General features: G+C 72.0%; 55 protein-coding genes (2 of these 55 running past the window's edge). 18 read left to right on the forward strand and 37 right to left on the reverse strand.

The annotated features are described in order from the left end of the window. A protein-coding gene (locus ACIRU3_RS18115; protein ID WP_404057219.1) for an ABC transporter ATP-binding protein crosses the window boundary here: on the forward strand, positions 1–1,144 show its 3' portion. 692 nt of this gene lie to the left of the window's left edge; the window shows 1,144 of its 1,836 coding nt (coding positions 693–1,836); the start codon falls outside the window, past its left edge; its stop codon occupies positions 1,142–1,144. Next, on the forward strand, positions 1,141–2,040 hold the full coding sequence (locus tag ACIRU3_RS18120) for a serine/threonine-protein kinase (RefSeq protein WP_404057220.1): 900 nt from the start codon (positions 1,141–1,143) through the stop codon (positions 2,038–2,040). Before ACIRU3_RS18115 ends, ACIRU3_RS18120 begins: the two co-directional genes overlap by 4 nt. A gap of 44 nt (positions 2,041–2,084) precedes the next feature. On the opposite strand, the gene ACIRU3_RS18125 is transcribed toward ACIRU3_RS18120, so the two are convergent. From ACIRU3_RS18125 to ACIRU3_RS18180, 12 genes are all read right to left on the reverse strand, one after another. Beyond that, positions 2,085–2,861, reverse strand: a complete 777-nt coding sequence (locus tag ACIRU3_RS18125; protein ID WP_404057221.1) for a hypothetical protein — start codon at positions 2,859–2,861, stop codon at positions 2,085–2,087. After that, positions 2,851–3,438, reverse strand: a complete 588-nt coding sequence (locus ACIRU3_RS18130; protein WP_404057222.1) for an RNA polymerase sigma factor — start codon at positions 3,436–3,438, stop codon at positions 2,851–2,853. Before ACIRU3_RS18130 ends, ACIRU3_RS18125 begins: the two co-directional genes overlap by 11 nt. 96 nt (positions 3,439–3,534) lie before the next feature. Next, positions 3,535–4,080 carry an arginine repressor gene (locus tag ACIRU3_RS18135; RefSeq protein WP_093479117.1) on the reverse strand — a complete coding sequence of 182 codons (546 nt, stop codon included), beginning with the start codon at positions 4,078–4,080 and terminating at the stop codon, positions 3,535–3,537. Positions 4,081–4,087: 7 nt separating this feature from the next. Beyond that, a complete protein-coding gene (locus ACIRU3_RS18140) occupies positions 4,088–5,305 on the reverse strand; it encodes an acetylornithine transaminase (protein ID WP_404057223.1) in 1,218 nt (405 codons plus the stop codon). Next, positions 5,302–6,216, reverse strand: a complete 915-nt coding sequence (gene argB / locus ACIRU3_RS18145; protein WP_404057224.1) for an acetylglutamate kinase — start codon at positions 6,214–6,216, stop codon at positions 5,302–5,304. Before argB ends, ACIRU3_RS18140 begins: the two co-directional genes overlap by 4 nt. Then, positions 6,213–7,364, reverse strand: a complete 1,152-nt coding sequence (gene argJ / locus ACIRU3_RS18150; protein ID WP_404057225.1) for a bifunctional glutamate N-acetyltransferase/amino-acid acetyltransferase ArgJ — start codon at positions 7,362–7,364, stop codon at positions 6,213–6,215. Before argJ ends, argB begins: the two co-directional genes overlap by 4 nt. Positions 7,365–7,539: 175 nt before the next feature. After that, positions 7,540–8,568 (reverse strand): N-acetyl-gamma-glutamyl-phosphate reductase, encoded by a 1,029-nt coding sequence (gene argC / locus ACIRU3_RS18155; RefSeq protein WP_404057226.1) that lies wholly within the window; start codon positions 8,566–8,568, stop codon positions 7,540–7,542. A gap of 45 nt (positions 8,569–8,613) precedes the next feature. Further along, complete coding sequence (locus ACIRU3_RS18160; RefSeq protein WP_404057227.1) at positions 8,614–9,609, reverse strand: amidohydrolase family protein; 996 nt, start codon at positions 9,607–9,609, stop codon at positions 8,614–8,616. A 76-nt stretch (positions 9,610–9,685) separates the two neighbouring features. Continuing rightward, the gene (locus ACIRU3_RS18165; RefSeq protein WP_404057228.1) at positions 9,686–10,081 is read right to left on the reverse strand and encodes a GtrA family protein; all 396 of its coding nucleotides are present in this window, start codon (positions 10,079–10,081) and stop codon (positions 9,686–9,688) included. Then, positions 10,081–11,031: a glycosyltransferase family 2 protein gene (locus tag ACIRU3_RS18170; protein WP_404057229.1), complete on the reverse strand. Its 951-nt coding sequence runs from the start codon at positions 11,029–11,031 to the stop codon at positions 10,081–10,083. Before ACIRU3_RS18170 ends, ACIRU3_RS18165 begins: the two co-directional genes overlap by 1 nt. Positions 11,032–11,052: 21 nt before the next feature. Further along, the gene (locus tag ACIRU3_RS18175; RefSeq protein WP_404057230.1) at positions 11,053–13,677 is read right to left on the reverse strand and encodes a YfhO family protein; all 2,625 of its coding nucleotides are present in this window, start codon (positions 13,675–13,677) and stop codon (positions 11,053–11,055) included. Between the two features lie 254 nt (positions 13,678–13,931). After that, entirely contained in the window at positions 13,932–14,528 is a 597-nt protein-coding gene (locus tag ACIRU3_RS18180; protein WP_404057231.1) for an ABATE domain-containing protein, read from the reverse strand. A gap of 92 nt (positions 14,529–14,620) precedes the next feature. On the opposite strand from ACIRU3_RS18180, the gene ACIRU3_RS18185 reads away from it, so the two are divergent. The 4 genes from ACIRU3_RS18185 to ACIRU3_RS18200 all read left to right on the forward strand — a co-directional run bounded on the left by ACIRU3_RS18185 (position 14,621) and on the right by ACIRU3_RS18200 (position 17,341). After that, on the forward strand, positions 14,621–15,853 hold the full coding sequence (locus ACIRU3_RS18185; RefSeq protein ID WP_404057232.1) for a cysteine desulfurase: 1,233 nt from the start codon (positions 14,621–14,623) through the stop codon (positions 15,851–15,853). Positions 15,854–15,904: 51 nt separating this feature from the next. Then, positions 15,905–16,330, forward strand: a complete 426-nt coding sequence (locus tag ACIRU3_RS18190) for a MerR family transcriptional regulator (protein ID WP_404057233.1) — start codon at positions 15,905–15,907, stop codon at positions 16,328–16,330. After that, entirely contained in the window at positions 16,327–16,764 is a 438-nt protein-coding gene (locus ACIRU3_RS18195) for a carboxymuconolactone decarboxylase family protein (RefSeq protein WP_404057235.1), read from the forward strand. Before ACIRU3_RS18190 ends, ACIRU3_RS18195 begins: the two co-directional genes overlap by 4 nt. Before the next feature lie 133 nt (positions 16,765–16,897). Next, positions 16,898–17,341 (forward strand): DUF6314 family protein, encoded by a 444-nt coding sequence (locus tag ACIRU3_RS18200; RefSeq protein ID WP_404057237.1) that lies wholly within the window; start codon positions 16,898–16,900, stop codon positions 17,339–17,341. On the opposite strand, the gene ACIRU3_RS18205 is transcribed toward ACIRU3_RS18200, so the two are convergent. The 3 genes from ACIRU3_RS18205 to ACIRU3_RS18215 form a co-directional block, all read right to left on the reverse strand. After that, positions 17,323–17,916: a histidine phosphatase family protein gene (locus ACIRU3_RS18205; RefSeq protein ID WP_404057239.1), complete on the reverse strand. Its 594-nt coding sequence runs from the start codon at positions 17,914–17,916 to the stop codon at positions 17,323–17,325. The two genes, ACIRU3_RS18200 and ACIRU3_RS18205, sit on opposite strands and share 19 nt — an antisense overlap. 73 nt (positions 17,917–17,989) lie before the next feature. Next, positions 17,990–18,427, reverse strand: coding sequence for a GNAT family N-acetyltransferase (locus ACIRU3_RS18210; RefSeq protein WP_404057241.1), 438 nt, complete (start codon positions 18,425–18,427; stop codon positions 17,990–17,992). Positions 18,428–18,437: 10 nt separating this feature from the next. Further along, a complete protein-coding gene (locus ACIRU3_RS18215; RefSeq protein WP_404057243.1) occupies positions 18,438–19,961 on the reverse strand; it encodes a PLP-dependent aminotransferase family protein in 1,524 nt (507 codons plus the stop codon). On the opposite strand from ACIRU3_RS18215, the gene ACIRU3_RS18220 reads away from it, so the two are divergent. Together ACIRU3_RS18220 and ACIRU3_RS18225 are read left to right on the forward strand one after the other, a co-directional pair. Further along, the gene (locus ACIRU3_RS18220; protein WP_404057245.1) at positions 19,960–20,871 is read left to right on the forward strand and encodes a DMT family transporter; all 912 of its coding nucleotides are present in this window, start codon (positions 19,960–19,962) and stop codon (positions 20,869–20,871) included. The two genes, ACIRU3_RS18215 and ACIRU3_RS18220, sit on opposite strands and share 2 nt — an antisense overlap. Before the next feature lie 16 nt (positions 20,872–20,887). Further along, complete coding sequence (locus ACIRU3_RS18225; RefSeq protein ID WP_404057247.1) at positions 20,888–21,085, forward strand: DUF1918 domain-containing protein; 198 nt, start codon at positions 20,888–20,890, stop codon at positions 21,083–21,085. A gap of 1 nt (position 21,086) precedes the next feature. Here ACIRU3_RS18225 and ACIRU3_RS18230 read toward each other — a convergent pair whose 3' ends face one another. Beyond that, positions 21,087–22,322: a glycoside hydrolase family 10 protein gene (locus tag ACIRU3_RS18230; RefSeq protein ID WP_404057249.1), complete on the reverse strand. Its 1,236-nt coding sequence runs from the start codon at positions 22,320–22,322 to the stop codon at positions 21,087–21,089. A 171-nt stretch (positions 22,323–22,493) separates the two neighbouring features. On the opposite strand from ACIRU3_RS18230, the gene ACIRU3_RS18235 reads away from it, so the two are divergent. Together ACIRU3_RS18235 and ACIRU3_RS18240 are read left to right on the forward strand one after the other, a co-directional pair. Next, positions 22,494–23,354 (forward strand): 3-hydroxybutyryl-CoA dehydrogenase, encoded by an 861-nt coding sequence (locus tag ACIRU3_RS18235; RefSeq protein WP_404057251.1) that lies wholly within the window; start codon positions 22,494–22,496, stop codon positions 23,352–23,354. 194 nt (positions 23,355–23,548) lie between these two features. Beyond that, on the forward strand, positions 23,549–23,806 hold the full coding sequence (locus ACIRU3_RS18240) for a hypothetical protein (protein WP_404057252.1): 258 nt from the start codon (positions 23,549–23,551) through the stop codon (positions 23,804–23,806). Here the strand turns inward: ACIRU3_RS18240 and ACIRU3_RS18245 are convergent. The 10 genes from ACIRU3_RS18245 to infC form a co-directional block, all read right to left on the reverse strand. Then, positions 23,803–24,339 (reverse strand): NUDIX hydrolase, encoded by a 537-nt coding sequence (locus ACIRU3_RS18245; RefSeq protein ID WP_404057254.1) that lies wholly within the window; start codon positions 24,337–24,339, stop codon positions 23,803–23,805. The two genes, ACIRU3_RS18240 and ACIRU3_RS18245, sit on opposite strands and share 4 nt — an antisense overlap. An 81-nt stretch (positions 24,340–24,420) precedes the next feature. Beyond that, a complete protein-coding gene (locus ACIRU3_RS18250) occupies positions 24,421–25,761 on the reverse strand; it encodes a transcriptional regulator (protein ID WP_404057256.1) in 1,341 nt (446 codons plus the stop codon). 209 nt (positions 25,762–25,970) lie between these two features. Then, positions 25,971–27,038 carry a PP2C family protein-serine/threonine phosphatase gene (locus ACIRU3_RS18255; RefSeq protein WP_404057257.1) on the reverse strand — a complete coding sequence of 356 codons (1,068 nt, stop codon included), beginning with the start codon at positions 27,036–27,038 and terminating at the stop codon, positions 25,971–25,973. 276 nt (positions 27,039–27,314) lie between these two features. Continuing rightward, on the reverse strand, positions 27,315–29,873 hold the full coding sequence (locus ACIRU3_RS18260) for a phenylalanine--tRNA ligase subunit beta (RefSeq protein ID WP_404057259.1): 2,559 nt from the start codon (positions 29,871–29,873) through the stop codon (positions 27,315–27,317). Beyond that, positions 29,873–30,994, reverse strand: a complete 1,122-nt coding sequence (gene pheS / locus ACIRU3_RS18265; protein WP_404057261.1) for a phenylalanine--tRNA ligase subunit alpha — start codon at positions 30,992–30,994, stop codon at positions 29,873–29,875. The genes ACIRU3_RS18260 and pheS overlap by 1 nt, the downstream gene beginning before the upstream one ends. Positions 30,995–31,121: 127 nt before the next feature. After that, complete coding sequence (locus ACIRU3_RS18270) at positions 31,122–32,267, reverse strand: ATP-binding protein (protein ID WP_404057263.1); 1,146 nt, start codon at positions 32,265–32,267, stop codon at positions 31,122–31,124. Between the two features lie 50 nt (positions 32,268–32,317). Then, positions 32,318–33,178 (reverse strand): TrmH family RNA methyltransferase, encoded by an 861-nt coding sequence (locus ACIRU3_RS18275; RefSeq protein WP_404057265.1) that lies wholly within the window; start codon positions 33,176–33,178, stop codon positions 32,318–32,320. A 115-nt stretch (positions 33,179–33,293) separates the two neighbouring features. Further along, entirely contained in the window at positions 33,294–33,677 is a 384-nt protein-coding gene (rplT, locus tag ACIRU3_RS18280; RefSeq protein WP_020938960.1) for a 50S ribosomal protein L20, read from the reverse strand. A 98-nt stretch (positions 33,678–33,775) separates the two neighbouring features. Continuing rightward, entirely contained in the window at positions 33,776–33,970 is a 195-nt protein-coding gene (rpmI, locus tag ACIRU3_RS18285; protein ID WP_003977225.1) for a 50S ribosomal protein L35, read from the reverse strand. A gap of 112 nt (positions 33,971–34,082) precedes the next feature. Beyond that, positions 34,083–34,778, reverse strand: a complete 696-nt coding sequence (gene infC, locus ACIRU3_RS18290) for a translation initiation factor IF-3 (RefSeq protein WP_404057267.1) — start codon at positions 34,776–34,778, stop codon at positions 34,083–34,085. Between the two features lie 360 nt (positions 34,779–35,138). Here infC and ACIRU3_RS18295 point away from each other — a divergent pair, with 360 nt between their 5' ends. Then, entirely contained in the window at positions 35,139–35,495 is a 357-nt protein-coding gene (locus tag ACIRU3_RS18295; protein WP_404057269.1) for a DUF1844 domain-containing protein, read from the forward strand. Between the two features lie 115 nt (positions 35,496–35,610). Here the strand turns inward: ACIRU3_RS18295 and ACIRU3_RS18300 are convergent, their stop codons facing one another. Beyond that, on the reverse strand, positions 35,611–36,393 hold the full coding sequence (locus ACIRU3_RS18300) for an SseB family protein (protein ID WP_404057271.1): 783 nt from the start codon (positions 36,391–36,393) through the stop codon (positions 35,611–35,613). 150 nt (positions 36,394–36,543) lie between these two features. Here ACIRU3_RS18300 and ACIRU3_RS18305 point away from each other — a divergent pair, with 150 nt between their 5' ends. Next, entirely contained in the window at positions 36,544–37,497 is a 954-nt protein-coding gene (locus ACIRU3_RS18305; protein WP_404057273.1) for a serine hydrolase, read from the forward strand. An 89-nt stretch (positions 37,498–37,586) separates the two neighbouring features. On the opposite strand, the gene mycP is transcribed toward ACIRU3_RS18305, so the two are convergent. Beyond that, positions 37,587–38,774, reverse strand: a complete 1,188-nt coding sequence (mycP, locus tag ACIRU3_RS18310) for a type VII secretion-associated serine protease mycosin (RefSeq protein ID WP_404057275.1) — start codon at positions 38,772–38,774, stop codon at positions 37,587–37,589. Next, positions 38,771–39,709: a hypothetical protein gene (locus ACIRU3_RS18315; RefSeq protein WP_404057277.1), complete on the reverse strand. Its 939-nt coding sequence runs from the start codon at positions 39,707–39,709 to the stop codon at positions 38,771–38,773. Before ACIRU3_RS18315 ends, mycP begins: the two co-directional genes overlap by 4 nt. Positions 39,710–41,194: 1,485 nt before the next feature. On the opposite strand from ACIRU3_RS18315, the gene ACIRU3_RS18320 reads away from it, so the two are divergent. Further along, positions 41,195–42,397, forward strand: a complete 1,203-nt coding sequence (locus ACIRU3_RS18320; protein ID WP_404057279.1) for an amino acid deaminase/aldolase — start codon at positions 41,195–41,197, stop codon at positions 42,395–42,397. A 162-nt stretch (positions 42,398–42,559) separates the two neighbouring features. Here the strand turns inward: ACIRU3_RS18320 and ACIRU3_RS18325 are convergent, their stop codons facing one another. Genes ACIRU3_RS18325 through ACIRU3_RS18335 form a run of 3 tightly spaced genes read right to left on the reverse strand, consistent with a single transcriptional unit; the run spans position 42,560 to position 46,082 of the window. Beyond that, positions 42,560–43,342: a 3-oxoacyl-ACP reductase gene (locus ACIRU3_RS18325; RefSeq protein WP_404057281.1), complete on the reverse strand. Its 783-nt coding sequence runs from the start codon at positions 43,340–43,342 to the stop codon at positions 42,560–42,562. Then, positions 43,339–44,712: an aldehyde dehydrogenase family protein gene (locus ACIRU3_RS18330; protein ID WP_404057283.1), complete on the reverse strand. Its 1,374-nt coding sequence runs from the start codon at positions 44,710–44,712 to the stop codon at positions 43,339–43,341. The genes ACIRU3_RS18325 and ACIRU3_RS18330 overlap by 4 nt, the downstream gene beginning before the upstream one ends. Before the next feature lie 11 nt (positions 44,713–44,723). Beyond that, the gene (locus ACIRU3_RS18335) at positions 44,724–46,082 is read right to left on the reverse strand and encodes a glutamine synthetase family protein (protein WP_404057285.1); all 1,359 of its coding nucleotides are present in this window, start codon (positions 46,080–46,082) and stop codon (positions 44,724–44,726) included. 95 nt (positions 46,083–46,177) lie between these two features. Here ACIRU3_RS18335 and ACIRU3_RS18340 point away from each other — a divergent pair, with 95 nt between their 5' ends. After that, a complete protein-coding gene (locus ACIRU3_RS18340; RefSeq protein ID WP_404057287.1) occupies positions 46,178–46,930 on the forward strand; it encodes a FadR/GntR family transcriptional regulator in 753 nt (250 codons plus the stop codon). 52 nt (positions 46,931–46,982) lie between these two features. After that, positions 46,983–47,669: a gamma-glutamyl-gamma-aminobutyrate hydrolase family protein gene (locus ACIRU3_RS18345; protein ID WP_404057289.1), complete on the forward strand. Its 687-nt coding sequence runs from the start codon at positions 46,983–46,985 to the stop codon at positions 47,667–47,669. Positions 47,670–47,717: 48 nt separating this feature from the next. On the opposite strand, the gene ACIRU3_RS18350 is transcribed toward ACIRU3_RS18345, so the two are convergent. After that, a complete protein-coding gene (locus ACIRU3_RS18350; protein ID WP_404057291.1) occupies positions 47,718–48,647 on the reverse strand; it encodes a LysR family transcriptional regulator in 930 nt (309 codons plus the stop codon). A gap of 70 nt (positions 48,648–48,717) precedes the next feature. On the opposite strand from ACIRU3_RS18350, the gene ACIRU3_RS18355 reads away from it, so the two are divergent. Further along, complete coding sequence (locus tag ACIRU3_RS18355; RefSeq protein WP_404057293.1) at positions 48,718–49,875, forward strand: TDT family transporter; 1,158 nt, start codon at positions 48,718–48,720, stop codon at positions 49,873–49,875. Here the strand turns inward: ACIRU3_RS18355 and ACIRU3_RS18360 are convergent. The 4 genes from ACIRU3_RS18360 to ACIRU3_RS18375 all read right to left on the reverse strand — a co-directional run bounded on the left by ACIRU3_RS18360 (position 49,787) and on the right by ACIRU3_RS18375 (position 54,338). Continuing rightward, positions 49,787–50,506, reverse strand: a complete 720-nt coding sequence (locus tag ACIRU3_RS18360) for a helical backbone metal receptor (RefSeq protein WP_404057295.1) — start codon at positions 50,504–50,506, stop codon at positions 49,787–49,789. The genes ACIRU3_RS18355 and ACIRU3_RS18360 overlap by 89 nt on opposite strands. Then, positions 50,506–51,078, reverse strand: a complete 573-nt coding sequence (locus tag ACIRU3_RS18365; protein ID WP_404057297.1) for a helix-turn-helix domain-containing protein — start codon at positions 51,076–51,078, stop codon at positions 50,506–50,508. Before ACIRU3_RS18365 ends, ACIRU3_RS18360 begins: the two co-directional genes overlap by 1 nt. 379 nt (positions 51,079–51,457) lie before the next feature. Next, the gene (locus tag ACIRU3_RS18370) at positions 51,458–53,269 is read right to left on the reverse strand and encodes an ABC transporter permease/substrate binding protein (protein ID WP_404057298.1); all 1,812 of its coding nucleotides are present in this window, start codon (positions 53,267–53,269) and stop codon (positions 51,458–51,460) included. Further along, complete coding sequence (locus ACIRU3_RS18375; protein ID WP_404057300.1) at positions 53,262–54,338, reverse strand: glycine betaine/L-proline ABC transporter ATP-binding protein; 1,077 nt, start codon at positions 54,336–54,338, stop codon at positions 53,262–53,264. The genes ACIRU3_RS18370 and ACIRU3_RS18375 overlap by 8 nt, the downstream gene beginning before the upstream one ends. A 122-nt stretch (positions 54,339–54,460) precedes the next feature. Between ACIRU3_RS18375 and ACIRU3_RS18380 the strand changes: the two genes are divergently transcribed. Together ACIRU3_RS18380 and ACIRU3_RS18385 are read left to right on the forward strand one after the other, a co-directional pair. Then, positions 54,461–55,381, forward strand: coding sequence for a 5'-3' exonuclease H3TH domain-containing protein (locus ACIRU3_RS18380; RefSeq protein WP_404057302.1), 921 nt, complete (start codon positions 54,461–54,463; stop codon positions 55,379–55,381). Between the two features lie 114 nt (positions 55,382–55,495). Then, positions 55,496–55,497: a 2-nt sliver of a siderophore-interacting protein gene (locus ACIRU3_RS18385; protein WP_404057304.1), read on the forward strand. It continues 847 nt past the right edge of the window; only 2 of the gene's 849 nt are visible here; the start codon is cut by the window's right edge — 2 of its three bases fall inside, at positions 55,496–55,497; its stop codon lies off the right edge, out of view.

The raw sequence follows: 55,497 nt of genomic DNA on the forward strand, positions 1-55,497 counted from the left end.
CGTGGCACTGGTGCAGGCGTACAACCGGCAGCGGTGGGAGGAGCGCCGGTTCGAGCGGGAGAACCTCGGCAGGTTCCGGGCGGCGATGGCCTCGGCGCGGATCAGTGGCGTCTACGGGCCCGTCGTCGAGATCATCGAGGTGGCCGGCGGCCTCGCGGTCATGGGTCTGGGCACCTGGAAGCTGGCCCAGGGGCAGCTCACGCTGGGCGGGCTGCTGGTCTTCCTGGCGCTGATCGGCAAGCTCTACAGCCCGGTGCGCTCCCTGACCGGGCTCGGCACCACCTTCTACGCGGCGTCCGCCTCGGCCGAGCGGATCATCGAGCTGCTGGACCAGCGACCGCAGGTCGCCGAGGCCCCGGGCGCCCGGCCCATCGCCCGCGTACGGGGCCATGTGGAGTTCGACGGCGTCTGGTTCCGCTATCCCGGAATCTCGTCCTGGGCGCTCGCCGGCGTCTCGTTCCATGTCGCACCGGGCGAGACACTGGCCCTGGTCGGGGCCAGCGGGGCCGGCAAGTCGACGGTCGCGAAACTCCAGTTGCGCTTCTACGACCCCGACCGGGGAGCGGTCCGCCTGGATGGAATCGACCTGCGGGAGCTGCGTCTGTCCGACGTCCGCGAGAACGTCGCGGTGGTCCTGCAGGAGACGCTCGCCTTCCACGGCAGCGTACGGGACAACATCGCCTACGGCCGGCCGGACGCGACGGAGGCGCAGATCGTCGCGGCGGCACGCGCCGCGGACGCGCACGAGTTCATCGAGCTGCTCCCGGACGGCTACGACACGATGGTCGGCCAGCGCGGCCGTACGCTCTCCGGCGGCCAGTGCCAACGCCTGGCGATCGCCCGCGCGATGATCAGGGACGCGCCCGTGCTCCTCCTGGACGAGCCGACCACCGGGCTCGACGTCCGGTCGGGCCGGCGGATCATGGACCCGCTGCGCCGGCTCATGGCCGGGCGGGCCACCATCGTCATCTCCCACAATCTGCTGACCGTCCGCGACGCCACCCGCATCGTGGTGCTCGACCGCGGCAGGGTCGTCGAGCACGGCGCCCACGACGAGCTGCTCGGGCACGACGGGGCCTACGCCCGCCTGTACCGGCTGAACGCCCTGACCGGATCCGCGCCCCCGGGGAAGGTGCTGTCGTGAACGGCCCCACGGGACCGGGTGCGTGCCCGGTCCCGCCCCTGGCACCGGGCACGCACCCGGTCCCGGGCTACGAGGTGCTGGCGCACCTGACGCGCACCGGCTGGCTCGACGTGTACGACGCCTGGAGCGAGGAGCGCTCGTGCCGCTGCGTGCTCAAGGTGATGCGTCCCGACCGCCGGGGCGAGGAGCGGCTGGGCGAGCGGCTGTTGCGGGAGGGGAGGTGGCTGCGGGACTTCACCCATCCCCATCTGGTCCGCGCCTACGAGACCTTCGAGTCGCCCGAGCCGCTCGTCGTCCTGGAGACGCTGACCGGTGAGACGCTGTCCCACCTCGTGCACCGGTTGCGGCGCCGGCCGGCCGCTGCCGATGTGGCGCTCCTCGGGGTGCAGCTGTGTTCCGCGGTCCACTACCTCCACGGTCGGGGCCTGCTGCACCTGGACGTCAAGCCGTCCAACGTGGTGGTGGACTGCGCTCATGCGAAGGTGCTGGACCTGAGCGTCGCGCGGCCGCCCGGGCCGGCCCCGTCCGGGCTGGGAACGCTCGGCTATCTCGCTCCGGAGCAGGCCCGCGGCGGGCGGCTCACGGCCGCGGCCGATGTGTGGGGCATCGGCATCACCTTGTTCGAAGTCGCCAGCGGTGACGTGCCGTTCGGCCGCGGCGCGACCTTCGACCACGGCGGGACCATGGACGAGACCTGTACCGGGGACGAGTGCGGCGGATGCGGGGAGGAACGGTATCCGCAGCTGGAGAGGGCCGCCCCGCCGGTCCTGTCCCGCCGTCGTCTGCCCGCTGCCCTCGCCGCCGCCGTCGACGGCTGCCTCCGGGCCGATCCGGCGTCCCGGCCCACGGTCGCCGAGCTGGCAGCCGCCCTCCGGGCGACGCCGGACCACTCCTGAAGCCGCCGGGCGACGCCGGACCACGGCCCCGGCAGGTGCCGGCTTCAGGTCTCCGCCGGGGTCTGGACGTGGCCGATCTGCAGCTCGGCCGTGGCGAGGACGGTGCCGTCCGGGGTGGTCACACGGGCGCCGGAGAGGGCCGCGGGGTCGACGGTGGCCTCCGCTCCCCAGTTGCCGTGTCCGTCGCGCAGGGCGAAGTCGCCGACGCGGACGGACGTACCGTCCGCATGCTCCAGGAGACAGGTGACCTTGCCGGTGTACGTGGCGTCGGGACCGACGAGATCGACGGTCATGAAGAACCAGCCGGGGGTTCCGGGGTGGGCGTAGACCTCGCCGACCTCCGGCCCGGCCCCCTGGGGCGAAGTCAGGTCTCCGACCAGCACGGGCTCGCTCTCGACAGCGGGCGGAGCCGAGGCGGTGATCTGCTCGACGGCGGTGCCGATCCCCCAGCCGGCGAGGCCGCAGGCGACCGCGGCGGCGGCCGCGACGGACGCCAGCCGCAGCCGGGCCCGGCGGGCCCGGCCACCCAAGCCGTGGTGCGCGGGGGCGGACGCGCGCGCGTTCGAACGCCCCTCGTGCGCCGCGGCGTCCTGGGCCAGCCTGCGCGCCGCCCGGGTCTCGAACCCGGCCGGCGGCTCGGCGAACGGCAGCAGGCCGATCAGCCGGTCACCGGCGAGGGTCAGATTCTCGACGTACTCCCGGCAGTCCGCGCACCGCTCCAGATGCTCGACCGCCTCGGCCCGCTCCCGCCCGAAGAGCACGCCGAGCGCCAGCTCGGCAGCGTTCTCCCGCAGCTTCTCGCAGGTCACGTCACTGGCCATGGTCGCCTCGCTTCGGAGACGTGAGCGTGTTCCGCAGCTTCGCCATCGCGGTTCTGATCCGCGTCTTGGCGGTGCCCAGCGGGATCTTCTCCCAGTCGGCGATCTGCTGAGCCGTCATTCCGTAGATGCCCGCCATCACCAGGGCACGACCCTGTTCCCGCGGCAGTTCCGCCACGGCGGCCCGCAGCCGGGACGAGGCCTCGTCGGCCAGCGCCCACTCTTCGGGCGTCTCACTGACCACATCGAGGAGCGCGTCGAGGTCCTGCGGCGCCACCGGCTCGCTCCGGCGGGCCCGGAGGGCGTCGACGGCGAGGTTGTGGGCGATGGTCGTCAGCCAGGTCGCCACCGAGCCGCGGCGCGGGTCGTAGATCTGGGCATGACGCCACGCGCGCTCGAAGGTCTGCTGGGCGATGTCCTCGGCGAGCTGCGGGTCCCCGGTGACGGCGATGGCGACACCGAAGACCATGTGCTGGAACCTCCGTACGAACGTGGTGGCGAGCTCCGGGTCGCCGGTGGCCAGCCCGGACAGCAGAGCCTCGTCCGGGAGTCGGCCCACCGGGAACCGAATCCCCTGCATATCTCCATATACGGTCCGCCCCCGCCAGGAGATTGCCCGGCCACCGCGGCGGAAGATCACATTCCCATTCTCCGCCCGTCCCCCTGGCTCCGCCCGTCAGTGACCGTTCTGGGCCAGCCGCAGCAGATGATCCGCCAGGGCCTGTCCCCCGGTGGGTTCCCGGCTGATCAGCAGCAGGGTGTCGTCACCCGCGATCGTGCCCAGGATGTCGTGCAGTTCGGCCTGGTCGATCGCCGAGGCGAGGAACTGGGCAGCGCCCGGAGGAGTGCGCAGGACCACGAGATTGGCGGAGGCCTCCGCGGAGATCAGCAGCTCCTGGGACAGGCGCCGCATCCGCTCCTCCTTCGCCGATTCCCCCAGCGGGGCGCGAGGCGTGCGGAAGCCGCCCTCGCTGGGCACCGCATAGATGAGGTCGCCGTCGTTGTTGCGGATCTTGACCGCGTTCAGCTCGTCGAGGTCCCGCGACAGCGTCGCCTGGGTGACGCTCAGCCCGTCGTCGGCGAGCAGCTTCGCCAGCTGGCTCTGCGACCGCACCGGCTGCCGGTTGAGGATGTCCACGATCCGGCGGTGCCGAGCGGTGCGGGTCTGCGGCACGGCGGGCCCGGCGCCCGCCGCCTGCTCGTGGTCCTGCGCCTGGCTCATCGTCGTCTCATTCTTCGGATCGTCCGTCCCCATTCACTGGGTTCGCTGCCTCGAGGATGCCGGGCAGCGCCCGGAGGAAGGCGCCTGTCTCGTCGTCGCGGAGGTTCAGCGGCGGCATGAGCCGTACGACGTCGGGAGCGGGCGCGTTCACCAGGAACCCGGCCTCCTGGGCCGCCTGCTGCACCTGCGGTGCGAGCGGCCCGGTGAGCACGATACCCAGCAGGAGGCCCGCACCCCGGACATAATCGATCAACGGGTGGCCGAGCGCCTCGATTCCGTCGCGCAGCGCGCCGCTCTGCCGCTTCACGTTCTCCAGCAGGCCCTCGTCCGCGATCGTGTCGAGAACGGCGAGCCCGGCGGCGCAGGCGACCGGGTTGCCGCCGAAGGTCGAACCGTGCTGGCCGGGCCGGAGCAGCTCGGCGGCTCGTCCGAAGGCCACGGTGGCGCCGAGCGGCAGCCCGCCGCCGAGCCCCTTGGCGAGTGTGACGACGTCGGGCAGGACACCCTCGTGGGCCTGGTACTCGAACCAGTTCCCGGTACGGCCGACACCCGTCTGCACCTCGTCCAGGACGAGCAGCGCCCCGGTGGCGGCGGTGATCGCGCGGGCGGCCTTGAGATAGCCGGCCGGGGGCACCACGACCCCGTTCTCGCCCTGGATCGGCTCGATGATGACGAGGGCCGTCTCCTCGGTGACCGCGGCGGCCAGCGCCTGGGCGTCGCCGTAGGGGACATGGGTGACGTCGCCGGGCAGGGGCAGGAAGGGTGCCTGCTTGGCGGGCTGGCCGGTGAGCGCGAGGGCGCCCATGGTCCGGCCGTGGAAGCCGCCCGTGGTCGCCACCATGTGGCGGCGCCCGGTCAGCCGGCCGATCTTGAGGGCGCCCTCGTTGGCCTCGGCGCCGGAGTTGCAGAGGTAGACCCTGCCGTCCCGGCCGAAGCGGTGGAGCAGCCGCTCGGCGAGCGCCACCGCGGGCTCGGCGATGAACAGGTTCGAGACGTGCCCGAGGGAGGCGATCTGCCCGCTCACGGCCTCGACGACGGCCGGGTGGGCGTGGCCGAGCGCGTTGACGGCGATGCCCCCGACGAAGTCCAGGTACTGGTTGCCGTCGGCATCCCAGAGCCGGGTGCCCTCGCCGCGTACGAGGGGCAGTCGCGGGGTGCCGTAGTTGTTCATGATCGCGCCCTGCCACCGCGCGGTCAGTTCTGCGTTGGTCGCGTCACCCGTCATGACTGCTCCCCCTCGGCTTCGTCGGGCACGACCATCGTGCCGATGCCCTCGTCGGTGAAGATCTCCAGCAGGATCGAGTGCTGGACCCGGCCGTCGATGACCCGGGCGGTGGTGACGCCGTTGCGCACGGCGTGCAGGCAGCCCTCCATCTTCGGCACCATGCCGGAGGACAGTTCCGGCAGGAGTTTCTCCAGTTGGGCGGCGGTGAGGCGGCTGATCACCTCGTCGCTGTGCGGCCAGTCCTCGTAGAGGCCCTCGACGTCCGTGAGGACCATGAGGGTTTCGGCGCCCAGTGCCGCAGCGAGTGCCGCAGCCGCCGTATCAGCATTGACGTTGTAGACATGCCCGTCGTCCTGGGATCGGGCGATCGACGACACGACCGGGATGCGGCCGTCGGCCAGCAGGGCCCCGATCGCGCCGGTGTCGATCGCGGTGATCTCGCCGACCCGCCCGATGTCGACCAGTTCGCCGTCGATCTCGGGCTGGTGCTTGATGGCGGTGATGGTGTGGGCGTCCTCGCCCGTCAGGCCCACGGCGAGCGGGCCGTGCTGGTTGAGCAGACCGACCAGTTCGCGCTGCACCTGCCCGGCCAGCACCATGCGTACGACGTCCATGGCGTCCTCGGTGGTGACCCTGAGGCCCGCCTTGAACTCGCTGACGATGCCGTGCCGGTCGAGCGCGGCGCTGATCTGCGGGCCGCCGCCGTGCACCACGACCGGCTTGAGGCCGGCGTGCCGCAGGAAGACGACGTCCTGGGCGAAGGCGGCCTTCAGCTCCTCGTTCACCATGGCGTTGCCGCCGAACTTGATGACGACGGTCTTGCCGTGGTGCCGGGTCAGCCAGGGCAGCGCCTCGATGAGGATCTGGGCCTTCGGCAGGGCTGTGTGCTTGCGCGTGGTTCCGGTGTTCATGAGGAGTAGGCGCTGTTCTCGTGGACGTAGTCGGCGGTGAGGTCGTTGGTCCAGATGGTGGCGGTCTCGGAGCCGGCCGCGAGGTCGGCGACGATGTGCACCTCGCGGTAGCGCATGTCGACCAGCTCGCGGTCCTCGCCGACACCGCCGTTCTTGCACACCCAGACGCCGTTGATGGCGACGTTGAGCTGGTCGGGCTCGAAGGCGGCCCTCGTGGTGCCGATGGCCGACAGGACACGGCCCCAGTTGGGGTCCTCGCCGTGGATCGCGCACTTGAGGAGGTTGTTGCGGGCGATGGAACGGCCCACCTCGACGGCGTCGTCCTCGGTCGCGGCGTTGATCACCTCGACCTTGATGTCCTTGCTGGCGCCCTCGGCGTCGCGGATCAGCTGCTGCCCGAGGTCGTCGCAGACCTGCCGTACGGCCTCGGCGAACTCGCCGCGGTCCGGGGTGATGCCGGAGGAGCCGGAGGCGAGCAGCAGCACCGTGTCGTTGGTGGACATGCAGCCGTCGGAGTCGACGCGGTCGAAGGTGACCTCGGTGGCGGCGCGCAGGGCCTTGTCCAGCACCTCGTCGTCGAGGTCGGCGTCGGTGGTGAGGACGACCAGCATGGTGGCCAGGCCCGGTGCGAGCATGCCCGCGCCCTTGGCCATGCCGCCGACGGTCCAGCCGTCCCTGGCCGCCACGGACGTCTTGTGGACGGTGTCGGTGGTCTTGATGGCGATCGCGGCCTTCTCGCCGCCGTGCTCGGAGAGCTGGGCGGCGGCCGTCTCGATGCCCGGGAGCAGCTTGTCCATGGGCAGCAGCACGCCGATGAGTCCGGTGGAACAGACAGCGATCTCGATGGCGCCCCGGCCGAGCGCCTCGGCCGCCTTCTCGGCGGTGGCGTGCGTGTCCTGGAAGCCCTTGGGGCCCGTGCAGGCGTTGGCACCGCCGGAGTTGAGGACCACGGCCGAGACCCCGCCGCTCCTGAGGACCTGCTCGGACCAGAGCACGGGCGCGGCCTTCACACGGTTGGAGGTGAAGACGCCCGCGGCGGCACGGCGCGGACCGTTGTTGACCACGAGGGCCAGGTCGGGGTTGCCGCTCTCCTTGATCCCGGCGGCGATGCCCGCCGCCGTGAATCCCTTGGCTGCCGTGACACTCACTGCATCTCCTTGTTCGCTCCGCCGCGGATGGGGGTCCCCCCGCTCGAGCGAAGCCGAGAGTGGGGGAGGCTGATGTCGCTGTCGCCCGTGCAGCGCAGCGGTGCGGCCATGGTCGTCGCCTGCGGCCCGGTGGCTGCACGTGCTCCGCCGGCTACCGCCGGGTGGTACCCCCAGCTCACGGTGCGACTCCGATCGTGGAAAGCCCGGTGGTCTCGTCGAGCCCCAGGGCGATGTTCATGCTCTGGACGGCACCGCCCGCGGTGCCCTTGGTCAGGTTGTCGATGACGCTGATCGCGATGATGCGGCCCACTGCTGCGTCGTATGCGACCTGCACCTGAACGGCGTTGGAACCGTAGACGGACGCCGTCGCGGGCCACTGGCCCTCGGGGAGCAGACGGACGAACGGCTCGTCGCCGTAGGCCTTCTCGTAGGCCGCGCGCAGGGACTCGCCGGTGACCCCTTCCCGGGCGGAGGCGCTGCAGGTGGCGAGGATGCCGCGGGGCATCGGTGCGAGGGTCGGTGTGAAGGAGACGGCGATCCGCTCCCCGGCCACGGCGCTGAGGTTCTGGATCATCTCGGGGGTGTGCCGGTGGCCGCCGCCGACGCCGTACGGCGACATGGAGCCCATGACCTCGCTGCCGAGCAGGTTCGGCTTGGGCGCCTTGCCCGCGCCGGAGGTGCCGGACGCGGCGACGATCACCGCCTCGGGCTCGGCGAGTCCGGCCGCGTAGGCCGGGAACAGGGCGAGGGAGACGGCGGTCGGGTAGCAACCGGGCACCGCGATGCGCTTGGACCCCTCCAGCGCGGCGCGGGCGCCCGGAAGTTCGGGAAGGCCGTACGGCCAGGTGCCGGCGTGGGACGAGCCGTAGAACCGCTCCCAGTCGGCCGGGTTCTTCAGCCGGAAGTCGGCGCCCATGTCGACCACGAGGACGTCCCGGCCGAGCTGCTCGGCGACGGCGGCGGACTGCCCGTGCGGCAGCGCGAGGAAGACGACGTCGTGCCCGGCCAGTGCATCGGCCGTGGTCTCGGCCAGCACCCGGTCGGCCAGCGGCAGCAGATGCGGCTGAACCGCGCCGAGCCGCCGGCCGGCGTTGGAGTTGCCGGTCAGGGCACCGATCTCGACCTCGGGGTGCGCGAGGAGCAGGCGCAGGACCTCTCCGCCCGCGTAACCACTCGCTCCGGCCACCGCCGCACGTACCGCCATGTCCGTCCTCCTCTGGATGGCATGACTATACGCAACTCTGCACTTTTATGCAATGCGTCGAGGTGCGGAGACCGCATGCCCCGGCGGCAGCGGGCTGCGGACCTTGCCGGCAGGCAGGAGCATCGCACCCGCCGTGAGCACGGCCTCGGCCTCCCGCGGCGCGAGGGCGTCCGTCACACAGGCGACGGCCCCGACCAGTTGCGGTCCGGACTGATAGGGGAAGTCCGTGCCGAACACGAGCCGGTCCGCGCCGTAGGAGTCGGCGGCCGCCCGCACGGCCGGCCGGTGACCGTGCGCCACCGTGTCGTAGTACATACGGCGGGCCGCGACCGTGGGCATCTCGGCGAGGCCGGGAGCCTCCCACGGGACGTGCTCGTCGGCGCGGGGCAACAGCATGGGCAGCGCGCCCCCGAGATGTGCGTGCACGATCCGTATGCGCGGGAAGCGCCGGGGGATCCCCTCCAGCATCAGATGCATGGCGCACACGGTGTCCTCCATGGGCGCGCCCACCATCCAGCGCATGCGGTTGGCCGCGATCAGCGGTGATCCCGCGTCCCGTCCGGCGGGATGCAGGCTCAGCACGGCCTGCCTGCGGTCCAGTTCCTCGAAGAGCGGGATGAAGGCGGGGTCGCCCAGGCTGCGCCCCAGGACCGAGGTGGTCAGGCCGACGCCGGCCAGCCCCAGCTCGTCCAGGGCCCGGGTCAGCTCTTCGAGTGCGGCGTCCATGTGGGGCAGGGGCAGCGCGGCGAAGGCGGAGAAGCGCGTGGGCCACTGTGCCACCACCTGGGCGTACAGATCGTTCGCCAGGCGCGCCGCGTGCACCGCCCGCTCCCGTTCGGGGAAACAGGGCGTCTGGGGCGAGACCGAAAGGATCTGGTGCTCGATGCCCGCGATGTCGTTCATGGTGAAACGGGCGTCTAGGTCCTCGGGGCTGTCGCCCGCTCCCATGCCGCGCTGGGTGGCGGTGTCCTCGCGCCCGTAGGACTCCAGGAGGCGGAGATAGCCCTCGCTCCACAAGTGGGCGTGCACATCCACACGCATCCCTTTCAGTGTGCGGCCCGCGTACGGCGGCTGCCAGCCGCGCCCGCACCGGGGCGACGGCGGCCCTCCCGGTCGCTCACCGGTGCATCGCGGGCTCGGGGACGGCGTCCGCCTTGGGCAGCATGATCCGGCGGGAGACGACGAAGGTCACCGGAATGGCCGCCGCCGAGGCCAGCAGCGGGGCGAAGCGGCTTCCGGCGTGCAGGACGTCGACGATCACATACACACCCGCGGTGGTGATCAGGAAATTGCTGGCATTGGTCAGCGGGAACAGCAGGAATTTCCGCCAGGTCGGCCGGGTCCGGTAGGTGAAGCGCGCGTTGAGGAAAAAGGATCCGATCATACTCAGCAGGAAAGCGAGAATATGTGCGGCCAGATAAGGAAGCCGAGTGAGAAACAGTAGGTAAAGACCATAGTACGTGGCCGTGTTCACCACACCGACCACGGCAAAGGTGGCTATCTGTCTCGACATCAAGGGATAAGGTCTTTCGTCCGTTCCACGTTGGTCGCTTTCACCAGGAAGTGCGGGCGCCCCTTCACCTCGTAGTAGATGCGGCCGGTGTACTCCCCGATGACTCCCAGCATGACCATCTGCACGCCCGCGAGGGCCGTGACGGCGGTGATGATGGTCACATACCCGGGTGTCTGGACTCCGTTGACGAGCGCGGCGCCCACGATCCACGCGGTGTACACCCCCGCGCACAGCAGCAGGCCCGTGCCGAGCCACAGGGCGGCACGCAGCGGCCGGTTGTTGAAGGACAGCAGGCCGTCGAGGCCGTAGTTGAGCAGGCCGCGGAAGGACCAGGAGCTGCGGCCGGCCTCGCGCAGCGCGTTCTCGTACTCGAAGGTGGTGCTCGGGAACCCGACCCAGGCGAACAGGCCCTTGGAGAAGCGGTTGTACTCGGTGAGGTTCAGGATCGCGTCCACCACGCGGCGCGACAGCAGGCGGAAGTCACCCACGCCGTCGACGAGTTCGACGTCGACCAGGCGGTTGATGAGCCGGTAGTACAGGCGGGCGGTGAGCGTGCGGGTGAGACGGTCACCGGTGCGCGAGCGCCTGGCGATGACCTGGTCGTAGCCCTGGTCGCGCAGCTCCACCATCCGTTTGATCAGTTCGGGCGGGTGCTGGAGGTCGGCGTCCATGACGACCACCGAGTCCCCCGAGGCGTGCCGGAAGCCCGCGAGCAGGGCCGCCTCCTTGCCGAAGTTGCGGCTGAAGGACACGTACCGCACCCGCGAGTCGCACTCGGCGAGGAGCCTGAGGACGGCGAGCGTGCGGTCCCGGCTGCCGTCGTCGACGTAGACGAACTCCATGTCGTGGCCGAGCGGCAGCAGCTCGTCGGCGATCTTCTGGACCTCCTCGTGGAAGCGCTCGAGGACGTCTTCCTCGTTGTAGCAGGGTGCGACGATCGATATCAGCATGGCGGTCCCCCAGGGGCCGGGTCAGAGGGCGGTGGGCACGCGCTCGCGCGACGGTGCGGTCGTGGGCGGTGCCGGGGCGCGTCGGCGGCGGACGGCGGTCAGGGTGCCGAGCAGGGCGAGCGTGAGCAGCGAGGCGCCCCCGACGGCCGTGCCCAGCCGCAGGCCAGGTGGGTGGAAGGTGCAGGTCAGTGAGGTCGAGGTGCCGTCAGTGCCGTTCAGGGGCACGGCGATCAGGCCGTGGTACTCCCCCGCGGGCCGTTCCGGCCCGTCGCCCGTGGCACAGCGCCAGCCGGCGATCCGGGGAGCGGCGACGACGGCCGTTCCCCTGCTGCCGGGCGGGAGTTCGGCCCGGATCGTGCCGTCGGAGACGGTCACCCGGGTGGCGCCGGTGGACCTGAACCGTTCGACCACGGTGTGCAGCCGGGCGGTGTCCAGGCAGCCGACCGCACCGTCCGGGATCATGCTCGTCTTGTCCGGCGACAGGTCGATGCGCAGTCGGCCGGAGGCCGGAACCGTGCCGAGCCGCTGCATCGGCGCGATCTTGGTGACGGGATGGTCGGACCGGAACCGTCCGGTCGGGTCCTGCGCAGTGGCACCGGCGAGCCGCGCGGTGCCCGAGAGGTGCGGTGCCCACAGGTACACCTCGCTGCCGGCCGGGCAGCGGGCCGTGACGGTCGGCTTGTGCACGGCCGTTGCGGCAGGCAGAGCGCCGATGCGCAGACCGGGCCGGTCGTCGTCGCTGCGGCTCGGCACCCGGCCGACGCTGGTGCGCACGGTGAGGCGGGGCACGGTGTACACGCGGGTGCCCAGCAGCAGCTCCTGGTTGCGGTACGGCGAAGGACCGAACGCGGAGAGGCCGGCGTGCGCGGCGGCGCCGGCCGGACGGACCGTCACCAGGGGCGGTACGTCCTGGCGGGAGACGGTCACCCCGTGGCCGTCCTGCGGGAACCAGTTCTGGTGCGGGTCCGGCGGGGAGTGCACCCGCGCGCCCACGGAGAAGATCGCGTCGGTGACGGCGTTGTCGAGGCTCTGCACGTTCCGGCCGCGCGAGGTCCAGCCGTCGCCGAGCGCGGTGAGCGTACGGCTGAGGACGTCGGAGGTCAGACTGCTGTAGTACTGGGCGCCCTGGCCGCCCACCACCATCGGATCGTTGCCTACGGTCTGCTCGCGTCCGGGGTCGGTGCGGTACCGGGGCCAGCCGTCGGCCTGCTCGATCGCGTCCGTCTGCCGCTGCTGCCGCTGTCCCCAGGGCTCGTAGTCGTCCATGTGCCCGAGGCGCAGCCGGGTGGCCACGGCGGAGGTGGCGGCGGTCTCGCCGAGCTGGGCACCGAGGAGGAGCACGACGGCCAGGCCGGCCAGCCGGGAGCGCTGCCCGGCGGCGGCGCGGCCGAGCAGGGCCAGTCCGCCGAGCGTGCCCGCGACGGCGAGCAGCAGCACCGGCCAGGCGAAGGGGCGCACCAGGTCGCTGCGGCTCGCACCGAGGGTGATCAGGACGAGCAGTCCGGTCGCCGCCGCCAGCGCGCGCCGGTCGGGCGGGCCGTGGGACAGGGTGTGCCAGGCGGCGATCACCAGCAGTCCGCACAGCACGAAGGCCTGGCGGTAGGGACTGCCCTGCGGGGTGGTGAAGGCGTGCCAGACCAGGTGGGTCGGCTCCCACTGCATCGACAGGGTCACGACGAGCACGAGGAGCGTCCAGCCGGTGCGCACCCGGGCGGGGACCCCGCGGTGGAACGGCAGGGCGAGGGCGAGCAGCAGGGCCGTGATGCCCACGTAGACGGCCGGGGAGCCGAAGCCGTAGGTGGTGGGGAGCAGTCGGGCCAGCAGGTCCTCGCTCGCCACCGGGGCGAACTGGCGGACGCGGCCCGGGTAGGCGTGCTCGGTGCCGAAGTAGATGACCGTCACGAGCGGGGCGGCGAGTCCCACGCCGAGGGCGACGGTGAGCGCGGCGCGGCCGACCGCGGCGAGCGCCTGCCGGCGGGGCGGGGCGGCCAGCAGCAGGCGGAGCAGCAGGACCAGGGCGGCGCCGATGGTGGCCATGTAGGCGGTGTAGAAGTTGGCGATCCAGGCGAGGGCCACGATCAGGACGCCGAGATGGCGGCGGCGTCCGGCGAGGGCCCACTCGCCGACCAGGCAGAGCAGGGGCAGGGCGACGAGGCCGTCGAGCCACATGGGGTTGTAGGAGGCGTCGGCGACGCTCCAGCCGCACAGGGCGTAGGAGGCGCCGAGCAGGCCCGCCGCCCACCAGCGGCCGGGACGCAGGGCGAGCAGCAGCCAGGCCATCGCGGCCGCGGCCGCCGCGGTCTTCAGGACGGTGATCGCATACACCGCGAGGTCGATCTCGTCCCGTGGGAAGACGGCCACGAGCAGGGCGAAGGGGCTGCCGAGGTAGGTGCCGAGGTCGGGCAGGAAGCTGGAGCCGTAGCCGGACTGCCAGTTGACGAGGAGGCCGCCGTCGGCCCTGCCGTGCAGCAGGTCCCACAGGTGGGCGTGGAAGGGCACGTACTGGTTGCCGAGGTCGTTGACGCTGCGGGTGCGGGGGCCGAACGGGTAGCTGCGGGCGATGAGGTCAGCGGCGCAGAACGCCGTGATCGTGAGCGCCGCCGCAAGCAGGGCGGCGGCCCGCCTCGGTCGGGATATCGCTTTCACACCCTGTTCCTGTCCGGGTGTCGCCGCGCGTTCCTGTGAGCAGCGCCACTTTTGGCGGGTGAAGTCGAGCGATGCATTTTGGGGGATCTCCCGCGGAATGTGTGCCTCATCGATTCGCCGGGTTAGACGGGGCACGTTTCCGATTGGTTGTGCCCTCAGCTAAAAGTGAGGCGGATCATTCCGAATCCGGTAAACGAATTATGGATGTCGCAACCGGCAGGGAAACCCAAGTTTTCGGGAAAGTGTTATTCAGGTTAATTGACCCTGCGGGCGGCGTAGGCGCGGGCCGCGCGCACCCGGTTGCCGCACTTGGTGGTGCACCAGCGGCGGGCTCCGTGGGAGCGCAGGAACCAGCGGGCGCAGCCCTGCGCGGCACACTCGGCGAGCTGGCCGGCGTCGGCGCCGGTGAGCAGGTCGGTGGCGTCCTCGGCGAGCAGGGAGAGGGCGGCGGCCGCCGGGTTGGCGGTGTCGGGGGTGTCGGCGCGGCGGGGGCCGTCGGCCGCCCAGGCGAGCCGCGGGGTCGGCGGAGCGGCGGCGAGGGCGGCGTTGAGGGTGTCGAGAGCGTCGGCGGGCGGCCGCTGCCCGGCCCCGTACGCCGCGAACAGGGTGCGCAGCGCCTCGCGGAGGGTGCGCAGCCTGCCCGCATGCCTGCCACCCAGTGCCACCCGGTCCGGCAGGAGTTCGTGCCGGACGAGCCACAGCTGTGCGGCCTCCGCGTCCTCCAGCAGGTCGACCTGGCCGTGGCTGACCACGAACCGCGTGTTGACCAGCGCCAGCGAGAGGTAGCGGTCCTCTCCCGGAACGGGAACCTGATGCAGGTATACAGAGGCTTCGTGATCCACGGCCCTCATGGTAATCCTTGCGATTCTCCGTGAGGAGGGCTTAGCGTTCCTCACGGAGAACACTGCAAAAAACCGTGAGACACCGTGAGAGGTGAGACCCCGTGGCATTCGACGCGGACGCGCTGCGCAAGGACTTCCCGATCCTGGAGCGGACGATGGACGGCGGCGCCCCGCTCGTCTACCTCGACTCCGGGGCGACCACCCAGAAACCGCTCCAGGTCCTCGACGCCGAGCGGGACTTCTACCTGACCCGCAACGCGGCCGTGCACCGCGGGGCGCACCAGCTCGCGGGCGAGGCGACCGAGGCCTACGAGCAGGCCCGGCACACCGTCGCCCGGTTCATCGGCGCCGCTCCCGACGAGGTGGTCTTCACCAGGAACACCACCGAGGGCATCAATCTCGTCGCCTACGCCCTCGGCAACGCCCGCCGGCTCGGCCCCGGGGACCGGATCGTGGTCACCGAGATGGAGCACCACGCCAACCTCGTGCCCTGGCAGCAGCTCGCCGAGCGCACCGGCGCCACGCTCGACTGGTTCGGGCTGACCGACGACGGCCGGCTCGACCTGACCCGCGTCGACGAGCTGCTGGACGAGCGCACCAGGGTGCTGGCCCTCACCCATCAGTCCAACGTCCTCGGCACGATCAACCCGGTCCGCGCGCTGGCCGACCGGGCGCACGCGCACGGCACGCTCGTGGTCGTGGACGGAGCACAGTCCGTCCCCCACCGGCCGGTCGACGTCCGGGCGCTCGGCGCGGACTTCCTTGCCTTCTCCGGGCACAAGATGCTCGGCCCGAACGGCGTGGGCGTGCTGTGGGGCCGCGCGGACCTCCTCGCCGGGCTGCCGCCGTTCCTCACCGGCGGCTCGATGATCGAGATCGTGGAGATGGACCGCACCACGTTCCTGCCGCCGCCGCAGCGCTTCGAGGCGGGCGTGCCCATGACCTCCCAGGCGGTCGGCCTCGCGGCGGCCGTGGACTACCTGGAGGCGCTGGGCATGGCCGAGGTGGCCGCGCACGAGGACGCGTTGACCGCCCGCGCCCTGGAACTGCTGGGCGAGGTACCCGGCGTGCGGATCGTCGGCCCGGCCGGCCTCGCCGACCGGGGCTCGGCGGTCTCCTTCACGGTCGACGGCATCCACCCGCACGACGTCGGCCAGGTGCTGGACGAGCGGGGCGTCGCCGTCCGGGTCGGCCACCACTGTGCCCGGCCGATCGTGAGGCGGTACGGCATCCCGGCGACCACCCGGGCGAGCTTCTACGTCTACAACACCCTGGACGAGGTGGACGCCCTGGTGGACGGTGTCCGCGCAGCTCAGAAGTACTTCGGCCGGTGATCGGCAAACACGCTTGACCTGGAGCGCGCTCCAGGTTCTACCGTTCTTGTCATGACCAGCGGACAGCCCCTCCCGCAGGACCGGGAGCCGTCTTTGACCATCGCCCAGGTGGCCGAGCGCACCGGCCTCTCGCACGACACGCTGCGCTACTACGAGAAGGCCGGCCTGATCGAGCGGGTCGGCCGGACCACCGGCAACCAGCGGCGCTATCAGGCGGCCGACCTGGCCTGGCTGGAGTTCCTGCTGCGGCTGCGCGAGACCGGCATGCCGATCTCCGACATGCAGCGCTTCGCACGGCTGCGGGCACAGGGGGACGCGACGGTCGCCGACCGGCTGGCGCTGCTGCGCGAGCACCGCGCCGAAGTGGCCGACCGCATCCGGGCGCTCAGGCGCAACGCGGTCGCGCTGGACGACAAGATCGACCACTACGTACGGCTGCTGGACGAGACGCGGCCGGGGACGGACGAACCGACATGAGCGAGAGCACCACCCGTGAAGAGCGTTTCGAGCGCGGCCTGGAGGTCCTCAAGCGGGTCGACGGCGAGGCCGGGCAGCGGGTCGTCGACTCGCTCGCCGACATCAGCCCCGAGCTGGGGCACCAGATCGTCGCATGGGCCTTCGGGGAGATCTACGACCGTCCCGGACTCGTCCCGCGCGACCGCCAGCTGGTCACCCTGGGCATGCTCACCGCGCTCGGCGGTTGCGAGGCCCAGCTGGACGTCCATGTGAACGCGGCCCTCAACGTGGGCCTCACACCCGAGCAGATCACGGAGGCGCTGCTGCACTCCGCCGTCTACTGCGGCGTACCGAAGGCACTCAACGCCACCTTCGCCGCGAAGAAGGTCTTCGCCGAGCGCGGGCTGCTGCCGCTCGGACAGCAGCCCGCTCGGGCCGCGGCTGCTTCTGCCTGATCCGTACCACCCGGCTGCCTGGACACTCCGCGCCTTCGAGTCGTTCGAAATATCAAATAACGGTCAGCACTTCGAACGGCAAGATGGGGAAGAGGTATGAGCACGTCAATGGGACGGGCGGACAGGGGTGATGATGGGCGAGTTCTGGCCCGTGGCCGATGTGCTGGCCCACCTGGCCGGACGCTGGCAGGTGGTGCGGAGTGTGCGGGACCTGGCGAGCGGGGAGGAGGGACGCTTCGAGGGGGTGACCGTGTTCAGCCCGCTCGACGGCGGCGGGCTGCTGCACGAGGAGTCGGGGACCTTCACCTGGAAGGGCGTGGCACGGCCCGCGACCCGGACCCTGCGTTTCCTGCCCGGGGCCGCGCCGGGCACCGCGGACGTGCGGTTCGCGGACGGCCGGCCCTTCCACGACCTGGACCTGGCCTCGGGCCGCTGCGTCGTCGGCCATCCGTGCGCGGCCGACCACTACCGGGGCGAGTTCACCGTCCGGGACGCCGACCACTGGCGCTCGGTGTGGCGGGTCGGCGGACCCGCGAAGGATCTGGTGCTCACCACCGACTACGTGCGCGAGGGCTGAGCGAACACGCCGTCCAGGCGGAGGTTCCAGCGGCCCGAGCGGCCCGTCACCGTGGTCGTCGAGAGCGGGCGGACGTCGATGTTCCAGTAGGTCGAGGGCGGTGCCTTCAGGGCGTACACCAGGGCGGCGCGGATCACCGAGGGCTCGGCGACGGCGACGACCCGGCCGCCGTCGTCCACCGGGCGCGTGTCGAGCCAGCCGCCGACCCGGGAGATGAAGGCCAGCAGCGACTCACCGCCGTGCGGAGTGGCCCGCGGGTCGGCGAGCCAGGCGTCCACGGCGTCCGGTTCGCGGGCCATCGCCTCGCCCAGCGTCAGCCCGCGCCAGCGGCCCATGTCGCAGTCACGCAGGGCGAGCTGGACCAGCGGGGCGTACCCGAGGGCGTCGCCGGTGGCACGGCTGCGCGGGGTCGGGGAGCAGTAGCGAAGCTCGGCCGCCGCCAGCGGCAGCAGCCCCGCGGCGACGCTCTGCACCTCGTCCCAGCCGGCCTGGTCCAGCGGCCGGTCGTCCTCGAAGCGCTCCGCGAGCAGCGGGGAACTGCGCGCGGCCGCGACGAACGTGACCCGAAGTGGCATGCGGTGATGGTGTGCCTCGGGTGTGCACAGGTCAAGGGCTGTCGGCTGTGAGTTACCCGTGGTGTGCGCACGCTTACTCGAACGGGTGCATCATCCACTGGTCGGGGCGGTCCAGCGGCCGGAAGCCCAGCTTCTCGTACACCCCGTGCGCATCCTCCGTGGCGAGCAGGATGCGGCGCAGCCCGAAGGGCCGCAGGTGGTCCTGGATGCGGCCGACGAACGCCGTACCTACGCCCTTGCCGCGTACCGCGGGGTCGACGTACACGTCGGCGAGCCAGGCGAACAGGGCCCGGTCGGTCACCACCCGCGCATACGCCACCTGCTCCCCCGAGGCCGTGGCGTACACCCCGAAGTTGATCGAGGACGCCATGGCCCGCTCATGCTTGTCCCGGGGCCGGTCGATCGCCCAGTACGCGTCGGTCGACAGCCAGCCGTGGACGCGGTCGATGTCGACGCGGGCGGTGTCGGCGGAGAACTCGTAGCCGTCGGGGAGGTCGGGTGCGTCGCTCATACGGGGATCCTCACAGGACGGCAGAGCCGGCGTCGAACGGTTTGCCGGCCCGGGCCACCGTCGCCCCGCTCCGGAACACCTCGTCCCACGCCACCCGCAGCCGTCGCACCCCCTCCGCGATCTCGCCCGTCCCGGCCACCGCCGCGAAGCTCAGGCGGAGGTGGCCCGCGGGGGGTTCGGCGCTGAAATAGGGGCGGCCCGGGGTCAGTGCGACGCCGGCGCGCAGAGCGGCGGCGGTCAGGGACGACTCTCCCCCAGAGCCCAAAGCCTGGGAGGTGCCCCCAGCGCCGTCGGGGAGGCGGAGCCAGAGGTGGTAGCCGCCGGCCGGGATGTGCGGCAGGACGAGTTCGGGGAGATGACGGGCGAGTTCGCTCGTCATGACGTCCCGGCGGGTCTTCAGCTCGGCCGACAGCGCCCGCAGATGGCGGGGCCAGGCCGGTGAGCCGACGAGTTCCAGGGCGGCCTCCTGGAGCGGCCGGGGGACGAAGAAGCTGTCCACGACCTGGATGGCGCGCAGGCGTTCCAGCACGGGCCCGCGCGCGGCCAGCGCGCTCACCCGGAAGCTCGGCGAGGTCGCCTTGGTCAGCGAGCCGACGTGGACGACGACGCCGTCGGGGTCGTCGGCGGCCAGCGGGCGGGGCAGCGGGCCGCAGTCCGCGTGCACGAGGCGTCGTACGAAGTCGTCCTCGATGACGAACGCGCCCGCCGACCGGGCGATGCGCAGCACCTCGGCCCGGCGGTCCGGGGCCAGGAGCGCGCCCGTCGGGTTCTGGAACAGGGGCTGGCAGACGAAGACCCGGGCACCGGTGGCCCGGAAGGCGTCGGCGAGCAGGTCGGGCCGTACGCCGTCGGGGTCGACGGGCACCGGGACCGGGCGCAGGCCGGCCGCGCGGGCCAGGGCCAGCATGCCCGGATAGGTGGGCGACTCCACCAGGACCGGTGCACCGGGCGGGGCCAGCGCCCGCAGGGCCGTGGCCAGCGCGGACTGGCCGCCGGCCGCGATCAGCACCTCGGCCGCGGTGACAGCTCCGCCGATACCGCGCGCGAACCACTCCCGCAGCTCGGGGAGTCCCTCCAGCGGCGGCCTGCCCCAGGCGCCGGGCCGTCGCCCGGCCCGGGCGAGGGCCGCGGCCATGGCACGCTCGGGCTGCAGGGAGGGGTGCGGATAGCCGCCGTTGAACTCCAGGACGCCGGGCGGCGGAGCGGCCAGCGAGACCGTCACCCCGGAGGCGTCCACGGTGCGCGGTACGAGGTCGGCGACGCCGTCGGCGCTCAGCGCCACCTCCTGCCACGAAGTGTCCCCGGCGGGCGCGGCGGCGGCATACGGCCGGGCACGGAAGGCACCGGCGCCGGGCCGGGTCACCACCAGCCCCTCGGCGGCCAGCCGGGCCAGGGCCCGGGACACGGTCACCGGGCTCACCCGGAACCGCTCGACCAGTGCCCTGCTCGACGGGAGCTTTCCACCAGGTGAGTAGCACTCCAGTTCCCGCCGGAGCTGTTCTGCCAGTTCGCCGACACTGCTACGCTTGTACATGAGAGCACAGAGTAGCGCTACTACCGCGAGGGGGATAGCGGTTCCCGCCCCCCGCGACCACCGGGCCTTCGGTACCGGGCAGGCCGCCCTCGGCGTGATCGCCTTTTCCCTCACCTTCCCGTCCACCGCCTGGGGTCTGGAAAGCTTCGGCCCCTGGTCCCTGGTGGCCGTGCGCAGCGTGCTCGCGGCGCTCGTCGCGGGCGGGTGCCTGCTGGCGCTTCGGGTGCCGCTGCCCGCCCGCCGGCATCTGCCGGGCCTCGCGGTCGTGGCGGCCGGCGTGGTGCTCGGCTTCCCGCTGCTGAGCACGCTCGCGCTGCGGACCTCCTCCACGTCGCACGCAGCCGTCGTGGTGGGCCTGCTGCCGCTGACCACCGCCGCCTGGTCGGCCCTGCGCATGGGCCACCGGCCCGCGCGGCGGTTCTGGCTGGCGGCGCTGGCGGGCGCGGCGGCGGTGCTCGCCTTCACCCTCGGCGAGAGCGGCGGCACGCTCACCGCCGCCGACGGCTACCTGTTCGGCGCGCTGCTGGTGTGCGCGGCCGGATACACCGAGGGCGGACGGCTGGCCCGGGTCATGCCCGGCTGGCAGGTCGTCGGCTGGGCGCTGGTGCTGTGCCTGCCGCTGAGCCTGCCGGCCGCCGCGCTGGCGCTCTCGTACGAGCCGGTGCAGCTCACCTCGCACGGCGTGGTGGGTCTGCTGTGGGTCTCGGTGGTCTCGCAGTTCCTCGGACTGGTCGTCTGGTACCGCGGCATGGCGGCCGTCGGGATCCCGAAGGCCAGCCAGTTGCAGTTGGCCCAGCCGCTGCTCACACTGGTGTGGTCGGCGCTGCTGCTGGGCGAGCACCTTACTGCGGCCGCTCCTCTGACCGCTGTCGCCGTGCTCGTCTGCATCGCCGTCACCCAACGGTCGTGACCGTGAGGAGGGCCTGATGCGCGCAACCGTGGGCGACCAGCTTGTCCAGCACGGCAGGGTGGTCGGCCAACACGACCACATCTCGGAAGTCGTGGAAGTGCTGGGTACCGAGGGCAATCCTCCGTATCGTGTCCGCTTCCAGGACGGGCACGAGGCGATCATGTCCCCCGGCCCCGACTGCCAGATCAAGCACAAGGACAAGGAACAGAGGTAGATCAGCGCGGTGGCTTCGCCGGCTGCCCGTAGTGGTCGGCGACCACCCGCGCCATCGCCCCGATCGGATCCGTCGCCACGTCCTTGGCGGCGAAGAACACATGCCCGCGCACCTGTGGATGCTCGGCGGCGAGTGTGAGGTGCCGGGACAGCTCGACCGGGTCCTGCCACTGCGAGGGCTGCCCCGCCGCTCCCGCCTTGTACAGCGCCTCGCCGATGTACAGGTCGGTCTTCGTGCCTTTGGCCACCTGTGCCCACCAGTCGACCAGGGTCGCGTAGTCGGCGGCGGCGAATCCGATGTGCCAGTACAGCTGCGGGACGATGTAGTCGATCCAGTGGTTGCGCACCCACTTGCGGGTGTCCGCGTGCAGATCGTCGTACGTCTGCACGCCGGCCCGTGTGTCCGAGCCGCGTGAGTCGGTCGTGGCGTTGCGCCACACCCCGAAGGGGCTGGTCCCGAACCGGGTGCCGGGCCGGACCCGCTTGATGCCCGCCGCCATCTCCTGCACCAGCTTGTCGATGTTGTCGCGGCGCCAGCCGGCCCGGCCGGGGAAGTCGCCGCCGTACTGCTCGTAGGCGGCGTCGTCGTCGAAGGTCTGCCCGGCGACGGGGTACGGGTAGAAGTAGTCGTCGAAGTGGACGGCGTCGACCGGGTACCTGGCCACCGCGTCGAGCATGGCCCGCTGCACGAAGGCCCGGACCTGGGGCAGGCCCGGGTTGTAGTAGAGCTTTCCGCCGTAGGCCACCACCCAGTCCGGGCGCTTGCGGGCCGGGTGCGAGGGATCCAGCCGGCCCGGATCCGTGTGGTTGGCGATGCGGTACGGGTTGCACCAGGCGTGCAGTTCCAGACCGCGGGCGTGCGCCTCCTGCACGGCGGTGCCGAGCGGGTCCCAGCCCGGGTTCCTGCCCTGGGTGCCGGTCAGGTACTCGGACCAGGGCTCGTAGGGCGAGGGCCACAGGGCGTCCGCCGTGGGCCGCACCTGGAAGACCACCGTGTTGAGCCGGTCGCGGACCGCCTTGTCCAAGTGGGCGATCAGCTCACCCCGCTGCTCGTCGGCCGTGAGGCCGGGCCGCGAGGGCCAGTCGCGGTTGGCCACGGTCGCCAGCCACACCCCCCGCATCTCCGCGGCCCCGCGGGGCCGCCGGCCCGGCGCCCCCTGGTCCGCCGCCGCGCTCCGGGCCATCGCCGGCGTCGACAGCACCGCGATCGCGAACGCGCGCCGTGACATCCGCCCCATCTGCACACCCCCATACGCTCCGGATCCGTGTCGTCACGGATCGTTCCGCGCCCCAGGATGCCCCCACCCGGGCGATCGATCATCGATACTTGGCGGTAACGTGCACGATCGGAGCAGGCGCCGAACCCGGAGGTCCTGCCGGAGCCGGAGAACACCAGCGAAGGGAACGATGTGACCGACATCGAACGCGTCGGAGTCGTGGGCTGCGGCCAGATGGGCGCCGGCATCGCCGAGGTGTGCGCCCGCGCGGGACTGGACGTCAGGGTCGCCGAGACCACCGGCGAGGCCCTGGAGATCGGCCGTACCCGGCTGTTCAACTCCCTGGCGAAGGCCGCCGAGCGCGGCAAGATCAGCGAAGCGGAGCGGGACGACACACAGGCCCGGCTGAGCTTCACCACCGATCTCGGCGAGTTCGCGGACCGCGATCTGGTGATCGAGGCCGTCGTGGAGAACGAGCAGGTGAAGACGGAGATCTTCCAGGTGCTCGACCAGGTGGTGACCCGCGCGGACGCGATCCTGGCCTCCAACACCTCCTCCATCCCGCTGGTGAAGCTGGCGGTCGCCACCTCCCGCCCCGACCACGTGGTCGGCATCCACTTCTTCAACCCGGCCCCGGTGCAGAAGCTGGTCGAACTGATCCCGGCGCTCACCACCTCCGAGGGCACCCTCAGCCGCGCCCAGGTCTTCGCCGAGAAGGTGCTCGGCAAGCACGCCGTCCGCGCCCAGGACCGCTCCGGGTTCGTCGTGAACGCGCTGCTGGTGCCCTACCTGCTCTCCGCGATCCGCATGTTCGAGTCGGGCATCGCGAGCCGCGAGGACATCGACAACGGCATGGAGCTGGGCTGCGCCCACCCGATGGGCCCGCTGAAGCTGTCCGACCTGATCGGCCTGGACACCATCGTCTCCATCGCCAACTCGATGTACGCCGAGTACAAGGAGCCGCTGTACGCCGCTCCCCCGCTGCTCCAGCGCATGGTCGACGCGGGCCGGCTCGGCCGGAAGTCCGGCTCGGGCTTCTACACCTACGGCTGATTACGAAGAGCGACGCTCCGCGGGCCCGGCACCGAACTCGGTGCCGGGCCCATCTGTTTCACACACCGTGTGCGCGCCGGGCCCGCATATGCCCTTCGCACACGCTCCCCACGCGCCCACCAGGCGAGTTCACTCTTCATGCGCATGCAAGGGATGCGGAACAACCACGTTCGACTACGGAAAGGAGTGGACACGTGACCGCCGATCCAGAGCATCCCGTGGTCCATGGAGAACTCGCAGAGTTACGGCGCCGCCTCGACGTGGCGTACACCCGAGTCGAGGGAGGACTCGCCCTGCTCAGTCACCGCGCCGAGGAGACCGCCAAGGAAGTGGACGAGCTGCACACGCGCATGAGCTCGCTGGAACACGCGCGCTGGCCGCTGCCCTCACTCGCCGCGCTCACGGCCCTGGGAGCGCTGGTCGTGACGGTCTGGCAGGCGCTGGCCCACTAGGCATCGGCGAGCCTGAGGTGGTGCAACAGGAGTAACGCGGCCGCCATGTTGGCGGCCGGCACCTCCCCACGGGCGATCAGGTCGGGGACGACTTTGAGGGAGACCCATTCCCGGCGGTCCGACTCGAAGTCGTCCACGGGATGCCCCACGTACTCGCCCCGGTCGGACCAGTAGATGTGGTGCCGGGCGTCGGTGAGGCCGTTGGACGGCTCCACGCTCATCAGGTGGTACAGGGGTCCCGGCCGCCAACCGGTCTCCTCCTCCAGCTCCCTGGCGGCCGCGCTCGCGATCTCCTCGCCGTCCTCCACGACACCCGCGGCCAGTTCCCAGCCCCAGCTGTCGGTGATGAACCGGTGGCGCCACAGGAGCAGGACTTCGTTGGCCTCGTTGACCACCGTGGCGACGGCGACCGGCCGCAACCGGATCAGGAAGTGGTCGAGGTGCCGGCCGTCCGGCAGCTCGACATCTGCGAGGTTGACGCTGAACCAGCGGTTTTCATAGACAGTTTGTTCGTTCTGTTTCGTCCACTGCACGGTTCTGCCACCTTCCGACGAGTAAGTGGCAATATCGCAGCAGGGACTCTCCAGGCCCACAGCGCAGGCCTCAGCCCGGGCCTACAGCGGTACGCGCAGTGCGCCGTCGATGAGTTCGGCGGCTTCGGCGGTTCCGGCAGAGCCGCAGCGCACCAGGTGCTCGCGTACCGCGCGCAGTCTGTCGCGCAGCCGCTGGGACTCCATCCCGCGGGCCTGCTCGGCCATCTGCACGGCGGTGGCCACCGCCTTGTCGGCGTTGCCCTGGCGCAGTTCGATCGTGCTGAGCATGGCGAGCCGGTGCACCCGGCCCCGGTCGTGGGCGGGATTGTCGACCGCGGCCGCCGCGTGCTCCCGGGCGGCGGCGAGTTCGCCGAGGCTGAGCAGCGCCTCGGCCACCTGGACGTTCACCAGGCCGGGCTGGACGTAGCCGGTCTCGTCGGGCTCGTACCCGCGCCGGATGCGGTCGGCGGCCGTCTCGGCGCGGCGGATGCAGGACAGGGCACTGCTGCTGTCGCCGAGGTGGGCGTACGCCTTGGCCTGCATCGCATACAGGTCGGAGGCGAGTGCCGGGGTGATGTGCTTGCCCGCGGCACGCAGCGCGGCCTCGGCGAACGCGACGGCCTGCCGGTACTCCCGCATGAACAGCGACTGGTTGACCAGCAGCGCGATGACGTAGGCCCCAAGTCCCCGGTCCCCGCTGGCCTTTGCCAGTCTGAGCGCCTGGTGGAAGTAGCGCTGGGCGAGGCCGTGCGCGTCGGAGTCGTACGCGCAGATGCCGGCGATGGCCACCAACCCGCCGGTGGCCCGGTGCAGTTGGCGGCCGGTGGCGTCGGTGTAGCTGCCGCGCAGCAGCGGGGCGGCTTCGGTGTTGAGGAAGCCGACGATTCGGGTGCGGGTCGCTATGCCGCCGGCCTTGCGGTACATCTGCTCGTAGTGGGCGCGGGCGGCGCGCAGCATCTCGATGTCGGCCGTGGTCACCCGGTGCCGGCCGCCCCGCGAGACGTCCACGTCCTCGGGCGGGTTCTCCCACTCCCACACCGGCATCACGGCGGGGGTGCCGGTGACCGCGGGAGCCCCGAGCACATGCGCACGCTGCTGTTCGTCCGAGCGCCACAGGGCGGTGGCGCGCTCCACGAACCCGGAGAGCGAGCCGGTGTGCGGGGTGCTCGGCTCACCCGGCACCCCGAGGCCGATGTCGTCCAGGGTGACCGGGCGGCGCAGACGTCCGGCGAGCACCTCGCAGATCAGATCGGGCACTTGGCCGCGCGGCCGCTGCCCCTTCAACCACCGAGCCACGGCCGTGTGTTCGTACCGGAGCGCGAGGCCCCGTCTCCGGCCCGCCTGATTGACATGGGCGGCGAGACCGGCGTGCGAGATCCCCGCCTCGTCCAGGATCGCGTCGAGCAGTGTGTTGGGCTGCATGGATTGCCCCCCGGGTGGCCTGGTGCCGACAGCGTAGTGCGTCCGCTTTCACACGGGGTGTGAACGGAGTGCGCGCATCCGCGCTGTGTGCACGCTGTTGCGGAGAGTGTTCTGCCGGTTGACTGAAAGTCCTCGCAAGAGACTGGCCAAGCCGCCGGCTCCCCCTCAGAAAGCGGTGGCTTGGCCAGGCGCGACCTCTGCTCCAGGACCTAGCGGTGCGTTGTCGGCTCCGGGTGGGTGGGGGCTTGTCGCACCGTGCCCCGTGCCCCTGATGTGCCGACGTTCCTTCGATCGTTTCGCAGGACCAGCACCGCGACGTCGTCCGTCGGTGTGCCGGCCGTGTGGTGCAACAGGGCCCTGAAGACCGTGCGCAGCACCGTCTGGGCCGAGAGCGGGTGGTCGTGCACGGCGTCACGCAGCACGGCCGGCAGGGAGAAGAAGCGGCCCCGTGCGTCCCGGGCGTCCTCCGCTCCGTCCGTGAAGAGGACCAGGGACTCGCCGGGGAGGAGGGCGCCGCACGGCCGGGCCTCCAGTTCCGCCGGCAGCGGGAACGGGCCCAGGGGCGGGAGTGGCTCGACTCGGGTGAGCGGCTCCACCCGGGTGCCCCTGAGCAGATACGGCCAGGGATGACCGCAGTTGAGGGCCCGCAGCTCGCCCTCCCTGCTGATTTCCAGGAGCAGGACGGTGACGAACTCCTCGGCGACCGGGTTGTCGGGGTCGTGGGTCCCGTTCGACGGGTGCTCGGCACGGGACCGCTCGCGCAGGTGCCTGGCCAGGGCGCGGTCCAGTCTGCGCAGGACGGCGCCGAGTTCGAGTTCGTCGTGCGCCGCCTCACGGAAGCTGCCGAGCACGGCGGCGACGGTGCCGAGAGCACCGATGCCGTGGCCGCGTACGTCGCCCATCACCACCCGTACCCCGTGTTCGGTGGCGACCGCCTCATAGAGGTCGCCGCCGATCGTCGCGCCGCAGTCGGCGGACAGCTGGGCCGCGGCGACGTTCAGACCGTCGAGGCGGGACGGCAGAGGCCGCAGGACGACGCTCTGGGCGGCGCCGGCGACCCGGCGGGCCTGCCTCAGTTCGCGCAGCAGGGCGCGACGGACGTGGAATATCAGTGCGGTACCGACGGCGAAGAACACGGCGCTGGTGACGATGCGGGCGCCGAGCCCGTCCTGCTGGGCGAGCGGGCAGCCCACCTTGTACGTGACCGCCACGGCTCCCCAGACGGTGGGCAGTACGGCTGCCCGCGCGGTGGGTGCCCGTGCCTTGATGCGGATCATGCCTCTGGTCCCCCATGTGGGCCCTGACAGAGCAGACGGACCGACCCCGAAAGGCCGGTCCGATTCTGTCCAGAGGCATGGTCCGGAAGGGCCAGATCACCCCCGATTCCCACCCGAACGAGTGAGCCGACCCAAGCCAACCTGCATTTATGCAGCTAGCGGCATGGGTAGCCCACCCGGCGGCGCGGGGTTGTGCTCACTGTCCGGCTCCGCCGCACAAGGCGCGGCCGGCCACGGATGACCCGCAGCCGGCCGGCACCTGAACCTCGAGGGTGCTCAGCCCCGCAGGACAGCACCCGTACGCTCGCCCGCAAGGGCGACAGCCGCGTCCCGGGCGGCGGACGCCTCGTCCACGGTCAGCGTCCGGTCCCCGGCACGGAACCGCAGCGCATACGCCAGCGACTTCTTCCCGTCGCCGAGCTGCGCGGCATTCTCGTACACGTCGAACAGCCGAATGGACTCGAGCAGCTCACCCGCGCCCTCCCGCAGCGCGGCCTCGACCTCGGCGGTCGGGACCGGCCTGTCGACGACGAGGGCGACGTCCTGCGTGGCCACCGGGAAGGACGAGATGCGCGGCGCCTGCGGGACGCCGTCGCCCACCGCCTCCAGGGCGTCCAGGTCCAGCTCCATCGCGCAGGTGCGCTCCGGAAGGCCGAGCGCCTTCACCACGCGCGGGTGCAGCTCGCCGGCGTGACCGATGACCTGCTCGGTGCCGTCCACCACGACCGCGAGCCGGGCGCAGCGGCCCGGGTGCCACGGGCCGTACTGGCCCTTGCGGACGATCAGTTCGGCCCCGGCCTCACGGGCGACGGCACGCGCCGCCTCCACCGTGTCGGCCCAGTCCGCCGGGCGGCCCTTGCCCCACCAGCCGGCCTGCTCACGCGCTCCGGCGAGGACGGCGGCCACGTGCCGCGGCTGCTCGGGGAGCGCGCTGTTCAGCTCCGCGATCTCCTCGTCGGTGGGACGCCGGTCGACGGACAGATGGACGCCGGCACGCTGCTCCTCGCGCGGGAGGAAGACCAGCCCGGTCTCGAAGAGCGCCAGGTCGTGCGAGCCCCGGCCGTCGTTGCGCCGCAGGGCGGCCAGCAGGCCCGGCAGCAGCGTCGTACGGAGCGCGGGCTCCTCGTCGTTGAGCGGGTTGGCCAGCTTCACGACGCGGCGGGCCGGGTCGTCGGACTCCAGGCCGAGCTGGTCGAAGACCTGCTCGCCGACGAACGGGTAGTTCGGCGCCTCGACATAGCCCGCGCCCGCCAGCGCCCGGCCGACGCGGCGGTGCAGCCGCTGCCGGTGGGTCAGGCCGCGTCCCGAGGGGAGCTTGGGCAGCGTGGAGGGCAGGTTCTCGTAGCCCTCGAGACGGATGACCTCTTCGGCCAGGTCGTTGGACTCGGTCAGGTCGGGCCGCCAGGACGGGACGGTGACGATCAGCTCGTCCTGCCCGTACACGTCGCAGCCGATCTCCTGCAGACGGCGGACGACGGTCTCACGGCCGTACTCCACACCCGCGACCTTGTCCGGGTGGTCCGCCGGGACGGTGATCGTGTGCGGGGCGGAGGGCGCGATGACCTCGGTGACGCCGGCCTCGGCCGTACCGCCCGCGAGCAGCACCAGGAGGTCCACGGTGCGCTGCGCGGCGGCCGCGGCGGCCTGCGGGTCGACGCCCCGCTCGAAGCGGCGGGAGGCCTCCGAGGACAGCTTGTGGCGACGGGCCGTACGGGCGATCGCGACGGCGTCGAAGTGGGCCGCCTCGATGACCACGTCGGTCGTGGCGTTCGCCCCGTTCTCGGTGGCGATGGGGGTGCCCTCGGTCGAGCGAAGCCGAGACTGGGGGAGGTCGGCGATCTCCGTGTTGGCGCCGCCCATGACACCCGCGAGGCCGATCGGGCCGCGCTCGTCGGTGATGACCAGGTCCTCGGCGTGCAGCTTGCGCTCGACGCCGTCGAGGGTGACGAGCTTCTCGCCCTCCTCGGCCCGGCGCACGCCGATCGTGCCCTGGACCAGCGTGCGGTCGTAGGCGTGCAGGGGCTGGCCCAGCTCCATCATCACGTAGTTCGTGACGTCGACGGCGAGCGAGATCGGGCGCATGCCGACCTTCTGCAGACGGCGCTGCAGCCAGATCGGGGAGCGTGCCTCGGGGCTCAGGCCGCTGACCGTGCGGGCCGTGAAGCGGTCGCAGCCCATGGGGTCGCCGACCCGGACGCGGTAGCCGAAGGCGTTCGGGGCCGGTACGTCGATCAGGGCCGGGTCGCGCAGCGGCAGGCCGTAGGCGATGGCGGTCTCGCGGGCGACGCCGCGGATGGACAGGCAGTCGCCGCGGTTGGCGGTGACGGCGATGTCCAGGACCTCGTCGACCAGCTCCAGCAGCTCGATGGCGTCCTTGCCGACCTCGGTCTCCGGCGGCAGCACGATGATGCCGTGGTTGCCGTCGTCGCCCATGCCCAGCTCGTCGCTGGAGCAGATCATGCCGTGGGACGTCTTGCCGTAGGTCTTGCGCGCGGCGATCGAGAAACCACCGGGCAGCACGGCGCCGGGCAGGACCACGACGACCTTGTCGCCGACGGCGAAGTTCCGGGCGCCGCAGACGATCTCCTGGGGCTCGCCGGTGCCGTTGGCCTGGCCGACGTCGACGGTGCAGAAGCGGATCGGCTTCTTGAAGCCCTCCAGCTCCTCGATGGTCAGCACCTGGCCGACGGCAAGCGGGCCCTTGAGGTCGGCGCCGAGCTGCTCGACTCTCTCGACCTCGAGGCCTGCCGAAACGAGCTTGGCCTGGACGTCACGGCCGGTTTCGGTCGCCGGCAGGTCGACGTACTCCCGCAGCCAAGAAAGCGGGACCCGCATCAGATCTCCATCCCGAACGGCCGGGTGAACCGGACGTCACCCTCGACCATGTCTCGCATGTCCTCGACGTTGTGGCGGAACATCAGCATCCGCTCGATGCCGAACCCGAACGCGAAGCCGCTGTACTTCTCCGGGTCGACGCCGCAGGCGGCCAGCACCGTCGGGTTGACCATGCCGCAGCCGCCCAGCTCGATCCAGCCCTCGCTGGAGCAGGTGCGGCAGGGCCGGTCGGGGTTGCCGACGGACTCGCCGCGGCAGACGTAGCACACCATGTCCATCTCGGCGGACGGCTCGGTGAACGGGAAGAAGTTCGGCCGCAGCCGGGTCTTCATGCCCTCGCCGAACAGCGACTGGACCATGTGGTCCAGGGTGCCCTTGAGGTCGGCCATGGTCAGGCCCTCGTCCACGGCGAGCAGCTCGACCTGGTGGAAGACCGGGGTGTGGGTGGCGTCCAGCTCGTCCGTGCGGTACACGCGACCGGGACAGATCACGTAGACCGGCAGCTCGCGGTCGAGCAGGGAGCGGATCTGGACCGGCGAGGTGTGGGTGCGCAGCACGACACCGGACTCGGTGCCGCCGCCCTGGCCCTGCACGAAGAAGGTGTCGGCCTCACCGCGGGCCGGGTGGTCCGGGCCGATGTTCAGGGCGTCGAAGTTGAACCACTCGGCCTCGACCTCGGGGCCCTCGGCGACCTCGTAGCCCATCGCCACGAAGACGTCCTCGATGCGCTCCGAGAGCGTGCTCAGCGGGTGCCGGGCCCCGGCCGGGACGCGGTCGTGGGGCAGCGTGACGTCGACGTCCTCCTCGACGAGCACGCGGGCGTCGCGCTCGGCCTCCAGCTCGCCCTGGCGGGCGGCGAGGGCCTTGTTCACGGCGCCACGGGCCATGCCGACGCGCTTGCCGGCCTCGGCCTTGGCGTGCGGGGGCAGGGCGCCGATCTCGCGGTTGGCGAGGGCCAGCGGGGAGGCCGGGCCGGTGTGGGCGACCTTGGCCTCGTGGAGCGCGTCGAGGGAACCCGCGGCGGCGAAGGCGGCGAGCGCCTCGCCCTGCATGCGCTCGATCTCTTCCGGTTTCAACGCCTCGACCTCTACAGGGTCGTACGACTTATTCGGTGCCGACATCTCTTCCCGTGCTTCCGATTGGCTGGCGGATGGTCCCCGTCACCGACTCGTGAGGGCCGCGTGAAGGACACAAAGGTGCCAAAGGCCGAGTCTAACGGGGCGGAGGTATACGAAGAGCCCGTGGGCCCTAGGCGAGATACGCCGGGGCCGCCACGGGCAACGTAAATCGGAACTCGGCGCCGCCGCTGGACGCGCGGCCGACCGTGATGATGCCGCCGTGGGCCTCGACGATGCCCTTGACGATGTACAGCCCGAGGCCCGTGCCGCCGCGCTTGCTGCCCCGCCAGAAGCGGGTGAACACGCGGTTCATGGACTCCTCCGGGATGCCTGGCCCCTCGTCGCTCACCGTGACCGACGTACCGGTTTCCTCGCCCTCGCGCGGGGACGCGGAGGGTGTCACGTCAATGGTGACGGTTCCTTCGCCGTGTCGCACGGCATTTTCCAGCAGATTGCTGAGCACCTGGTCGACCTTGTCCGGGTCGGCCCACAGGGCGGGCAGCGGCTGTTCGATGCGCAGCAGGAAGCGGTCGGCGGGCTGTCCCGCGGCCACGTAGGCCTGGATGTGCCGGCCGACGGCCGCGCCGATGTCGACGGGCTGGCGGCGCACCTCCAGGCGCCCGCTGTCGATCCGCGAGATGTCCAGCAGCTCGGCGATGAGCCGGGTGACCCGGTCGGCGTCGGCGTCGACGGTCTCCAGCATCAGCCGCTTCTGGTCGTCGGTGAAGCGTTCCCACTTGGCGAGGAGCGTGGCGGTGAAGCCCTTCACGGAGGTCAGCGGCGAGCGCAGTTCGTGGGCGACGGTGGCGATCAGCTCTGCGTGGCTGCGCTCGGTGCGGCGGCGGGCCTCGGTGTCGCGCAGGGAGACGATGACGCGCCGGACGGGTCCGAGCGGTTCGGTGCGCAGATAGCGGGCGGAGACCAGCACCTCCCGCCCGCCGGGCAGCAGCAGGTTGCGCTCGGGCTGGCGAACCCGGATGGCGAGGCCGCCATAGGGGTCGGTGAGCTGCCACCAGCGTCTGCCCTCCAGGTCCTCCAGGGGCAGGGCGCTGTCCAGGCGCTGTCCGAGGGCGCCGGCGGCGCGGAGGGCGGTGATGCGTTCGGCGGCGGCGTTGAAGCAGATGACGCGGCCGTCCTCATCGGCGACCACGAGGCCGTCGGGCAGCTGGTCGGGGTCGACGCCGAGGCCGGTCTCGGTGCAGTCGTCGTGCCGGGGCGCGGGTGTGCGGCGCACGTCCCGCCCGTCCGGCGCAGTGCTCGTGCCGACCACCCTCATCCCCGTACCCCACCTCTCAGACGGCGCAGGGCCCCGAGCTGGCCACCCTACTAGCTCTCGGTGACGGTGCGGCACCCTCCGGAGGCGCGCTGTGCACGGGCCGAGGCGTAGAGACATACGGCGGCCGCCGTGGCGAGGTTCAGGCTCTCGGCCTTCCCGTGGATGGGGACGCGTACGACGGCGTCGGCCAGGGCGCGGGTCTCCTCCGGAAGCCCCCAGGCCTCGTTGCCGAACACCCAGGCGGTCGGCCCGCCCATCGTGCACTTGTCCAGCTCCTCGTCCAGGTCACGGTCACCGGCCCCGTCGGCGGCGAGGATCCGCACACCGGCGTCCTTCAGTCCCTGCACGGCCCGCTCGACGGGCACGCCGACGGCGACCGGCAGATGGAACAGGGAGCCCACGGAGGCGCGTACGGCCTTCGGGTTGTACAGGTCGACGGAGGCGTCGGTGAGGACGACCGCCTCGGCGCCGGCGGCGTCGGCGCAGCGCAGCACGGTCCCGGCGTTGCCCGGGTCGCGGACGTGCGCGAGCACGGCGACCAGCCTGGGCCGGGCGGCGAGGACGTCCTCGAACGGCGTGTCCAGGAAGCGGCAGACCCCGACCAGCCCCTGCGGGGTGACGGTGGTGGAGATGTCGGCGATGACCTCCTCGGAGGCGAGGTGCACCCGGGCGTCCGCCTGTCGCGCCTCTCCGACGATGTCGGCGTACCGCTCCGCGGCCTCCACGGTGGCGAACAGTTCGACCAGGGTCGCCTGCTCGCCGGCCCGGTGCCCGGCAGCTTCCCGCACGGCCTGCGGCCCCTCGGCGAGGAACAGCCGGTCCTTGCCCCGGAAGTTCCGCTTGGCGAGCCGCCGGGCGGCGTTGACGCGGGCGGAGCGGGGGGAGATCAGCTCGGGGCTGACGGGGGGCATGTTCTTCACCTTCAGCAGCTCAGGTTCCGCATGGCAACACAACGGAGACAACACAACGGACCCGCAGGCAGGAGCCCACGGGTCCGAGTCACGTCGGCCTAAGACCGGCGCAGCGTCACGCGGCCTTCGGCGCGTTGACGTCCGACGGCAGCGCCTTCTGCGCGACCTCGACGAGCGCCGCGAAGGCGTTCGCGTCGTTCACGGCCAGCTCGGCCAGGATCTTGCGGTCGACCTCGACGTTCGCGGCCTTCAGACCCTGGATGAAGCGGTTGTACGTGATGCCGTTGGCGCGGGCAGCAGCGTTGATGCGCTGGATCCACAGCTGACGGAAGTCACCCTTGCGCTTCTTGCGGTCGTTGTAGTTGTAGACCAGCGAGTGGGTGACCTGCTCCTTGGCCTTGCGGTACAGGCGCGAACGCTGACCGCGGTAGCCGGAGGCCGCCTCGAGGATCGCCCGGCGCTTCTTGTGGGCGTTGACTGCCCGCTTGACGCGTGCCACTTGTTAACTCCTTGTAGCGGGGTCGTGGGGGTGCTCACACGACCCGGAAACGATTGGGTCCCGGTCCAGACGTACGGCGCTCAGGCGGCGCCGCGACGTCACTTGCCGAGAAGCTTCTTGATCTTCGCGGCGTCGCCCGGGGCCATCTCGGCGTTGCCGGTGAGGCGGCGCGTCACGCGGGACGACTTGTGCTCGAGCAGGTGGCGCTTGCCGGCGCGCTCACGGAGCACCTTGCCGGAGCCGGTGATCTTGAAGCGCTTGCTGGCACCGCTGTGCGACTTGTTCTTCGGCATAGCGCCGTTCTCTCCTCGTCGGTGGCGCTCCGGTGCCCGGTCACGAAAACCGGGCACGGTGGAGCGTCGCTCTTGTTTCGGTTACATCCTCGGGGACTCGCGTCCCCCGGGATCACGCCTCGGCAGAAGCCTCGGCGGGGGCCTCTTCTTCAACCTGAGCGTCGGCTTCTTCAGCCTGAGCGTCGGCGGCGTTCTGCGAACGGCCGGGGTTCGCCTTTGCTTCGGCCTTGCGGGCCTCCTGCGCCTGACGCGCCTCGGCCATCGCCTCGGTCTTCTTCTTGTGCGGACCGAGGACCATGATCATGTTGCGGCCGTCCTGCTTCGGGTTCGACTCGACGAAACCGAGGTCCTGGACGTCCTCCGCCAGACGCTGCAGCAGTCGGTAGCCGAGCTCCGGCCGGGACTGCTCGCGACCACGGAACATGATCGTGATCTTGACCTTGTCGCCCTGCTTGAGGAACCGGACGACGTGACCCTTCTTGGTGTCGTAGTCGTGCGGGTCGATCTTCGGCCGGAGCTTCATCTCCTTGATGACCGTGTGCGCCTGGTTCTTGCGCGCCTCACGGGCCTTCATGGCCGACTCGTACTTGAACTTCCCGTAGTCCATGAGCTTGCACACGGGCGGACGGGCGGTCGCCGCGACCTCGACCAGGTCCAGGTCGTACTCCTGCGCAAGCTCCAGTGCCTTGGCCAGCGGGACGATGCCCACCTGCTCGCCACTGGGACCGACAAGTCGCACCTCGGGAACGCGAATCCGGTCGTTGATGCGGGGCTCGGCGCTGATGGATCCTCCTCGGTAGCACCACACGGCAGTCTGGCGGACAGCCGCGTAACGTCTGTTTCTTTGGACCTAACCGCGCCGAAGCACAAAAAATGCCCCGGACGATCACAGGCGGGGCTCCATACCTACCGGAGCACCGCCGCGGAGACCGCGGGGCGCAATTCGGGCGACTCCATCGTCCGTACGGAACGATGGTGGCCGCCTGACCGGGTGACCCGCCGTCCCGGAGGGCGGTCAGGTGGGAGTTCGGAGCCTCCACTTATGGGCTGAGCACAGACATGTCCAGCCGGTCGTTACACAAGGTTAGCAGCAAAGCCGACACGGGGCTAATTGAGGACGACCGGGGCTGATGAAGGACGCCGCCCCGGCTCGCCTATCGTGTGGGGCATGAGTGAGACCCCTCCTGAGAACGCCGATTTCGACGCGATGACCCGGGACATCGCCGAGGTCCCCGCCGTCGAGGTGATCGTGACGGTCGCCGTCAACCTGATGAGCGCCGCCGCCGTGAAGCTCGGGCTGAGCGAGGAGGGCGACAAGTACAAGGACCTGGACGAGGCCCGCAAGCTGATCACCGGGCTCGCCGGACTGCTGGACGCGAGCGCGACCGAGATCAGCTCCTTCCACGCGGCTCCGCTGCGCGACGGCCTGAAGTCGCTGCAGCTGGCGTTCCGCGAGGCGTCGATCGTCCCGGACGAGCCGGGCCAGGGTCCCGGCGAGAAGTACACCGGTCCGGTGTACGGCTAGGGCCGACGGCCGGTACCGGTCCGCGGCCAGTGCCGGTCTGCGGCTGGTCCGGCCCTACGGCTGGTTCCGGTCTGCGGCTGGTCACGGCTCGTTCCGGTCTGCGGCTGGTCCGGCCCTACGGCTCGTTCCGTTCCACTGCTCGTTCCGTGCCGTCGGTGTCCGACGGCTCTCCCCGTACGTACAAGGGCTCGCCCGGTGGTGTCGCCCCGGCCGGCAGCAGTGCCAGGTCGAGGCCGCGCACCAGGCGGGCCCTCAGTGTTTCGTCGGCGGCCAACCGCTCGGCGACCGCGCGGGCGGCCTCGGCGGGCGGAGCGGCCGGGGCGAGAACGAGGGCGAGGGTGCCGTCGGCCGGTCCGGGCCCGAGGTGGGCGCGCAGTACGGCCGGCTCGGCAGCCACCGCGGCGCGGACCGCCTCGACGACGGCCGGATCGGCGAGCGGGTCGGCGCTGGTGCGGCCCTCGGCGAGGGCGAGCAGCGCGGAGCCGGTCAGTTCGAAGGGCACCGGGCCGGCCAGGTCGAGTACGACCGTGTCCGCCTTCTCGTGCGCGGCGGCCTGCAGCGCCTGGTGCAGGGGTACGGCGACGGGGCGGGCCGCCGGGTCCCAGCGGGCCAGGGTGTCGGTGGAGGTGAAGGCCGGCAGGGCGGTGCGCCGGCCGGCCTTCAGTGTGGGTACGGCCATGTCGCTGGTCTTCTCGCGGCGCAGCCCGTTCTCGTCCTCCTCGACCTCACCGAGCACGGCCACCACGGGCACCAGCAGCCGGGCGCCCTGCAGCGCCTCCAGGACGGGGCCGACGGCCGTGCGGTCCTCGGCCCAGGCGGCAAGCGCGGCGCTCAGCCGGGGGTCGGCGGAGCCGTCGTCGTCGGAGAAGCCGGAGTCTGGAATGTTCTTGTTCGCCACGGTCACCGACCCTATCGGGGGGAAGCCGCTGCGCTTGTGCGGGGCCGGAAACCCCGCGGTCACCGGATTCACAGGAATCTCAGCATTCCCTGACCCGGATCTAACGTCCGTCCAACGAAGCGCACAGTCGCCGCCCCGAACATCGCGGGCATGGAGTCCCCCAGAGCCGGCCGCCGTCGCCGCGCCCGCCGCCACCCGCTTCTCCTCACCGCCCTCTCCGTCGTCGCCGTCTGCGGGGTCACGGCGGGCGGCACGGTCTATGTGAAGGCGCGGGCGCACTCCGGTGCCGGGGCCGTATCGTCGGCGGGGTCGCCGTCGGCCGGCTCATCGGCCACGGCGGACGAGGAGGCATCGGTGGAACCCGCGACGGAGCCTGCGGCGGTGGACCGGACGGCGCTGCTGTCGAAGGCCATGGCCGCGGTGAGCATGCCGTCGGGCGCGCAGGTGTCGGCGGCGGTGCTCGACCTGGACTCCGGCACCAGCGCCACGTACGGCACGGCGGCCTTCGACACGGCGAGCATCGTCAAGGTCGACATCCTGGCCACGCTGCTGCTCCAGGCGCAGGACGCGGGGCGGGAGCTGACGGCGACGGAGCAGGCGCACGCCACGAAAATGATCGAGATCAGCGACAACGCCTCTGCCACGGCGCTGTGGCACACGATCGGGCGTGCGTCGGGGTTGGACGCGGCGAACAAGCGGTTCGGGCTGCGCTCGACCTCCGGTGGTTCCGGGGACTTGTGGGGGCTGACGCAGACCACGGCCGAGGATCAACTGGTGTTGCTTCAGCAGGTGTTCGGGGAGTCGTCGCAGCTCGGTGCCGCGTCGCGAACGTATGTGCAGGGCCTGATGAAGAGGGTGGAGGCCGATCAGCAGTGGGGGGTGTCGGCTGCTGCCGCGGGTTCCTCGTGGGCGTTGAAGAACGGGTGGCTGCCCCGTGGTACGACGGGCCTGTGGGACGTCAACAGCATCGGGCGGGTGACGGTGGACGGGGCCGACTACCTGGTGGCGGTGCTGTCGAGGGGGACCGTCAGCCAGGCGAAGGGGATCGCTCTGGTGGAGGCGGCCGCGAAGGCTGCGATGTCCGGGTTCGCCTCCGCGCCGTAGAGGTGCGTGCGGTACGCGGGTGCGGGTGGCCGGTGACCGGTCGCGCCCGCGCCGCGGTGGCCGCGCATCGATGAACCCCGCGCCTCTGGCTATGGGATTGTCCTGCGGCGTCTCCACAGGACCATCCCCGCCACCAGCAGCACTCCACCGGTGCTGCCTGCCAGGGGGCCTGCCCAGTCGGCGGTGGAGCCGGCGGGCTCGGCCGGGTCCGGGCCCGAGCCGAAGTACTTCTCTTCGTACGACGCCGCGCGCAGGCCCTTCGGCTTGAGGCGGTTCGCGGCCTTGAGGGCCGCTGCCGGGTCGATCATGCCGAAGCCCCGGGAGTCGTCGCGGCCGCCCACCGGGGCGTCGCGGGCCGTGTCCTCCAGGAGCTTCTTGATCTGAGCCGGGGTCAGCGTCGGGTGGGCCGCCTTGATCAGTGCCGCGGCGCCCGAGACGAAGGCGGCGGCGGCCGAGGTGCCCCAGCCCTCGTAGTACTTGTGGTCGGGGTCGGCGATCACGACGTTCACGCCGGGCGCGCTGACCGCGGCGTACCAGCGGCGGGTGGAGAAGGAGGCGCGGGTGCCGTACTTGTCCACGGCGGTGGCGGCGATGACGCCCGGGTACGCGGCCGGGTAGGAGACGTGGTCGCCCTTGTCGCCGCCGTTGCCCGCGGAGGCCACCACGACCACGCCCTTCTTCAGGGCGTACTGCACGGCCTCGTCCTCGCTCGGCTCCGGATGCGCGGAATCGGAGTCGTCGCCGAGGGAGAGGTTGATGACGTCCGCGCCGTGGTCGGCGGCCCAGCGGATGCCGTCGGCGAGGGCGTTGCCGCGGGTGGTGCGGGCCTTCGCGCGAGCGGAGTCGCCGTCCTCGAGGATGACCCGCACGGGCAGGATCTTCGCCTCGGGCGCGACGCCCATGACGCCCGCGGTGTCACCGGGTCCGTGGCCGTGCCCGGCGATGATCCCGGCCATGGCGGTGCCGTGCCGGGCCCAGGTGCGGTCTCCGGGCTCGGCGCCGAAGCCGATCATGTCCTTGGCGGGCAGGACGTTGCCGGCCAGGTCCGGGTGGTCGGCCTCGACTCCGGTGTCCAGGACGGCGACGGTGACGCCCTGGCCCTTGGTGGTGCGCCAGGCCTCGTCGAGGCGGAGCGCGGACAGGCCCCACTGCTGGCCGCGGATGCCGTCGGCGTATGCGGTGGTGGACGGCAGCAGAACGAGGGAGCCGGCGAGCAGGAGGCTCACCGCCGTGCCGGTCGCGCCCGCGCGGCGGCTGCCGCGCATCGATCGCCTCATGAAGGCTTCTCCGTGGCCGAGCTGACGGTCTGGCGCAGTCGCCGTTCGATGCGGTCGGCCAGGCCCTGGGCCTCGTTGCCGAGGCCGGCCTGGGCGATGGCCGTGTTCGCACCGGCGCGGACGGCGTCAGCGGCGGGCTGGGGCGAGTCGACGGTGCGGGCGTCGGCCCAGCCGGAGACGGCGAAGGCGACGACGGGGGCGTCGGTGAGGACGGAGACGGTCCAGGCGGCGCGCTGCTTGCCGCCGAAGCGGGCCGCGGCGGTCCCCTTGGCGGCGTACGGCGTGGGCATCAGGTCGCTGCGGCGGTCCAGGTGTTCGTCGCGGAAGCGGGCGGCGAGCGAGGACATGGCGGCGGAGTCGGCCTTGGTGAACAGCAGGCCGACGGTGGTGACGTAGCTCTGGGTGGCGTCGGTGTAGGTGGCGCGCAGGAGCCGCCGGCAGCCGACGGGGGCGAGGGCCTTGTGCAGCAGCGGGTCGAAGGCGTCGGCGCAGCCGCTGTCCGGGGCGACGGCGATCCGCGTCCAGGTGCGGTCGGCACCGCCGGGGCCGGCTCCCGTGCCCTGGAGGGTGGGCGGGAACAGCTGGTCGACGGGCACGCTGTGCCACAGTGTGCCGGCCGCGCTGAACCCGTGTCCGGCCGTGCCGTCCCCGCCGTCGCCGGTGAGCCAACTACCGGTCACGGCACCGCCGATGAGGCCGAGCCCGAGGACCAGACAGGCGGCGGCAGCCGCGGTCCGGGGCCGTACCCGCATCCCCAGCGGCCGCGCCCGCATCCGCTCGTCGTACCCCTCGGGTTCCCCGAACGACACGACGGGCCGGGCGGCCGCGCCGGCGCTCCAGGAGAGGGCCGGGTCCGGGGAAGCCGACGGGGGGCTCGCGGGACGAGCGGGGGCGCTGGGGCTCCACGCGGTCCGGAGGTCATGCGCGGCGGGCATGGGCGGCGGCACCGGGGACGGCGGGGCCTGGTGTGCCGGCGCGGGGGTCGGCGAGGAGGCCGGGCGACCGGACGTGGGCAGGGACGGGGAACCCTCGCGGTCGGGGGCGGGCGCCGATGAGCTGCCCGCATACCCGGCAGCGGATGCCCGCGCCGAGCCCGGGCGGCCCGAGCCCGACACGGGCGCGGAAACCGGACGCTGCGGGGCGGAACCCGGACGCTGCGGCGCGGGCGCCGACCGGATCGGCCGGAGCCGGGCCGTCGTCTCCGACAGGGACTCCGCCGGGGCTCCTGGGCTGCGGGGCGGCGTCCCCGGACGCGGCGCCGACGTGGAACCCGCGGTCCCGGGGGCAGACTCCCCCGGCCGCCCGGTGCTGGGCGTGGGCATGGAATCCGGACGCTGCGCCGCGGGCGCAGGCGGGATCGGCCGGAGCCGAGCCGTCGTCTCCGACAGAGACTCCGGCGGTGCCTCGGGGCGACGGGCCCGGACCCCCGGCCCGTGCGTCGGACGGGGCGGCACGGCTGCGGTGGCCGCCTCCCCGCGCATCTCGCGATCCCCACCCGGCGAAGCCTCAGGGCGACGCGACTGCACCCCCGGCCCATGCACCGGCCGTGGCGGCCCCGCCGTGGTGGCGTCCTCGACGAGGCTCTCGCGGCCCGCGCTCGGCGGGGTGTCGGGGAAGCGGGCCGAGGCCGGGGGCGGGGGCGGGCTCACCGGGTCGGCGGCCTCGGGCACGCTGGAGGGCTGCCGGGAGGCGGGGATGCGGCCGGCTCCGGTGGCTTCCCCGGGACGCTCGGTCCGGGGCTGCCCCTGCCTCGCCGGCCGGCCGGCCGCGCTCCGCGGGATCCGCGGCGCGAAGACGGAGGGCTCGTCGTCGAAGTCGTCGTCGGCCGGTGCCGCCGCGGGTCCGGTGTGCTGGGCCCCCGGCACCCGGCTCGCGGCCGGTTCCCCCGCCGCGCCCCGGCCGACGGACGCCCCTGCGGTCCCGGGCCCGCCGAACTCCGGCCTGCTCCCCTGCGCCGCGGAGCCCGCACCGGCCCATCCGGCGGCGGACGCCCCGGTTCCTCGCGTCGGCGGTCCCGCCGCATTCGTGGCTCGGTCGGCCCCTGTGGACGTGCCCGGTGCCGGTGGTTCGGTCGTGCTGTCCTGGGTGTGGCCCGCGGGGGGCGCCGTCGGGCGCGGAGGGATCGGGGCGCGACGCGCTTCCGTACTCATGCACCCCCCGTTTCCTTCTGCCCGGGCCGTTTCCTCGTACGCGGGCCGTCGTGCTCCTCGGCCGCGCCCGGAGAAAGTCCGTCCGGGCACGCATACCCGTACGGCTGGACCGGCATCCCGGTTCAGGCGATGCGGCCGGATGCGTTCCGCCGTACGTGCGCGTCACTCTACGGGTTGTCCGGGAGAGACGGAGAACCAGTCCACACCCCAGGGGTATCTGCCCGGAACGTCCCCCTACCCTGCGGTAATCCTGTCTGGCAGGCTTCCGTCATGACTGCGCCTGCCGCTGACCGGGCCCGTTACGACCGGGCCACAGCCCATCTCGACGCCCCCCTCGCGATCGTGGATCTGGACGCCTTCGACGCCAACGCGGACGACCTGCTCCGCCGTGCCGGCGGAAAGCCGGTCCGGGTCGCCAGCAAGTCGGTCCGCTGCCGGACCCTGCTGGAACGCGTCCTGGCCAGGGACGGTTTCCAGGGCATCATGTCGTTCACCCTCGCCGAGTCGCTGTGGCTCGCGCGCTCGGGGTTCGACGATGTCCTGCTGGCCTATCCGTCCGCCGACCGGTCCGGCTTCGCCGAGCTGGCCGCCGATCCCAAGCTCGCCGGTGCCGTCACCGTGATGATCGACGACGTCGCCCACCTCGACCTGATCGACGCGGCCCGCGACGGCGGGCGTGAAGTGGTGCGGGTCTGCCTGGAGTTGGACACCTCGCTGAAGCTGCTGGGCGGGCGGCTCCGGGTCGGGGCACTGCGCTCGCCACTGCACTCGCCCGCCCAACTCGCCGAACTGGCACGGGCGGTGGCCCGGCGGCCGGGGTTCCGGCTGGTGGGGATCATGGCGTACGAGGGTCATGTCGCCGGGGTCGGGGACGCCGTGGCCGGGCGGCCGTTCCGGTCGCGGGCCATCAGGCTGATGCAGGCCGCCGCGCGGCGGGAGCTGGCCGAGCGGCGCGCCGCCGTGGTGCGGGCGGTCCGGGCCGTGGCGCCGGACCTGGAGTTCGTCAACGGCGGTGGCACGGGCAGTGTGCAGCACACCGCCGCCGAGGACGCGGTCACGGAGATCGCGGCCGGTTCGGGGCTGTACGTGCCGCGGCTCTTCGACAACTACACGTCCTTCACGGGCCGTCCGGCCGCCCTGTTCGCCCAGCCGGTCGTGCGACGCCCGGGGGTGGGTGTGGTCACGGTGCTCGGCGGCGGCTACCCGGCCTCCGGCGCAGCCGGTCCGGACCGGCTGCCGGTGCCGTATCTGCCCGAGGGGCTCAGGTACGACCCGCAGGAGGGCCCCGGCGAGGTGCAGACCCCGCTGCTCGGCTCGCCCGCCGACGATCTGCTCATCGGCGACAAGGTGTGGTTCCGGCATGCCAAGGCGGGCGAGCTGTGCGAGCGGTTCGAGGTGCTGCATCTGATCGAGGGGGAGACGGTCACGGCGACCGTGCCCACCTATCGGGGCGAGGGGCAGACCTTCCTCTGAGCGCCGGTCGGTGGATGGTGTCCGATGCCCTGCCAAGTGGCGGTCGGCCGACGGCAGCCGGGAGCGGTTGCCGCTGCGGTGGGCGCGGCCGCCGGGACGGCGGCCGCGGCCAGGTCCACGCGAAATGCTGTCGTACAGAGCGGGGACCGTGCACCTCTGTCCCTACAGGGGCGTGACGTACGCGCCCGCGATTCCGCCGTCCACCAGGAAGTCGGTGGCGTTGACGAAGGAGGAGTCGTCGCTGGCCAGGAAGGCGACGGCGGCGGCGATCTCCTCGGCCTCGGCGAACCGGCCGACCGGGATGTGGACCAGGCGACGGGCCGCCCGCTCCGGGTCCTTGGCGAACAGTTCCTGGAGGAGCGGGGTGTTCACCGGGCCCGGGCAGAGGGCGTTGACCCTGATCCCCTCCCGTGCGAACTGGACGCCCAGTTCGCGGGACATGGCGAGCACGCCGCCCTTGGACGCGGTGTACGAGATCTGCGACGTGGCGGCCCCCATCCGGGCCACGAACGACGCCGTGTTGATGATGGAGCCCCTGCCCTGGCGGCGCATGTACGGGATGGCGGCCTTGCAGCACAGGTAGACGGAGGTGAGGTTGACCTCCTGGACCCGCTTCCAGGCCTCCAGTCCGGTCTCCAGGATGGAGTCGTCGTCGGGCGGGGAGATGCCGGCGTTGTTGAAGGCGACGTCGACGCTGCCGTAGGTGTCGTACGCCGTCTTGAACAGCGCCTCGACCTGCTCCGGGTCGGTGACGTCGACCTTCACGAAGAGCCCGCCGACCTCGTCGGCCGCGGCTTTTCCGCGGGCCTCGTCCACGTCGCCGCAGACCACGTGGGCGCCCTCGGAGGCGAGACGGCGGGCGGCGGCCAGGCCGATGCCACTGCCGGCTCCGGTGACGACGGCGGTACGTCCGACAAGGCGGCGGCAAACAATGTCTTCGGTCACTGTGCGGGGCCCTCCGTGCTGATGAAGACGTTCTTGGTTTCGGTGAAGGCGGTCAGGGCGTCCGGGCCGAGCTCGCGGCCGAGGCCGGACTGCTTGAAGCCCCCGAAGGGGGTCCAGTAGCGGACGCTGGAGTGGGAGTTGACGGACAGGTTGCCCGCGCGGACGGCCTGGGAGACGCGCAGGGCGCGGCCGACGTCCCGGGTCCAGATGGAGCCGGCGAGGCCGTAGGGGGTGTCGTTGGCGAGGCGGATCGCGTCCTCCTCGTCGGTGAAGGGGAGAAGGACGGCCACGGGGCCGAAGATCTCCTCGCGGGCCGCCGCGCTGTCCGGCCGCTCCCCCGTGAGGACGGTCGGCGGGAACCAGAAGCCGGGGCCGTCGGGTGCGCTGCCGCGCAGGGCCGGGGCGTCCGCGGCGACGTAGGACCGTACGCGCTCCAGCTGCTGACCGGAGATCAGCGGGCCCATCTGCGTCTTCTCGTCGGCCGGGTCGCCCACCACCACGGCGGCCAGCGCGTCGGCGAGGACGTCACGGGCCTCCTCGTAGACCGATTCCTGGACGAGGATGCGGGTGCGGGCGCAGCAGTCCTGGCCGGAGTTGTCCAGGAAGGAGAAGGGGTCGAGGGCGGCCTTGAGGTCGGCGTCGGCGAAGACGACGTTGGGGCTCTTGCCGCCGAGTTCCAGAGTGACCGGCTTGACCAGCCGGGCGCAGCGCTCCATGACCTCGCGGCCGGTGCGGGTGGAGCCCGTGAACACGATCTTGGCGATGTCGGGGTGGTCGACCAGGGCGCGGCCCGCCGTGTGGCCGTAGCCGGGGAGCACCTGGAAGAGGTGCTCGGGCAGTCCTGCCTCCAGGGCCAGTTCGGCCAGCCGGAGGGCGGTGAGCGGGGTGGTCTCGGCGGGCTTGAGGACGACGGCGTTGCCGGCGGCCAGGGCCGGGAAGGAGCCCCAGGCGGCGATGGGCATGGGGAAGTTCCAGGGGGCGATCACGCCGATGACGCCCAGGGGTTCGTGGAAGGTGACGTCCCAGCCGCCGGGGGCGGGGATCTGTCTGCCGAGGAGACGCTCGGCGCCGCCGGCCGCGTACAGCAGCAGATCGCGGGCGTTCCCGGCCTCCCAGCGGGCGTTGCCGACGGTGTGGCCGGCCTCGCGGACCTCCAGGTGGGCCAGTTCCTCGACGTGTGCGTCGACGACGTCGGCGAAGCGGCGCAGCAGCCGGGCGCGGTCGGCCGGCGGGAGCGCGGCCCAGGCCGGCTGGGCCCGAGAGGCCCGTACGACGGCGGCGTCCACGTCGGCCTCGTCGGCGGCGGGGACGGTGGCGACGACCTCCTCGGTGGCGGGGTTGAGGACCTTGAGCTCGTGCGGGTCGGACACGTGATGACCTTTCACAGACGTTCGAAGGAGCGGCGCAGCTCCCAGTCGGTGACCGCGGCGTCGAAGGCGTCCAGTTCGACGCGCGCCATGTTGCGGTAGTGGGCCACGACCTCGTCGCCGAAGGCGGCCTTGGCGATCGGGCTGTTCTGCCAGAGTTCGGCGGCCTCGCGCAGGGTGGTCGGGACGTGCGCGAAGTCCGCGGTGTAGGCGTTGCCCGGGCAGGCCTCCGGGAGTTCCAGCTTCTGTTCGATGCCGTGGAGACCGGCCGCGACCAGTCCGGCGACGGCGAGGTAGGGGTTGACGTCGCCGCCGGGGAGGCGGTTCTCGAAGCGCATCGAGCGGCCGTGGCCGACCACGCGGAGCGAGCAGGTGCGGTTGTCGTGGCCCCAGGCGACGGCGGTGGGGGCGAAGGAGCCGGGCTGGAACCGCTTGTAGGAGTTGATGTTGGGGGCGTAGAGCAGGGAGAAGTCGCGCAGGGCCGCGAGCTGTCCGGCGAGGAAGTGCCGCATCACGTCGGACATTCCGTCGGGGCCGGCCATCACGTTGCCGCCGTCGGCGTCGGCGAGCGAGAGGTGGATGTGGCAGGAGTTGCCCTCGCGCTCGTCGTACTTGGCCATGAAGGTGATCGAGACGCCCTCCTGGGCGGCGATCTCCTTCGCACCGGTCTTGTACAGGGCGTGCTGGTCGCAGGTGCGCAGGGCCTCGTCGTAACGGAAGGCGATCTCGTGCTGGCCGGGGTTGCACTCGCCCTTGGCGGACTCGACGGTCAGTCCGGCGCCGGCCATGTCGTTGCGCAGGCGGCGCAGCAGGGGCTCGATGCGTCCGGTGCCGAGGATGGAGTAGTCGATGTTGTACTGGTTGGCCGGGGTCAGGCCGCGGTAGTTCGCGTCCCAGGCCTGCTCGTAGCTGTCCTTGAACACGATGAACTCGAGCTCGGTGCCGACCTGGGCGGTGTAGCCGAGTTCGGCGAGGCGGTCGAGCTGCCGGCGCAGGATCTGGCGCGGGGCGGCGACGACCGGGGAGCCGTCGTTCCAGGCGAGGTCCGCGACGAGCAGGGCGGTGCCGGGGTGCCAGGGGATGCGCCGCAGGGTGGACAGATCGGGGTGCATGGCGAAGTCGCCGTAGCCGCGGTCCCAGGAGGACATCGCGTAGCCGTCGACGGTGTTCATCTCGGTGTCGACGGCGAGCAGATAGTTGCAGCCCTCGGTGCCGTGCTGCAGGACCTCGTCGAGGAAGAAGCGGGCGGCGAACCGCTTGCCCTGCAGCCGCCCTTGCATATCGGGGAAGGCAAGGACGACAGTGTCGATCTCACCGCCGGCGACGAGGGCGTGCAGCTCCTCGACGCTCAGCGGGGGTGTGCGGTCTGCCACGGGAGAGCCTCCTTCGGCTTCTTCGCGTTTTGCGGCGGGGCCGGGAGCCATAAGGTATTGCCGAGAACCATTGCTTGGGAAGGGGGTACGGCCCGATGTCGCAGGAGACGGACGCACAGGGGGCAGCTGCGCAGGGAGTCGACGACCGGCTCGCTCCGGTGCTGCGGCCGGTGCGGGCGGGCAACGGCTTCGAGGAGGCACTGGAGCAGATCCTGCAGGTCGTACGCCTCGGCCTGGTGGCGGGCGGTGAACGGCTGCCCGCAGAGCGGGAGCTGGCGGAGCGGCTCGGGATCAGCCGGGTGACGCTGCGCGAGGTGCTGAAGGTGCTGCAGGACCAGGGGCTGGTGGAGTCGCGGCGCGGGCGGTACGGCGGAACGTTCGTGCTGCCGCGCGCGGACGCGGGCGGCGAGGACGAGCTGCGACGGCGGATCGCCGAGGTCGACATCGAGGACGTGCTCCGGTTCCGCGAGGTGCTGGAGGTGGGGGCGGCGGGGCTGTGCGCGGCGCACGGACTGACGGACGAGCAGGCCGGCCGGTTGCGGGAGGCGCTGGACCGCACCCATGAGGCGCCGCTCGCGGACTACCGGCGGCTGGACACGCTGCTGCACCTGACGCTGGCCGAACTGTGCGGTTCGCCGTCGCTGACCGCGCAGTACGCGGCCGTGCGGGCGACCGTCAACGACCTGCTGGACTGCATCCCGCTGCTGGTGCGCAACCTGGAGCACTCGCAGCGGCAGCACATCGCCCTGGTGGAGGCGGTGCTGGACGGGGACGCGGACGGGGCACGGGAGATGATGCGCGAGCACTGCGCGGGTACGGCGGCGCTGCTGCGGGGGTTCCTGGCGTGAGCCGACTCTGCAAAGGTATTCCAAGGAACCTTTGGATTGCCAGGAGGACAGCGTGACGGTACGACCGCTGATCGGCGTGAGCACGTATCTGGAGGCCGGTGTGCGCTGGGGCGTGTGGGAGCTGGACGCGGCGCTGGTGCCGGCCGGCTACCCGCAGCTGGTGCAGCGGGCCGGGGGCCTCGCCTGTCTGCTGTCGCCGGACGCGCCCGAGCGGGCCGCGGCCGTGGTGGCGCGGCTGGACGGGCTGGTGATCGCGGGCGGGCCGGACGTCGATCCCGCGCGCTACGGCGCCGAGCGCTCGCCGCGCACGGGGCCGCCCGCGCCGCAGCGCGACGCGTGGGAGCTGGCGTTGATCGATGCGGCACTGACCGCGGGTGTGCCGTTGCTGGGGGTCTGCCGGGGGATGCAGCTGCTGAACGTGGCTCTCGGCGGCACACTCGTGCAGCACCTGGACGGGCACGCGGAGGTGGTCGGCGTGTTCGGGGCGCACCCGGTGAAGCCGGTGCCGGGGACGCTGTACGCGGGGATCGTGCCGGAGGAGACCTCCGTGCCCACCTATCACCATCAGGCGGTCGAGCGGCTCGGGGCGGGGCTCGTGCCCTCGGCCCACGCGGCGGACGGCACCGTCGAGGCGGTTGAACTGCCGTCGGACGACGGGTGGGTGCTCGGGGTGCAGTGGCATCCGGAGATGGGATCGGACCTGCGGGTCATGGAGGCGCTGGTGCAGGCATCGGCGTGAGTGCCGAAGGCGTCGGCACGACCGCCGACGGCATCGGCGTGACCGTGCTCATCCCCTGGTCAACGACAGCAGCTCCCGGGCCGGCCCCGTGGGCCGGTGCCCCGTCGGCCACACCGCTCGCAGGTCCCGGCGCAGGGACACCTTCTCCACCGGGATGCTCACCAGGCGCCGCATCGCCAGCTCCTCCCCCACCACCAGCTCGCTGAGGACCGACGGGCCCGCGCCGCTGACCGCCGAGGCCTTCACCGCCGTCGTGGAGGACAGTTCGATCAGGGGCCGGGCCAGGCCGCCCAGGGCCGTGTCCAGGACCTGGCGGGTGCCGGAGCCGCGCTCGCGGAGGATGAGGGGCGTGGCCGCGAGTTCCTCGGGGGTCAGAGGGCGCCGGCGCCGGGCCCAGGGGTGGCCGGGGGCGGTGACGACGATCAGACGGTCGTGGGCGATCACCGCGGAGTCCAGGCCCGCCGGGACCGTCAGCCCCTCCACGAAGCCCAGGTCCGCCTCACCGGCCAGCAGGAGTTCCGCGACCTTCGCCGAGTTGCCCGCGAGCAGCGACACCGCGGTGTCGGGACGCGCGGCGTGCAGAGCGAGCAGCCAGCCCGGGAGCAGATACTCCGCGATGGTCATGCTCGCCGCGACCCGCAGCCGGGAGTCCCGCCGGTCGCGCAGGGCCCGCGCGCCCGCGTCGAAGGCGGCCGCCGCCTCGACCACCCGGCGGGCCCAGTCCGTCACCAGGGCGCCCGCGTCCGTCAGCCGGGAGCCGCGCGGCGAGCGGTCGACCAGGGCCACGCCCAGCTGCCGTTCCATGGAGCGGAGGCGGCTGCTGGCGGCCGGCTGGGTGATGCCGACCTCCCGCGCCGCCGCCCCGAGAGAGCCCAGCCGCGCCACGGCCAGCAGCAGTTCCAGCGCGCCGAGATCCGGCACCCGGTGCGCCAGCGAGCCACCGGGCCGGCCGTCGTCCGTCGCGTACTCGTCGCTCATAAGACCAGCTTATGCCCTGATAGAAGTGAACCCCCTGGTCAGCGGCGACCGGCGGCACGAAGGTGACCTCATGGTCACCGCAGCACCTTCCCTGCCCGGCACCCGGGCCGCCCGCGTCCGGCACCTCGGTCCCAACTGGTACGCCTCCGTCATGGGGACGTGCGTCGTCGGCACGGCCGGCGCCGCCCTTCCGTGGCATCCCGACGGGCTGCGCGAGGTCTGCACGGCCGTCTGGGCGCTGGCCCTCCTCCTGCTCGTGGCCCTGCTGGGCGCCCGCGCCCGGCACTGGATCCGCCACCCCGACCAGGCCCGCGCCCACCTCCTCGACCCGGCCATGGCCCCCTTCTACGGCTGTCTGTCCATGGCGCTGCTCGCGGTCGGCGGCGGTGCGATGACCGTCGGCCGGGACTGGATCGGCACCGGTCTTGCGGTGGCGCTCGACGCGGTTCTGTTCACCGTGGGTACGGCCGTCGGGCTCGCGGCCGCCGTCACCGTGCCGTACCTGATGGCCGTACGCCAGCACGTGCAGGCCTCCCAGGCCACCCCGGTCTGGCTGCTGCCGCTCGTCGCGCCGATGGTCTCCGCCGCGCTGGGTCCGCTGCTCGTGCCGCATCTGCCGCCGGGGCAGCCCCGGGAGACCCTGCTGCTGGCGTGCTTCGCGCTGTTCGGGCTGAGCCTGCTGGCGACGCTGCTGATGCTGCCGCTGGTCTTCGCCCGGCTGATCACCTCGGCCCCGCTGCCGCTCGCGCTCACCCCGAGCCTGTTCCTGGTCCTCGGCCCGCTGGGCCAGTCCACCACCGCGGTCGGCCTGATCGCGGACGCCGCGCCCGGGGTCGTACCGGCCCCCTACGACCGCGGTCTCGGCGTGTTCGCCGTGCTGTACGGGGTGCCGGTCATGGGGTTCGCGCTGCTGTGGCTGGGGCTCGCGACCGCGCATGTGGTGCGGGCCCGGCGGCAGGGCATGGGCTTCTCGCTGACCTGGTGGGCGTTCACCTTCCCGGTGGGCACCTGTGTCACCGGCGCCGCCGCCCTCGCCCGGCACACCGGGCTCGCCGTGTACGAGGCCCTGGCCGTCGGCCTGTACGGCGTGCTGGTCGCCGCGTGGCTCGCGGCCGCGTTCGGGACGGTACGGGGTCTGGTCAGCGGTGAGCTGCCCGCAGAGCCGCCGCCAGCACGTGTGGCGCCTCGGCCAGCGACGGGCCGTACCAGGTCAGGTGCCGTCCGCTGACCAGGGCACACGGCAGGCCGGGGAAAGCCTCTGGGCCGTCGTCGGCGGTGAAGCGGTAGGGCTCGTCCGGGAGGACGACGACGTCCGGGGCGGCGGCCCGCAGCTCGTCCACGGGCACACGGGGATAGCGGTCGGGATGGGTGGCGTACAGGTGGTGCACGCCCAGGCGGGCCAGGACGTCGCCCGCGAAGGTGTCGCGGCCCAGGACCATCCAGGGGCGGCGCCAGATCGGTACGACCGCCCTCGTACGGCCCGGGGGCTCGGGCAGCGCGGTCCAGGCGGCCTCCGCCTCGTCCAGCCAGCCCGGCCGTGCCGTCGCACCGCACGCGGTCAGCACCCGGTCCAGCTCCCGGAAGGCCTGGGGCACGGTCCGCACCTCGGTGACCAGCACCTCCAGGCCCGCCGCGCGCAGGGCGTCCAGGTCAGGGGCGCGGTTCTCCTCCTCGTTGGCGAGGACCAGGTCGGGGGCGAGCCCGAGGATCCGCTCGATCGCGGGGTTCTTGGTGCCGCCGACGCGGGTGACGGCGAGGCCGGCCGGATGGCTGCACCAGTCCGTGACACCGGCGAGGACACCGGGCAGCGTCACGGCCACGGCCTCCGTCAGCGACGGGACCAGGGAGACGACCCGCACTAGCGGGACCGGTCCTGGACGGCCTCGATGTGTTCGGCGACCGCCACCACGATCACCCTGGTGTCCGGGACCGTGGCCCGCCAGCGGTGGCGGACCCCGCCGGTCAGATACAGGGTGTCGCCGCGGCCGAGGCGGTGGACACGGCCCTCGGCCTCGATCTCGACGCCGCCGTCGGCGACGTACATCAGCTCGTCGTTGCGGTGCTGGAACTCGCGGCCGGCCTCGTGGTCACCGGTGAACTCGGACGCGTGCAGCTGGTGGTGACCGCGCACCAGGGAACGCGTGCGCGGGTCGAAGTCGCCCTCGGCGACGGGCTCGGCGCGCACGACGTCGACGCTGCAGGCCGGGTCGGCGGCGGCGAGGAGTTCCACGGCCGTGGTGCGCAGGGCGTCGGCCAGCTTCTCCAGGGAGGTGCGGCTCGGGCGGGCCCGGTCGTTCTCGACCTGGCTGAGGAAGGGCACCGAGAGTCCGGTGCGCTCGGCCACGACGGCGAGGGTGAGTTCCAGGGCACGGCGACGCCGCCGGACGGCCGCGCCCACCCGTACGGGCTGTTGCTCTTTGTGGTCGCCCATCGCTCCGGCTCCCTCCTTCACTCGTCGTGCCGCGGTCCGGGTGCCCAGCGCCGGACACACCTCTGAACAGTTCTCTGCACCCTACGCATGTTCGGCAAACCGTTTCATGCGCCTGCCATATCCCTGTCACGCCGGTGGGCCCGCACCCCCACGGTTCACGCCAGTGCGGCAGCGTGCCGTGCGGGACGGGTCTCCCCAGGTTCAAGGCGGGAGCGCGCTCTCGTGTTCCCGTCGGGAAGGGCTCCATGGCGCTCTGTGGTTGTCCGGATCCAGCCCGTAGGCGGACCGCCCACGGGCCGGCAGGCGGACACACCACGAGGGGTGGGCAGCGCCGCGTACGGCGATACCCACCCCTCGGGCGGCGGTCGGGGCGGTCAGGTCACCCGGCCGCCCGGCTGCCGGCGCCCTTCTGCGCGACCGGCGCCCACTTGTCGAGCAGGCCCGGGTTCCGCTTCAGCCAGGTGCGCACGGCGTCCTGCTCCTTGCCCTTGCCGGACTTCTGGATCTGCGCCTCCAGACCGGTGAGCTGCTTCTCGGTCATGGAGAAGTCCTTCAGCCACCTGCCGACCCGGGGGTTGTCGGCGGCGAAGCCCTTGCGGGCGAGGGTGTGCACGCCGTCGCCCGCGCCCCAGGCACCCTTGGGGTCCTTCAGCTTCTTCAGGCCGTAGTCGCTGTACGCCCAGTGCGGGGACCACAGAGTGACGACGACCGGCTGCTTCTTGGCGTAGGCGCGCTTCAGCTCGGCGAGCATCGCGGGCGTGGAACCGTCGACGACGTCGTACGTCCCCTCGAGGCCGTACTCCTTGAGGACCTTGTCCTTGAGCAGGCCCATCATGCCCGCGCTCGGCTCGATGCCGACGATCTTCCCGCCGAACTCGGAGGCGTGGTCCTTCAGGTCCTCCAGGGAGTTCACGTCCTTGACATAGGAGGGGACGGTCAGCTCCAGGGAGGTGGGGCCGAACCACTTGCCGAGGTCGTCCAGCCGCGTGCCGTACTTCTTCCAGTACTCGGCGTGCGTGGTCGGCAGCCAGGAGTCGGTCTCGAAGTCCAGCTGGCCGGTGGCGAGGCCGGTGTAGAGCGGTCCTGCGGCGTACTGGCTGGTGGTGACCTTGAAGCCGCGTTCCTCCAGCAGTTCCTTCCAGAGGAAGGTGGAGGCGATGCCCTCGTCCCAGGGGATGTAGCCGATCCTGATCTCCCTGCCCTTGCCGACGTCCGTGCCGGAGGCCTCGGAGGTGCCGGAGGAGCCGAAGATCCCCATTCCGCCCGCCACGAGTGCGAGGACGACCACGCCGACGACGGCGACCACCGGGCGCGGACGGTACGACCACGCCGTGGTCCGGGCCTTCGCGGCGGCCCTGCGGCCCAGCGGGGACAGCTGGGTGCCGAGGGCGCTGGTCATCCGGTCCAGGTAGATGGCGAGGACGACGATGCCGACGCCCGCCTCGAAGCCGAAGCCGATGTCGAGCTGACCGATCGCCTCGTTGACCGCGCCGCCCAGGCCGCCGGTGCCGACCATGCCCGCGATGACGACCATGGACAGGCCCAGCATGATCACCTGGTTGACACCGGCCATGATGGTGGGCAGGGCGAGCGGCAGCTGGACGCGGAGCAGGGTGTCGCGCGGGGTGGTGCCGAACGCCTCGGCGGCCTCGACCAGTTCGGCGTCGACCTGCCGGATGCCCAGCTCGGTCATGCGGACGCCGGGAGCGAGCGCGAAGATCAGGGTGGCGATCACACCGGCCGCGGTGCCCAGGCCGAAGAAGAGGATGGCGGGGATCAGCAGAACCATCGAGGGCATCGTCTGGAGCAGGTCCAGAACGGGCCGTACGGTCGCGCTGACCGCCCTGGAGCGGGCCGCCCAGATGCCCAGCGGGATCGAGATCACCAGGGCGATGACGGTGGCCACGAGGACCAGGGCCAGGGTGGACATGGCCCGGTCCCACAGGTCGAGCGAGTCGACCAGCGCGAAGCCGGCGAAGGCGAGGACGCCCGCGACCAGGCCGCGCAGCCACCAGGCGACGACCGCGAGGATGCCGGCCAGCAGCAGCGGCGCGGGCGCGGTGAGGACCGCGTCGATGCCGTCGTACATGCCCTCCACGACCGTGCGGATCGCGTCGAACAACCAGGACAGATGGGCGACCAGCCAGTCGACGCCGGAGTCGACCCAGTCGCCGAGGTGCAGCCTAGGCACGGGCGATCACCTTCTTCCCGCCGTTGTCGCACGCGGTGGGTGCGCCCTGTTCGTCGCCGACGAAGCCGACGAGCCGCTGCCGGGGTACGACACCGACGAGCGCGCGGTCGGCGTCGAGGACGGCGACCGGGTGGGTCAGCCGGGCGCTGATGGCGCACAGCTCGGCGAACGACGTGCCGGGCGCGGCCGTCTCACAGCCGCAGTCGGCCTCGTCGCCGCCGACCTCGGTGTCCATCACGGCGGCGGCGGTCAGCACGCGGGAGCGGTCGACGTCCTTGATGAAGGAGGCGACGTAGTCGTTCGCGGGCCGCAGCAGGATGTCCTCGGCGGTGCCGGTCTGCACGATGCGGCCGTCGCGCATGACGGCGATGCGGTCGCCCAGGCGCATGGCCTCGTTGAGGTCGTGGGTGATGAAGACGATGGTCTTCTTCAGGGTCTTCTGCAGTTCCAGGAGCTGGTCCTGCATGTCACGGCGGATCAGCGGGTCGAGGGCGCTGAAGGACTCGTCCATCAGCAGCAGGTCGGCGTCGGTGGCGAGGGCGCGGGCGAGACCGACGCGCTGCTGCATACCGCCGGACAGCTCGTCGGGCCAGGAGTCCTCCCAGCCGGCCAGGCCGCACAGGGCGAGCGCCTCGTCGGCGCGGCGGGCACGCTCGGCGCGGGGCACGCCCTGCACGGACAGGCCGTAGGCGGCGTTGTCGCGGACGCTGCGGTGCGGGAAGAGCGCGAAGTGCTGGAAGACCATGCTGATCTTCTTCGAGCGCAGCTCGCGCAGTTCCCGGTCGGTGAGCGCGGTGAGGTCCTGGCCGTCGAAGCGGACCTGGCCGGCGGTCGGCTCCAGCAGTCCGTTGAGCATGCGCAGCAGGGTGGACTTGCCGGAGCCCGACAGGCCCATGACGACGAAGATCTCGCCGGCCTCGACCTCGAAGGAGGCGTCGATCACGGCGGCGGTGGTGCCGTCGGCGCGCAGCTCCTCCCGGTCGGCACTCTTCCGCAGCTTTTGCACTGCCTGGTCCGGTCGTCTGCCGAACACCTTGAACAGATGCTCGGCCTCAAGCCTGGGTGACACGCGTACCTCTCGTCTCGGCGGGCAGAACAGAGGCGGCGCCTCCCCAGGATCGATATGGTCAAACTTTTAAGTGACTCACGTCACAAAGGGACCGGACAGTGACCGTACGGCATGATGCGAGCGTGACCGGACGACTCATGCTTCTCGACACCGCCTCGCTGTACTTCCGCGCCTACTTCGGCGTACCCGACTCCGTACGGGCGCCGGACGGCACGCCGGTGAACGCCGTGCGGGGACTGCTGGACTTCATCGACCGACTGGTCAAGGACCACCGGCCGGACAGGCTGGTGGCCTGCATGGACGCCGACTGGCGGCCGCAGTGGCGGGTGGACCTGATCCCCACCTACAAGGCGCACCGGGTCGCCGAGGAGCGGGAGGGCGCGCCGGACCAGGAGGAGGTGCCGGACACGCTCTCCCCGCAGGTGCCGGTGATCGAGGCCGTACTGGACGCGGTCGGCATCGCCCGGGTCGGGGTCGCGGGGTACGAGGCCGACGACGTGATCGGCACGTTCACCGCGCGCGCCAACGGACCGGTGGACATCGTCACCGGCGACCGCGACCTGTACCAGCTCGTCGACGACAAGCGGGAGATCCGCGTGCTGTACCCGCTGAAGGGTGTCGGCACGCTGCAGCTGACCGACGAGGCGGCGCTGCGGGAGAAGTACGGGGTCGACGGGCGGGGGTACGCGGATCTGGCGCTGCTGCGGGGCGATGCGAGCGACGGACTGCCGGGCGTGCCCGGCATCGGCGAGAAGACCGCAGCCAAGCTGCTGGCCGAGTTCGGCGACCTGGCCGGGATCCTGGCGGCGGTCGACGACCCGCGGGCGAAGCTCACGCCGTCCCAGCGCAAGCGGCTGACCGAGGCCGGGCCGTACCTCGCTGTCGCGCCGAAGGTGGTACGGGTGGCCGATGACGTCCCGGTGCCGGACGTCGACACCACGCTGCCGCGCGCCCCGCGCGATCCCGCGGCACTGGAGTCACTGGCGGCACACTGGGGATTGGGTGGCTCCTTGCAGCGGCTGCTGACGACGCTCGGGGAATGATCCTGACCGGAATATTCCGGTAAAAAACACGTTCATCAAGCCCCCGTGGAAGACCTGTCGACCGAAGAGGGATGCTAACTTAGGTAAACCTAACCAATGCAGCAGGAGGCCGTGAT

The sequence above is a fragment of the Streptomyces sp. NPDC101151 genome, assembly GCF_044768335.1.
GTDB lineage: Bacteria > Actinomycetota > Actinomycetes > Streptomycetales > Streptomycetaceae > Streptomyces.

Coding starts and splice junctions, on each gene's coding strand:
- ACIRU3_RS18125 (WP_404057221.1), bottom strand. CDS start 2,861: ATGGCCAGTGACGTGACCTGCGAGAAGCTGCGGGAGAACGCTGCCGAG.
- ACIRU3_RS18130 (WP_404057222.1), bottom strand. CDS start 3,438: ATGCAGGGGATTCGGTTCCCGGTGGGCCGACTCCCGGACGAGGCTCTG.
- ACIRU3_RS18135 (WP_093479117.1), bottom strand. CDS start 4,080: ATGAGCCAGGCGCAGGACCACGAGCAGGCGGCGGGCGCCGGGCCCGCC.
- ACIRU3_RS18140 (WP_404057223.1), bottom strand. CDS start 5,305: ATGACGGGTGACGCGACCAACGCAGAACTGACCGCGCGGTGGCAGGGC.
- argB (WP_404057224.1), bottom strand. CDS start 6,216: ATGAACACCGGAACCACGCGCAAGCACACAGCCCTGCCGAAGGCCCAG.
- argC (WP_404057226.1), bottom strand. CDS start 8,568: ATGGCGGTACGTGCGGCGGTGGCCGGAGCGAGTGGTTACGCGGGCGGA.
- ACIRU3_RS18160 (WP_404057227.1), bottom strand. CDS start 9,609: ATGCGTGTGGATGTGCACGCCCACTTGTGGAGCGAGGGCTATCTCCGC.
- ACIRU3_RS18165 (WP_404057228.1), bottom strand. CDS start 10,081: ATGTCGAGACAGATAGCCACCTTTGCCGTGGTCGGTGTGGTGAACACG.
- ACIRU3_RS18170 (WP_404057229.1), bottom strand. CDS start 11,031: ATGCTGATATCGATCGTCGCACCCTGCTACAACGAGGAAGACGTCCTC.
- ACIRU3_RS18180 (WP_404057231.1), bottom strand. CDS start 14,528: ATGAGGGCCGTGGATCACGAAGCCTCTGTATACCTGCATCAGGTTCCC.
- ACIRU3_RS18190 (WP_404057233.1), top strand. CDS start 15,905: ATGACCAGCGGACAGCCCCTCCCGCAGGACCGGGAGCCGTCTTTGACC.
- ACIRU3_RS18195 (WP_404057235.1), top strand. CDS start 16,327: ATGAGCGAGAGCACCACCCGTGAAGAGCGTTTCGAGCGCGGCCTGGAG.
- ACIRU3_RS18200 (WP_404057237.1), top strand. CDS start 16,898: ATGGGCGAGTTCTGGCCCGTGGCCGATGTGCTGGCCCACCTGGCCGGA.
- ACIRU3_RS18205 (WP_404057239.1), bottom strand. CDS start 17,916: ATGCCACTTCGGGTCACGTTCGTCGCGGCCGCGCGCAGTTCCCCGCTG.
- ACIRU3_RS18210 (WP_404057241.1), bottom strand. CDS start 18,427: ATGAGCGACGCACCCGACCTCCCCGACGGCTACGAGTTCTCCGCCGAC.
- ACIRU3_RS18220 (WP_404057245.1), top strand. CDS start 19,960: ATGAGAGCACAGAGTAGCGCTACTACCGCGAGGGGGATAGCGGTTCCC.
- ACIRU3_RS18215 (WP_404057243.1), bottom strand. CDS start 19,961: ATGTACAAGCGTAGCAGTGTCGGCGAACTGGCAGAACAGCTCCGGCGG.
- ACIRU3_RS18225 (WP_404057247.1), top strand. CDS start 20,888: ATGCGCGCAACCGTGGGCGACCAGCTTGTCCAGCACGGCAGGGTGGTC.
- ACIRU3_RS18230 (WP_404057249.1), bottom strand. CDS start 22,322: ATGGGGCGGATGTCACGGCGCGCGTTCGCGATCGCGGTGCTGTCGACG.
- ACIRU3_RS18250 (WP_404057256.1), bottom strand. CDS start 25,761: ATGCAGCCCAACACACTGCTCGACGCGATCCTGGACGAGGCGGGGATC.
- ACIRU3_RS18255 (WP_404057257.1), bottom strand. CDS start 27,038: ATGATCCGCATCAAGGCACGGGCACCCACCGCGCGGGCAGCCGTACTG.
- ACIRU3_RS18260 (WP_404057259.1), bottom strand. CDS start 29,873: ATGCGGGTCCCGCTTTCTTGGCTGCGGGAGTACGTCGACCTGCCGGCG.
- pheS (WP_404057261.1), bottom strand. CDS start 30,994: ATGTCGGCACCGAATAAGTCGTACGACCCTGTAGAGGTCGAGGCGTTG.
- ACIRU3_RS18270 (WP_404057263.1), bottom strand. CDS start 32,267: ATGAGGGTGGTCGGCACGAGCACTGCGCCGGACGGGCGGGACGTGCGC.
- ACIRU3_RS18275 (WP_404057265.1), bottom strand. CDS start 33,178: ATGCCCCCCGTCAGCCCCGAGCTGATCTCCCCCCGCTCCGCCCGCGTC.
- rpmI (WP_003977225.1), bottom strand. CDS start 33,970: ATGCCGAAGAACAAGTCGCACAGCGGTGCCAGCAAGCGCTTCAAGATC.
- ACIRU3_RS18295 (WP_404057269.1), top strand. CDS start 35,139: ATGAGTGAGACCCCTCCTGAGAACGCCGATTTCGACGCGATGACCCGG.
- ACIRU3_RS18305 (WP_404057273.1), top strand. CDS start 36,544: ATGGAGTCCCCCAGAGCCGGCCGCCGTCGCCGCGCCCGCCGCCACCCG.
- mycP (WP_404057275.1), bottom strand. CDS start 38,774: ATGAGGCGATCGATGCGCGGCAGCCGCCGCGCGGGCGCGACCGGCACG.
- ACIRU3_RS18315 (WP_404057277.1), bottom strand. CDS start 39,709: ATGCCCGCCGCGCATGACCTCCGGACCGCGTGGAGCCCCAGCGCCCCC.
- ACIRU3_RS18320 (WP_404057279.1), top strand. CDS start 41,195: ATGACTGCGCCTGCCGCTGACCGGGCCCGTTACGACCGGGCCACAGCC.
- ACIRU3_RS18340 (WP_404057287.1), top strand. CDS start 46,178: ATGTCGCAGGAGACGGACGCACAGGGGGCAGCTGCGCAGGGAGTCGAC.
- ACIRU3_RS18350 (WP_404057291.1), bottom strand. CDS start 48,647: ATGAGCGACGAGTACGCGACGGACGACGGCCGGCCCGGTGGCTCGCTG.
- ACIRU3_RS18355 (WP_404057293.1), top strand. CDS start 48,718: ATGGTCACCGCAGCACCTTCCCTGCCCGGCACCCGGGCCGCCCGCGTC.
- ACIRU3_RS18365 (WP_404057297.1), bottom strand. CDS start 51,078: ATGGGCGACCACAAAGAGCAACAGCCCGTACGGGTGGGCGCGGCCGTC.